Source organism: Paenibacillus sp. J5C2022, from assembly GCF_025567625.1.
Taxonomy (GTDB): Bacteria; Bacillota; Bacilli; order Paenibacillales; family Paenibacillaceae; genus Pristimantibacillus.
In genome coordinates, this window is sequence record NZ_JAOQJC010000049.1 from 1 (window position 1) to 56,697 (window position 56,697).

The 56,697-nt window shown below is 55.0% G+C and carries 52 protein-coding genes; 30 read left to right on the top strand and 22 right to left on the bottom strand.

What is annotated here, in order from left to right; translation table 11 throughout:
• Positions 1 to 315 precede the first annotated feature (315 nt).
• Entirely contained in the window at positions 316 to 1,614 is a 1,299-nt protein-coding gene (locus M6D81_RS27170) for an aminotransferase class I/II-fold pyridoxal phosphate-dependent enzyme (protein ID WP_262680323.1), read from the bottom strand.
• A gap of 190 nt (positions 1,615 to 1,804) precedes the next feature.
• Between M6D81_RS27170 and M6D81_RS27175 the strand changes: the two genes are divergently transcribed.
• Positions 1,805 to 2,590, top strand: a complete 786-nt coding sequence (locus tag M6D81_RS27175; RefSeq protein ID WP_262680324.1) for an AraC family transcriptional regulator — start codon at positions 1,805 to 1,807, stop codon at positions 2,588 to 2,590.
• 104 nt (positions 2,591 to 2,694) lie between these two features.
• Here M6D81_RS27175 and asd read toward each other — a convergent pair whose 3' ends face one another.
• Positions 2,695 to 3,483: an archaetidylserine decarboxylase gene (gene asd, locus M6D81_RS27180; RefSeq protein ID WP_262680325.1), complete on the bottom strand. Its 789-nt coding sequence runs from the start codon at positions 3,481 to 3,483 to the stop codon at positions 2,695 to 2,697.
• A 325-nt stretch (positions 3,484 to 3,808) separates the two neighbouring features.
• On the opposite strand from asd, the gene M6D81_RS27185 reads away from it, so the two are divergent.
• Positions 3,809 to 4,486 (top strand): HAD family hydrolase, encoded by a 678-nt coding sequence (locus M6D81_RS27185; protein ID WP_262680326.1) that lies wholly within the window; start codon positions 3,809 to 3,811, stop codon positions 4,484 to 4,486.
• A gap of 274 nt (positions 4,487 to 4,760) precedes the next feature.
• Here M6D81_RS27185 and M6D81_RS27190 read toward each other — a convergent pair whose 3' ends face one another.
• The 8 genes from M6D81_RS27190 to M6D81_RS27225 all read right to left on the bottom strand — a co-directional run bounded on the left by M6D81_RS27190 (position 4,761) and on the right by M6D81_RS27225 (position 13,267).
• Positions 4,761 to 5,621, bottom strand: a complete 861-nt coding sequence (locus M6D81_RS27190) for an IS3 family transposase (RefSeq protein WP_262680375.1) — start codon at positions 5,619 to 5,621, stop codon at positions 4,761 to 4,763.
• 23 nt (positions 5,622 to 5,644) lie between these two features.
• Entirely contained in the window at positions 5,645 to 5,935 is a 291-nt protein-coding gene (locus tag M6D81_RS27195) for a transposase (RefSeq protein ID WP_262680328.1), read from the bottom strand.
• Between the two features lie 561 nt (positions 5,936 to 6,496).
• Complete coding sequence (locus tag M6D81_RS27200) at positions 6,497 to 7,672, bottom strand: YheC/YheD family endospore coat-associated protein (RefSeq protein WP_262680329.1); 1,176 nt, start codon at positions 7,670 to 7,672, stop codon at positions 6,497 to 6,499.
• Positions 7,669 to 8,157: a GNAT family N-acetyltransferase gene (locus tag M6D81_RS27205; RefSeq protein ID WP_262680330.1), complete on the bottom strand. Its 489-nt coding sequence runs from the start codon at positions 8,155 to 8,157 to the stop codon at positions 7,669 to 7,671. Before M6D81_RS27205 ends, M6D81_RS27200 begins: the two co-directional genes overlap by 4 nt.
• A 1-nt stretch (position 8,158) precedes the next feature.
• Positions 8,159 to 9,307, bottom strand: coding sequence for a YheC/YheD family endospore coat-associated protein (locus tag M6D81_RS27210; protein ID WP_262680331.1), 1,149 nt, complete (start codon positions 9,305 to 9,307; stop codon positions 8,159 to 8,161).
• On the bottom strand, positions 9,304 to 10,677 hold the full coding sequence (locus M6D81_RS27215; protein ID WP_262680332.1) for a YheC/YheD family endospore coat-associated protein: 1,374 nt from the start codon (positions 10,675 to 10,677) through the stop codon (positions 9,304 to 9,306). The genes M6D81_RS27210 and M6D81_RS27215 overlap by 4 nt, the downstream gene beginning before the upstream one ends.
• 50 nt (positions 10,678 to 10,727) lie before the next feature.
• Positions 10,728 to 11,879 carry a YheC/YheD family endospore coat-associated protein gene (locus M6D81_RS27220; RefSeq protein WP_262680333.1) on the bottom strand — a complete coding sequence of 384 codons (1,152 nt, stop codon included), beginning with the start codon at positions 11,877 to 11,879 and terminating at the stop codon, positions 10,728 to 10,730.
• 11 nt (positions 11,880 to 11,890) lie between these two features.
• Positions 11,891 to 13,267, bottom strand: a complete 1,377-nt coding sequence (locus M6D81_RS27225) for a YheC/YheD family endospore coat-associated protein (RefSeq protein ID WP_262680334.1) — start codon at positions 13,265 to 13,267, stop codon at positions 11,891 to 11,893.
• 214 nt (positions 13,268 to 13,481) lie between these two features.
• Here M6D81_RS27225 and M6D81_RS27230 point away from each other — a divergent pair, with 214 nt between their 5' ends.
• Positions 13,482 to 13,808: a hypothetical protein gene (locus tag M6D81_RS27230; protein ID WP_262680335.1), complete on the top strand. Its 327-nt coding sequence runs from the start codon at positions 13,482 to 13,484 to the stop codon at positions 13,806 to 13,808.
• Between the two features lie 90 nt (positions 13,809 to 13,898).
• On the opposite strand, the gene M6D81_RS27235 is transcribed toward M6D81_RS27230, so the two are convergent.
• Entirely contained in the window at positions 13,899 to 14,264 is a 366-nt protein-coding gene (locus M6D81_RS27235) for a helix-turn-helix domain-containing protein (protein WP_262680336.1), read from the bottom strand.
• Between the two features lie 171 nt (positions 14,265 to 14,435).
• Between M6D81_RS27235 and M6D81_RS27240 the strand changes: the two genes are divergently transcribed.
• Both M6D81_RS27240 and M6D81_RS27245 read left to right on the top strand, forming a co-directional pair.
• Positions 14,436 to 14,921 (top strand): hypothetical protein, encoded by a 486-nt coding sequence (locus M6D81_RS27240; RefSeq protein ID WP_262680337.1) that lies wholly within the window; start codon positions 14,436 to 14,438, stop codon positions 14,919 to 14,921.
• Positions 14,922 to 15,010: 89 nt separating this feature from the next.
• Complete coding sequence (locus tag M6D81_RS27245; protein ID WP_262680338.1) at positions 15,011 to 16,369, top strand: DRTGG domain-containing protein; 1,359 nt, start codon at positions 15,011 to 15,013, stop codon at positions 16,367 to 16,369.
• Here M6D81_RS27245 and M6D81_RS27250 read toward each other — a convergent pair.
• The 3 genes from M6D81_RS27250 to M6D81_RS27260 form a co-directional block, all read right to left on the bottom strand.
• A complete protein-coding gene (locus M6D81_RS27250; protein ID WP_262680339.1) occupies positions 16,363 to 16,671 on the bottom strand; it encodes a YtpI family protein in 309 nt (102 codons plus the stop codon). The two genes, M6D81_RS27245 and M6D81_RS27250, sit on opposite strands and share 7 nt — an antisense overlap.
• A 106-nt stretch (positions 16,672 to 16,777) precedes the next feature.
• The gene (locus M6D81_RS27255) at positions 16,778 to 17,293 is read right to left on the bottom strand and encodes a sporulation membrane protein YtrI (RefSeq protein ID WP_262680340.1); all 516 of its coding nucleotides are present in this window, start codon (positions 17,291 to 17,293) and stop codon (positions 16,778 to 16,780) included.
• Positions 17,294 to 17,296: 3 nt separating this feature from the next.
• Positions 17,297 to 17,623, bottom strand: coding sequence for a YtrH family sporulation protein (locus M6D81_RS27260; protein WP_262680341.1), 327 nt, complete (start codon positions 17,621 to 17,623; stop codon positions 17,297 to 17,299).
• Positions 17,624 to 17,741: 118 nt separating this feature from the next.
• On the opposite strand from M6D81_RS27260, the gene M6D81_RS27265 reads away from it, so the two are divergent.
• The 9 genes from M6D81_RS27265 (at position 17,742) to ppk1 (ending at position 29,349) form a co-directional block, all read left to right on the top strand.
• The gene (locus tag M6D81_RS27265) at positions 17,742 to 21,338 is read left to right on the top strand and encodes a DNA polymerase III subunit alpha (protein ID WP_262680342.1); all 3,597 of its coding nucleotides are present in this window, start codon (positions 17,742 to 17,744) and stop codon (positions 21,336 to 21,338) included.
• A 72-nt stretch (positions 21,339 to 21,410) separates the two neighbouring features.
• The gene (locus M6D81_RS27270) at positions 21,411 to 21,908 is read left to right on the top strand and encodes a phosphatidylglycerophosphatase A family protein (protein WP_262680343.1); all 498 of its coding nucleotides are present in this window, start codon (positions 21,411 to 21,413) and stop codon (positions 21,906 to 21,908) included.
• 96 nt (positions 21,909 to 22,004) lie between these two features.
• The gene (locus tag M6D81_RS27275) at positions 22,005 to 22,193 is read left to right on the top strand and encodes a glutamate decarboxylase (protein WP_262680344.1); all 189 of its coding nucleotides are present in this window, start codon (positions 22,005 to 22,007) and stop codon (positions 22,191 to 22,193) included.
• 40 nt (positions 22,194 to 22,233) lie between these two features.
• On the top strand, positions 22,234 to 23,124 hold the full coding sequence (accD, locus tag M6D81_RS27280) for an acetyl-CoA carboxylase, carboxyltransferase subunit beta (RefSeq protein WP_262680345.1): 891 nt from the start codon (positions 22,234 to 22,236) through the stop codon (positions 23,122 to 23,124).
• Positions 23,117 to 24,271, top strand: coding sequence for an acetyl-CoA carboxylase carboxyltransferase subunit alpha (locus M6D81_RS27285; RefSeq protein WP_262680346.1), 1,155 nt, complete (start codon positions 23,117 to 23,119; stop codon positions 24,269 to 24,271). Before accD ends, M6D81_RS27285 begins: the two co-directional genes overlap by 8 nt.
• 126 nt (positions 24,272 to 24,397) lie before the next feature.
• Positions 24,398 to 26,152: a pyruvate kinase gene (gene pyk, locus M6D81_RS27290; protein ID WP_262680347.1), complete on the top strand. Its 1,755-nt coding sequence runs from the start codon at positions 24,398 to 24,400 to the stop codon at positions 26,150 to 26,152.
• A gap of 149 nt (positions 26,153 to 26,301) precedes the next feature.
• Entirely contained in the window at positions 26,302 to 26,766 is a 465-nt protein-coding gene (locus tag M6D81_RS27295) for an acyl-CoA thioesterase (protein ID WP_262680348.1), read from the top strand.
• Positions 26,767 to 26,794: 28 nt separating this feature from the next.
• On the top strand, positions 26,795 to 27,187 hold the full coding sequence (locus tag M6D81_RS27300) for an FxsA family protein (protein ID WP_262680349.1): 393 nt from the start codon (positions 26,795 to 26,797) through the stop codon (positions 27,185 to 27,187).
• 89 nt (positions 27,188 to 27,276) lie between these two features.
• Positions 27,277 to 29,349, top strand: coding sequence for a polyphosphate kinase 1 (gene ppk1, locus M6D81_RS27305; protein ID WP_262680350.1), 2,073 nt, complete (start codon positions 27,277 to 27,279; stop codon positions 29,347 to 29,349).
• On the opposite strand, the gene M6D81_RS27310 is transcribed toward ppk1, so the two are convergent.
• Positions 29,346 to 30,884, bottom strand: coding sequence for a Ppx/GppA family phosphatase (locus tag M6D81_RS27310; protein WP_262680351.1), 1,539 nt, complete (start codon positions 30,882 to 30,884; stop codon positions 29,346 to 29,348). The two genes, ppk1 and M6D81_RS27310, sit on opposite strands and share 4 nt — an antisense overlap.
• Before the next feature lie 296 nt (positions 30,885 to 31,180).
• On the opposite strand from M6D81_RS27310, the gene citZ reads away from it, so the two are divergent.
• From citZ to M6D81_RS27345, 7 genes are all read left to right on the top strand, one after another.
• Positions 31,181 to 32,293 (top strand): citrate synthase, encoded by a 1,113-nt coding sequence (gene citZ, locus M6D81_RS27315; protein WP_262680352.1) that lies wholly within the window; start codon positions 31,181 to 31,183, stop codon positions 32,291 to 32,293.
• 131 nt (positions 32,294 to 32,424) lie between these two features.
• Positions 32,425 to 33,720, top strand: coding sequence for an NADP-dependent isocitrate dehydrogenase (icd, locus tag M6D81_RS27320; RefSeq protein ID WP_262680353.1), 1,296 nt, complete (start codon positions 32,425 to 32,427; stop codon positions 33,718 to 33,720).
• 17 nt (positions 33,721 to 33,737) lie between these two features.
• Positions 33,738 to 34,679: a malate dehydrogenase gene (gene mdh / locus M6D81_RS27325; RefSeq protein ID WP_262680354.1), complete on the top strand. Its 942-nt coding sequence runs from the start codon at positions 33,738 to 33,740 to the stop codon at positions 34,677 to 34,679.
• Between the two features lie 86 nt (positions 34,680 to 34,765).
• The gene (recQ, locus tag M6D81_RS27330) at positions 34,766 to 36,967 is read left to right on the top strand and encodes a DNA helicase RecQ (RefSeq protein WP_262680355.1); all 2,202 of its coding nucleotides are present in this window, start codon (positions 34,766 to 34,768) and stop codon (positions 36,965 to 36,967) included.
• 92 nt (positions 36,968 to 37,059) lie between these two features.
• Positions 37,060 to 37,485 (top strand): hypothetical protein, encoded by a 426-nt coding sequence (locus tag M6D81_RS27335; RefSeq protein ID WP_262680356.1) that lies wholly within the window; start codon positions 37,060 to 37,062, stop codon positions 37,483 to 37,485.
• Between the two features lie 198 nt (positions 37,486 to 37,683).
• Positions 37,684 to 38,598: a sugar kinase gene (locus M6D81_RS27340; protein ID WP_410795802.1), complete on the top strand. Its 915-nt coding sequence runs from the start codon at positions 37,684 to 37,686 to the stop codon at positions 38,596 to 38,598.
• 1 nt (position 38,599) lies between these two features.
• Positions 38,600 to 39,385, top strand: a complete 786-nt coding sequence (locus M6D81_RS27345) for a DeoR/GlpR family DNA-binding transcription regulator (RefSeq protein WP_262680358.1) — start codon at positions 38,600 to 38,602, stop codon at positions 39,383 to 39,385.
• Positions 39,386 to 39,999: 614 nt separating this feature from the next.
• Here the strand turns inward: M6D81_RS27345 and nagA are convergent.
• Complete coding sequence (nagA, locus tag M6D81_RS27350; protein WP_262680359.1) at positions 40,000 to 41,187, bottom strand: N-acetylglucosamine-6-phosphate deacetylase; 1,188 nt, start codon at positions 41,185 to 41,187, stop codon at positions 40,000 to 40,002.
• The gene (gene nagB, locus M6D81_RS27355; protein ID WP_262680360.1) at positions 41,188 to 41,913 is read right to left on the bottom strand and encodes a glucosamine-6-phosphate deaminase; all 726 of its coding nucleotides are present in this window, start codon (positions 41,911 to 41,913) and stop codon (positions 41,188 to 41,190) included. It abuts the gene before it with no gap.
• Positions 41,914 to 42,136: 223 nt separating this feature from the next.
• Here nagB and fni point away from each other — a divergent pair, with 223 nt between their 5' ends.
• Positions 42,137 to 43,198: a type 2 isopentenyl-diphosphate Delta-isomerase gene (fni, locus tag M6D81_RS27360; protein ID WP_262680361.1), complete on the top strand. Its 1,062-nt coding sequence runs from the start codon at positions 42,137 to 42,139 to the stop codon at positions 43,196 to 43,198.
• Positions 43,199 to 43,220: 22 nt separating this feature from the next.
• Here the strand turns inward: fni and M6D81_RS27365 are convergent, their stop codons facing one another.
• The 3 genes from M6D81_RS27365 to M6D81_RS27375 are packed head-to-tail and all read right to left on the bottom strand — an operon-like array spanning position 43,221 to position 46,740.
• Positions 43,221 to 44,312, bottom strand: a complete 1,092-nt coding sequence (locus M6D81_RS27365) for a Ger(x)C family spore germination protein (protein ID WP_262680362.1) — start codon at positions 44,310 to 44,312, stop codon at positions 43,221 to 43,223.
• On the bottom strand, positions 44,309 to 45,409 hold the full coding sequence (locus tag M6D81_RS27370) for a hypothetical protein (RefSeq protein ID WP_262680364.1): 1,101 nt from the start codon (positions 45,407 to 45,409) through the stop codon (positions 44,309 to 44,311). Before M6D81_RS27370 ends, M6D81_RS27365 begins: the two co-directional genes overlap by 4 nt.
• Positions 45,406 to 46,740, bottom strand: coding sequence for a spore germination protein (locus tag M6D81_RS27375; protein WP_262680365.1), 1,335 nt, complete (start codon positions 46,738 to 46,740; stop codon positions 45,406 to 45,408). The genes M6D81_RS27370 and M6D81_RS27375 overlap by 4 nt, the downstream gene beginning before the upstream one ends.
• Positions 46,741 to 46,868: 128 nt before the next feature.
• Between M6D81_RS27375 and M6D81_RS27380 the strand changes: the two genes are divergently transcribed.
• From M6D81_RS27380 to glpX, 3 genes are all read left to right on the top strand, one after another.
• On the top strand, positions 46,869 to 47,618 hold the full coding sequence (locus M6D81_RS27380) for a class I SAM-dependent methyltransferase (RefSeq protein WP_262680366.1): 750 nt from the start codon (positions 46,869 to 46,871) through the stop codon (positions 47,616 to 47,618).
• Entirely contained in the window at positions 47,615 to 48,625 is a 1,011-nt protein-coding gene (locus tag M6D81_RS27385; protein WP_262680367.1) for an MBL fold metallo-hydrolase, read from the top strand. The genes M6D81_RS27380 and M6D81_RS27385 overlap by 4 nt, the downstream gene beginning before the upstream one ends.
• Positions 48,626 to 48,941: 316 nt before the next feature.
• Positions 48,942 to 49,952 (top strand): class II fructose-bisphosphatase, encoded by a 1,011-nt coding sequence (gene glpX, locus M6D81_RS27390; RefSeq protein WP_262680368.1) that lies wholly within the window; start codon positions 48,942 to 48,944, stop codon positions 49,950 to 49,952.
• An 88-nt stretch (positions 49,953 to 50,040) separates the two neighbouring features.
• On the opposite strand, the gene M6D81_RS27395 is transcribed toward glpX, so the two are convergent.
• Positions 50,041 to 50,580: a phosphatidylglycerophosphatase A family protein gene (locus M6D81_RS27395; protein ID WP_262680369.1), complete on the bottom strand. Its 540-nt coding sequence runs from the start codon at positions 50,578 to 50,580 to the stop codon at positions 50,041 to 50,043.
• Between the two features lie 132 nt (positions 50,581 to 50,712).
• Here M6D81_RS27395 and M6D81_RS27400 point away from each other — a divergent pair, with 132 nt between their 5' ends.
• From M6D81_RS27400 to rdgB, 3 genes are all read left to right on the top strand, one after another.
• Entirely contained in the window at positions 50,713 to 51,789 is a 1,077-nt protein-coding gene (locus M6D81_RS27400; protein ID WP_262680370.1) for a GerMN domain-containing protein, read from the top strand.
• 144 nt (positions 51,790 to 51,933) lie between these two features.
• On the top strand, positions 51,934 to 52,680 hold the full coding sequence (gene rph / locus M6D81_RS27405; protein ID WP_262680371.1) for a ribonuclease PH: 747 nt from the start codon (positions 51,934 to 51,936) through the stop codon (positions 52,678 to 52,680).
• Positions 52,677 to 53,345 carry an RdgB/HAM1 family non-canonical purine NTP pyrophosphatase gene (gene rdgB / locus M6D81_RS27410; RefSeq protein WP_262680372.1) on the top strand — a complete coding sequence of 223 codons (669 nt, stop codon included), beginning with the start codon at positions 52,677 to 52,679 and terminating at the stop codon, positions 53,343 to 53,345. The genes rph and rdgB overlap by 4 nt, the downstream gene beginning before the upstream one ends.
• On the opposite strand, the gene asnB is transcribed toward rdgB, so the two are convergent.
• Entirely contained in the window at positions 53,305 to 55,149 is a 1,845-nt protein-coding gene (gene asnB, locus M6D81_RS27415; RefSeq protein WP_262680373.1) for an asparagine synthase (glutamine-hydrolyzing), read from the bottom strand. The two genes, rdgB and asnB, sit on opposite strands and share 41 nt — an antisense overlap.
• Before the next feature lie 139 nt (positions 55,150 to 55,288).
• Here asnB and M6D81_RS27420 point away from each other — a divergent pair, with 139 nt between their 5' ends.
• Positions 55,289 to 55,636, top strand: coding sequence for a hypothetical protein (locus tag M6D81_RS27420; RefSeq protein WP_262680374.1), 348 nt, complete (start codon positions 55,289 to 55,291; stop codon positions 55,634 to 55,636).
• 128 nt (positions 55,637 to 55,764) lie between these two features.
• Positions 55,765 to 56,352 carry a P-loop nucleotide/nucleoside kinase family protein gene (locus M6D81_RS27425; protein ID WP_262680376.1) on the top strand — a complete coding sequence of 196 codons (588 nt, stop codon included), beginning with the start codon at positions 55,765 to 55,767 and terminating at the stop codon, positions 56,350 to 56,352.
• The last annotated feature ends 345 nt before the right edge of the window (positions 56,353 to 56,697 follow it).

Below are 56,697 nucleotides of genomic sequence, written 5' to 3' on the forward strand. Positions count from 1 at the left end.
GATGCTGGCACGCTTGTTAAGGGATTTGCGATTTATTGCCGGGTAGACGAACCCGAAAAAAGTGAAATATCGAATGCGAACAAGAAATAGACCGCCCTTGGGGAATCCCCTCGGGACGGTCTATTGCTGTGTTCTTCTCTGAATATGATTGATAGGCCGCTTGCCCGCTTGATTTACCACAATAGCGTATTAATTTCCGGCTTAGCGGAAACTGAAATTCTATATGGCGATTACACTAATCTCATGCTTCCGAAGCGAGTTTGCTTTGAAAACTTTTAGGTCGCTCATCTTCGATAGGCCTCGATTGAGGCTTCCTCATTGCGCGGCTACTTCCGTAACGGCGCGATAGATCGTGTCGTACAGTTCTTCCAGATGCTCTTCCTCGATGCAGGAGAAGGCGACACGAAGGTCGTGCTGTCCCAAGGCGATGGTGCCGATGCCATACCGATCCAGCAGATGAGTGCGGACGGCTTCCGCAGTTACGCCGGAAAGCTTGAGACACATGAAGTATCCGGAATTGAACGGATAGTAGCTCCACGCGTCACCGTAGCGGCCGCTGTCCAATAGTGACTTCACGCGAGCCGCTCTCCCTTTCATAATAGCGAATTTCTCTGCTTTCTGCTCCTCGAAAACCGGCGACTCCAGAGCATGCAACACGAATGTCTGGGACGGGTGCGGACCGCTGGAGATCGTCGCGCGAATTATGCCGAGGGTCTTCTGTTCCAGCGCAGTTAGCGCCGCTTCCGACGGTGAGGCGTAGGTGATGAAGCCGACCCGGAAGCCCCACACATATTCTTCCTTCGTCGCACCGTCTACCTTGACAGCAAGCACTCTCGGGTGAAGGTCGGCCAGCTTGCCGAACAGGGATTCTTGCATGGAATCCTCGAAGAACAGTCCGAAGTAGGCGTCGTCCGTAACGGCTACGACATTCACTCCTGCTTCCGCCGCATCGCGGATTGCGCCGATGATTTCCTCTCCTTCGCCCGGGCCGGGTGTGAAGCCGGTCGGATTGTTCGGGAAGTTCAGGATGACGATTGCCTTTCCTTTATCCTTCTGCGCCAGCAGTGCTTCCTTGAGCCCAACGCTGTTGAAGCGCATTTCCTCGTTATAGAGCGGATATTCCACAATAGCTGCACCTCGGCGAATGCCGAAGGTTAATTCGTAGTTCTCCCAGTTCTTGTCCGGTATGACTACAGCATCTCCGGCATCGGCGAATAAGTCCGCTACGATGCTCAGGCCGTGCGTCAGTGCGTTTGTCACGATGGGATTGCCGAATGGCTTTGATTTCAGAGACGGATTTTCCTTTATCATTTTCGAGCGCCAAGCACTGCGAAGCTGAGGCTTCCCGGCAGGCGGGGCGTATTCGTAAATATCTTTTGGATTGTAGCTGCTAAGCGTCTCTTGAATAAGCTTCAGATGCATCGGCTGGCCGCCTTCTGTAGCGATGCCGATCGTCGCATTGAACTTGTTCGCCTTTGCTTTCGCTTCTGCAGATTGGCTCAGGATGCCTTCCTTGGGGAAGTAGATGTCCCGTCCCAGCTTGGAGAGCATCTCGTAGACCGGATGTGCTTCCTTCTGCAGCGTATCATTTAATCCTTTGGCCAGTGGGTTCATAATTGGCACTCATCCTCCAACTTATCAATCATTGTCTACTCATTCCAGCCATTATAACACTTTTGTGCGATCCCATCTATCTTCATTGCAACTTCATTTCATGAATTTCACAAGAAGCTGCCGGCGGCTGTTGAACGTCACCTAATATAAATTATAATAGAATGTAGAGCCTATGGAAGGGAGGGAGAACATGCTGCATTTGTCGCCTGACAAGCTCGTATTAATGCCTGCCTTTGCCAAAATATCATGCGAGCCCAATTGGCGCTGGGCGCGACGAGAGAAGCCGCTTGCCAATTTCGACTTGTTCTACGTATGGAGCGGCGAAGGAGAGGTGGAGGTGAACGGCACGCATTACGAGGTGGGACCGGGAAGCTGCTTTTTATTTCGCCCCGGTGACCATACCAGCGCTACGCATAATCCGCAGCGACCGCTTGTGCTGACCTATATTCACTTCGCAGCGGAAGGTCCCTTCCAGCATATTCCTCGTCGGTACCGCAAGCTGGAGGACAAGATCGATATGGAGTATATGCTTTCGAGATATGTACGGTTGTTCCTGGTGAAAACCTATGCGGCGCAGGAGGAAGCTAGGCTTATTCTGCTGCAGCTGCTTATCCATCTTCTGCGCGCCGACTTACAGGAGCCGGTCGAGAAGAAGGTCAGCAACCAGCTGACAGAAGCGATTCATGAGATCGCTAACTATATCGCCCAGCATCCCGGTATTCCGCATCGGGTGGAGGATCTGGCCGCGAGGGCGCAGCTCTCGCCGCGCTACTTCTCCATGAAGTTCAAGGAAATGATCGGCATGTCGGTTCAAAGCTATATGATCCGAACGCGCATCGAGCGCGCCCAGCATCTGCTCATGCATGCCGGAATGAACGTAACGGAAGTGGCAGATGCGCTGGGCTATCGCGATATCTTCTTCTTCAGCAGGCAGTTCAAGCAATATACGGGCAAGAGTCCTTCTGAATTGAGGTAGGACGAGCATCCCCGTGTCCGACAGAGGACATCATTACACAACACTGCCCCCCGACGGCTAGAGTATGACTAGTCGCCGGGGGGCAGTTCTGTTGATGTATGTTGTTAACGCTCGACAAGCTCTCCAAGCCGTTCGCCCATTCGAACCTTCGTTCCGGGCTGCAGATCGTCTCTTGGCACGAAGCTGTCGTCTTCCGTCAGAAGCACAACCGTGGAGCCGAATCGGAAGTAGGCAAGCTCATCGCCTCTGTTCATTCGCTCTCGCAACGGCAATACATATTGAATGCTGCTTACATTCATAGCGCCGACCTTCACGACTGCCGCTTCTCCGGCATCATGCTTGATGTAGGTGACAAGCCGTTCATTCCGGCTAAGCACTCGCTTCATATGCTGCAATCCGAAGTTGTTGACGGGATAAACTTTTCCCGGGATAAGCTCCCTTTCCACGATTTGCCCCGAGACGGGCATATGGATGCGGTGATAATCCGTCGGACTCAGATAGAGGACGTAGTAATAACCGTCCATATAGTTTGTTGTACGCGGAGAACCGTTCAGCAGCTCATTAATGGTGTAGTTCTGCCCTTTCACATTGAGGATGGAGCCTTTCGTGATGACTCCGGCACCTGTAATAAGAGCGTCTACCGGGCTGACAAGCGCGGATTCGCTCCCATGAATGTGCCGTGCATCAGGCTTCAATCGTCTAGTGAAAAATTCATTTAACGTCGCATATTGCGAGAGCTCTTTCTCCGCTTCATTGACGTTGATACCGTATATTTTCGCGAAACGGGGAATCAGCATTCGGCTGGCGCTTGATTCGGCGAATTTGCCCGTGAGTTTGGAAATCCATTTGCGCGAGCTGAGCTCGGTCATGGCACGCAAGAGCCACTTGGTCATGTGATTGCCTCACGTCCTCTCTGTAAGGTATGGGATATGTATCATGAAGCTCAAGCAACAGTGTGCCATAATCGCCAGCCATAATCAATAGCCGCTGTCTTCCTAGCATACGCAGCTGAGCCCGGATAAGTTGCATCGGCTGCACATCTTGTTATGCTCTTCGCTTCTTGACGGCAGCGTTGCTTGTCGAATTCTGGTTCGTAATCGACATGTTGCGGACGGCAAGCGGTAATTGTGTAGATTGTTTGTAGAAGAATTGGGCTCGCTTGCTTCCCTTTCCCCCCATCCATTATGATGGAAGCAGACTTGGAAGGAGAGGCTAGAGATGAAACAAGATAGACTGTCGCAGCCGGATGCTGCCATATTCGACATGGACGGGACGTTGTTCGAGACCGACACCTTGTTAATACCGGTGCACGAACGCGTATTCCGGACGTTGCGTGAAGAAGGCTTATACAGAGAAGAGACGCCTTCTGTGGACACCTTGCTGGGCTGCTTGGGAATGCTTCTGGAAGACATATGGCGTCAGGTGATGCCGGGCAGCACGGAAGAGGCGAGAAAGCGGGCCGATGAATTGCTGCTTCAGTACGAATTGGAAGGACTCGCGGCCGGGGAAGGCAGTCTGTACCCCCATGTGGAGCAGACGTTGCGCGTGTTGAAAACGCGGGGAGTAAAGCTGTTCGTCGCAAGCAATGGATTAGAACATTATGTGAAGGGCGTGGCACAGCATAGAGGGATTGCCCCGCTGTTCGACGGCATCTACAGCGCCGGGGAGTACGGCACGAGCAGCAAAGTCGATCTGGTCGCCCGCTTGTTGGCGGATCATGGTCTGCAATCGAGCCAGGTGTGGATGGTTGGCGACCGCTCCTCCGATGTGGAAGCAGGCAAGCGCAACGGCCTCGTATCGATCGGCTGCGCCTATGCCCGTTATGGCGATGGGGCTGAGCTGAGCGATGCAGACAGGCTGATTCATGATTTCAGACAATTGGTTGATGAACTATAGGTTGTCGATTGCAAGTGGAGGGCTGTTCCGCTTCTGGTTCTGGTGAGCTGGAAGTGGAACAGCCCTTTATAATTACTGGTCTGTTGCGGCTGCTGGATAGCTTACCTCCTGGGCCGAAAACCTGGAAAGTGTGCGTGGACGGCGTATGAAGGGCTGGCACAAAGTTGGAGCGCGGGAAGTAGCTGGTTGGGAGGTTGCAGGGCATGTGGCATCGGCTGGTGGAGTTGTCAATAAAAGTGCAGTTTGAAAACACCCTCATACAGAAATCCCGTTACTAAGCTGCTTGTGACAGCATTCTTTCGCGATAAATAGCTGGAGGCCACCCCCCAGGATTAGAAGTGTAGATCCGCCGTCTGTTGTAGTAGACCATGATGTATCTGAAGATGATCGATTTTATATAGGCCATCGGATAGCGTTCCGTGTTGATCTTGTACAGCTTTTCTTTCTTTAGCGTAGCAAAAAAACTTTCCATCCTTGCGTTATCATAGCAACGCCCTGTACCACTCATGCTCTGAATGGCATCTCGTTTAGCTAGACATTCTCGGAAAGCATGGCTCGTGAATTGGCTGCCTCGATCGCTGTGGAAAATCATTCCGCGAGCATTTCTTGCTTTACAAGCGTTCTCAAAGGCTTGGATGCAAAGCTCTTTGCGCATGTTGTCGTCCATGGCGAGGCCTACGATCTCTCCGTTGAAACAATCCAGTACCGCGGACAGATAGAGCTTGCCGTCTGAACAAGGGACTTCGGTAATATCCGATAGCCACTTTTGGTTGGGTGCTGAGGAGCTGAAGTCTCTCTGGATCAGATTCTCACTCTTTTGAGCTGCTTCATCCTCGCGTGTAATGCCGTTTGGATGACGCTTGGCTTTCTTCAGCAGGCCATGCTTCTTCATGATTCGGTAGACGGTGCTGTAGCTGGTCGTGATCTCTATTTGTGACAGCGCCAGCAGAATACGCTGGACACCGTAATTACGGTTGTCTTCATGCTCTCCAATGATGTCTTTGATTTTGACCAGAAGAAGTTGCTGCCGCTCCTGTTTGGGTGTGGGCTTCAAGCTACGGTAATAGCCCGATTCGCTAACAGCGAGTACCTCGCACATCTCCTTGACGGTCCACTGATCCCGTCGCTCACGGATGTAAGCATAGAGCTGACATGCCTTTACCGCTTCCGGTCTTTTGCGAAAAAACCGAGTGCGTCCTTGAGAATTTCATTCGCGCGTCGCAACTCGCCTATTTCTTTTTCTAATTCGATTTCACGCGCAGTCTTATCGGCAGATGCATAAGCGCGTCCGCTCCCGATATGCGCTCCGTCGCCGTGCAGGGTTCTTTGCTTTCTCCATCCCTGCAACTTATAGTAGGCTACGCCCAACTGCTCGGCGGCTTTCTTTGGTCCAATCTCATCGCTCATTCTTACTGCTTCGTCTTTGAATGCTTTGTCGTATCGATTCATTAGCTCTCATCCCCTCGTTAGCTTTCATTTTATTTCATACGAGGGTGTTTTTCGACTGCATTTTTATCGTAGCACTCCATGGAGCGCGTAATGTGTGTACGTGCGAAATAGTGCAGGCTGCCTACACTGGAGCTCCAAAAAGGTGCGTGCGAGTAAAATAGTGCAGGCTGCCTACACTGGAGCTCCGAAAAGGTGCTGTGAGGTGAAATAGTGTAGGCCCCATACACTGGAGCTCCGAAAAGGTGCGTGAGAGGTAAAATAGTGCAGGCAGCATACACTAGAACTCCGAAAAGGTGCGTGCGAGGTAAAATAGTGTAGGCCCCATACACTGGAGCGCTGAAATGAGGCGCGCGCATGAAATAGTGCAGGCAGCATACACTAGAACTCCGAAAAGGTGCGTGTGTAGTGAAATAGTGTAGGCCGCCTACACTGAAGCTCCGAAGAGGTGAGTGTGAAGTGAAATAGTGCAGGCCCCATACATTAGAGCGCGCCGCGCGCGGCAAGGGCACAAGCAACGGCCTCGAAGTCTGCGGCTAAGCAGAATTCGAGGCCGTTGTATATTCATTCAGGAGAAGAGGTGCCGGATGGCACGCGGTCATGTGCAATTCCCTCCGCGGATTCCTGAAGTCTGCTTCTATGCTGTCCGGCGTGGCGGATCTTCCATAGCGCGTATTGCAGCGGACGCTTGATAGCGTCGCGATAAGCTTCTTCCTCACCGGCGTGGCGGAATACTTCGCGAGCCGGCTTGGGATTGACCTCGATCAGCCAAATATGACCGCTGCGGTCGATGGCCAGATCAATGGCCAGCTCGCATAACGCATCGTAGCATTGCTCCAGATAAGCAGCGATATTCGTGCCGAGCAAGCTTACCTCCTGCTTTAATCTGGCGATGCTCTGCTCATCGTTGATCCAATGCCGCAGCAGGTACTCCATCTTGGCCGCGCGACCGCCGCCATGCAGATTGGCGGTAATGCTGCCGGGCGCGCCGATTCTTCCGGCGCAGCCGGTCATTTCCCAGCGGCCGTCGGCCCCTTTCTGCACCAGCAGCCTGTAGTCGTGAACGCGGCCGTTCATCAGCTTCAACTGAATGCCCTGCTGCACAATATATTTGGTGCTCTGCATATTCCAGCGCGACAGATAACTTCCCAGACCAGTCTGACTCACCTTGCAAGGCTGGATAATACGGCGAGAAGCATCGCGTCCCTGAATATGAACGGCTCCGCCGCTGAGCTTCTGAATGCGCAAGATGCCTCTGCCCCCGGTGCCGTTCACCGGCTTCAAGTACAGGAGGGCGTGCCTTCGCAGCATCTCGTGCACATCTTGCACGCTGTTGAAGAATCGGGTGCGCGGCAAGTAAGGGCGGAAGCGATCGTCCTTGGCCAGCACATTGTGAATCGTCCACTTGTTGCGAAGCGGACGGTTCAGGAAGTTGAGCTTCGCATACCGGGATCTGAACTTCAGCAGCTCATCATACCTGTGGGAACGCTGGATGCGGCATCGGTCGAATATGGCGTCCGGCATAGCCATCCATCTTCTGCGCCAGCTCCCTCTCCCGGGCTGGTAGACATGGGCATGAATGCGATTCTGATTGTAATTGACGTCTTGCGGCGTGAAGACGACGACATCCAGTCCCAGCTTCTTTCCCTCGATCGTCATCATCCGGTAAATGCCGCGTTCCTCAAGCAAGCCGTTGTCATTGAGATAGAGGGTCAGGACGCCAAGCGTCGGCTGCGTCATACTGGAGCTCCTCCTTCGAAACGAAGCGTCGGCTTGCCCGTCGGTCCCTTATGCATCGATACGGCTCTCATGCCGAACTTGAAGCAGAGCGCCATGCTTGCGGGATTGTCGGCGGCTACATAACAGGTCAGGCGGCCGAGACGGGAGAGCAGCGCATCCAGTATCGCCGATCCTGCACCGACTCCGCGAGCGGCAGGATGAATGACAATCATGCTGGCGTCTTCATCATCGTCCGCTTCCCCGGCGCCAGAGCTATCGGCTTGCCTCGCAAAGCCAAGGCCGATAAGGCGATTCCCCGCTCGGACAGTAACGACTGCCGTGTCGCTGAGGCCGGAAGCATCCGCTCGCAGCCGTTCTCCGTCCAACCGGCGGAAGGCGTGAAGCGTAGCGGCCGTTATTCGCTTCTCTCCGAAGCGGGATGCGAACATAACCAGTCTCCGCCGCCCGTTCCGCCATTCCTCAGGCGTCCACAGCTGCGTTTCCATATTAGGCACCCCCAGTCCGTCTCTTCCTGGTCAAGTAGGAGCTGTAATGAAAAATGCGCTCCAGCGATTTTTGCCGAATATGCGGCTCGTCGAATTTCATCGGCTTGGCGTTCGCCTCGAAAAACCAGAGGTTTCCCTTGCTGTCAATGCCCAGATCCATCGACATTTCGCCCAGCCGCTGCCTGGAAGCCCGTTCGATCTGCCTGGCGATAAGGACGGCTGTTTTTTTCGTTTTCTGTAACAGTTTATGTGCGGTCTCCGCATTGAATGAATGGGTAAGCAGCTTCTCAGGGTCCTCGATCCTTCCCCCTCGGGGCACATGGGTCGTTATGCTGGACGCCCCTGCCAGCCTGGCGCCAAGCCCGCTTAATTCCCATATGCCGCTGCGGTTCTTCTGTACAAGCGCGCGCAGATCGAATTTCCGGTCCTGGAACGACGCAAGCTGAATGCCTTGCTGGGCAATATAGGCTTCTCCGCCGCTTTGCTTCTGAATCCGGCTCCACAGCTTCTGAATGGTGGAGCAGCTGTAGGAGGAGCTTTTCTTGTTTTCCTGTATTTTAAGCAAGTAAGGAAGCGTTTTTTCCTCGCGTACTTTCAACGTCATAATGCCCTTTCCCGCCTTGCCGCTTTCCGGCTTCAGGTAAATGTATGCGTGCTTGCTGATCAGCCTATCCAGCGATTTGACGCTCATTAGCCGCCGCGTGGCGGGAATATAGGGCCGGGTCTGTCTGGATTGCTTCAGCCATTCGAACAGCTCCCACTTGTTGAAGAAGGAAGGGTTGAACAGCTTGATGCGGGAATGTCTGCGGCAAGCGTTAATCTTCTGCCTGACGGCTGGCTGCATCTCGTCTTCCCGATAAGGGATGCGGTTATAGATAATCTGGGGAAATGGCATTAACCGCTTCTCCCATGTATGGCTGTCGCGGAGGTAGACGAATCCCGACAGCTTCTTGCGAGTGAGCACCAATTGCTTCACGGTCAGAACGTATACGGTAAAGCCGAGAGACTCTCCAGTAATAATCAGATCGGAAAAGTTGTTGCGATTGCCCCTGAACTGTCCCTCCCCGTCATCTACGGTCAGGATGGCGAGCACGGGAGAAGAGGTAGCGGATAAGGCAGCCTTTTGTTCGTTGCACGCCGTGGAACTCATATCGATGTTCCTCCTTGAAACCGGCTTAAATACAAGCAATGCTCGAATATATAGGAGACGGACGCGTGACCTTCCGAGCGCAGGGCGGGATGCTTGAAGATGGAACGTCCCGGCTTCGCATTCGCCTCGAACATCCACACATTCCCGTCCTTGTCGATACCAAGATCAAGCCCGAGCTCGCCCAGCCGGTGGGGATAGTTGCGCTCGATCGCTTCCGACAGCTTGATGGCGACTGACTTGGCTCGTTCCAACACCGCTTCGGCTTCATTGCCGAACGTATGGCTGAGCGCTTGCTGCGGAGTCATGAGGGAGCCGCCGCTGTTCACATGCGTCGTCACGCTGCCGCGGCCGGCCTTCTTCGCGCCGATGCCGGCCGGCACCCACGCATTGTTGCCGTTCTTGTGCATGTGGAAGCGGAAATCGATGGGGCACTTGTCTATCTCTACAAGCCGTATGCCTTGTTGCGCGACGTAGCTGCTCAGCCGGCCGGCATGTCTTGCTTGCAGCATGCGCATGAGCGATTGAAAGCTGTTGTAGCGGACCAGCACGTTCTGGTTGCCTCTCCGGTATCTGGCGAAGTAACCGCGCCGGGGATGATGGGTCAGACGGTAGATGCCGATGCCGAGGCTGCCACTTGTCGGCTTGTAGTAGATGAATTGATATTTTTCCAGCATCTCTTTTATTTTCGCAGCCGACGGATTCGAGACGGACTCCGGCAGGTGCGCCAGCGCCTCCGGATCGTTGTCCAGAAGTCTGTATACATCGGACTTATTGAAGAAGCTCCAATTGAAGATCGGAATCTGCCGCTTGATGAACCGGTCTTTCAGCGCGCTGATGGACGCGCTTGTCTCCGCTCTGCGGCTGGGCAAGCGATTGTAGACGACGTCGGGCAACGGGACGACGCGACGATACCAGTTGCCTCCGGCATTCAGGAAGTAGCCGTAGACCGTGCCCTGCTGCCAGTTGATATCGCGCGGTGTGAACACGAACATATACGCTCTGCGGTCGCCAGTGCGGATCACTTGCTTGATGAAGCCGGAACGGGAGCCGAATGGACCTTCGGGCGTATGAATGGTGTCGGTCAATATGCCCACGAGCGGTCCCAGCTGCAATTCGTTGTCACCGTTGCTGAGCAGCATGACATTGCCCGATTTCGGGACGCGAATGGAGTTGCGGACGCCAGAGGACAAATACAGGTGATTGCCAGAACGCTTCAATGCTCTGAGCGATGCGGTAATCACTTCTTTGCCGAGCTTGAGATGAACCGATTTATTGCCAGACAGCTTCAGCTGCTTGATAAGCGATCTGGACAAATAGACAATTTTGTCGGATTGCTGAGCAAAGTGTACGTTACAAGTTGTCAAACTCATCGATGAACCTCCTGAACGTGTAAGACCGCAGCTTTACGGGACTGATTCGGTCATTTGGTGAATGCAAGTGCCGGTGTCGTGCGATAGGCATTGGCCAGATAACGGGCATATTGCAGCAATCGATCAATGGATAGCTGGTGAAGCTCCGGATTGTTGGCGCGCCTCCAGCAGTCGCGACCCGGCTTGGCGTTCGCCTCCAGCAGCCATAGCTTGCCGTTCGGCTCGATGCCGAAGTCGAAGGCCAGCTCGCCGAATCTGCCGAAATTCCGCTCCAGCTGAGTTGCTGCCTGCCCACTTATTGTATGGATTCGCGAGAGTAAACGTTCGGCTGTGGACCTGCCCAAATTTGCAGTCAATGCCTCCAGAGCGGGACGGACACAACCGCCTCCGTGCAGGTTGGACGTCACAGATCGCGCGTCTCCTTCTCTCGCTGAAGTCCCCGTGCAGCGCCAGCGGCCGCCCGCATCCTTCTGCATCAGGGAACGGACATCGTAAGGCTTCCCGTTGCACCCGGTCAGCTGCAGGTACGGCTGCAGCAGGAACGCCGATTGCTTCGTGAAGGCTGTTATCCACGGGAGCAGCTCGTTCGAGCTGCGGAATCGCCGCACGAAGGGCTGGTTGCCCTTCGATCTGCCGCGGACGACCCAGTCGCTTGTCAATGGATCACGGCGCACATGCATGATACCTCTGCCCTGCATGCCGGCTGCGGGCTTCAGCACAATCCCGCGGCTATATCGCTCAGCGGCAGCGGCCAACTGCTTCCATGCGCTGTATGACGCTGTCGGAGGTAGGAGGGGCTGCAGCACGGGATCGCCGCTCAATGCGTTGTATACGGTCAGCTTGGATGGCAGCTTGCCGTTCAGCAGCCGATGCGGCTTAAGCTCCGTCAGACGCGACAGCACCTCGTCACTGCGGGCTCGGTCCCGCCGGCTTGCGAAGAAGCGGCGGTCGTAGATGACGTCGGGACAGGGCACCTCTCGTCTGATCCAGCGGTCCTTCTCCAGACAATAGCCGTACAATCGTCCGGCAGCAGCATCGAAGTCCGCCGCAGAGAACGCGAATACCTCGACACCTTCCCGCTTGCCCGCCAGGCTTATTTCCCGGCAAAGCAAAGGTTCTACGGGCATAGCCGCGCCGCTGGCGGATGAAGTCTGCCGGGGGGGGGCTGCGGCAATGCCGAGCACAATCGTTCTCTGTGGCATGGGCACCTCCATTAGAAGCCCGTCAAATGACGGGAATATTGAATCATCATCCTGACGGATGGGCGTATTTTACCCTCGTTAAGCGGGGTGTTGTCGTTCTTGGACGGCTTGGAGTTGACCTCCAGCAGCCATACCTTCCCGTTCGCATCCAATGCCAGATCAATGCCCAGCTCGCCGAAGTGGGCCGGAATGCTGTCATCGACGCCCTGAGCGATATGAAGGGCAGCTTGACGAAGTCTGAGCGCCGCATCCTGGCTGTTTTTGCTTATGTTCGCTTTGGCTACGGCTACTCCGACAGGGCTTAGCGTGCCGCCTCGCGCCAGATTGGATACGAAATGCTGTTCGCCTGCCGTCCGCGCGACAATCGATGTGACCATCCATTTGCCGGCTGCATTTTTTTGCGCAAGCGCGCGGAAATCGACGGGCCGCTTGCCAATTTCGATCAAGTGAAGACCTTGCTGAATCTGGTAGCGGGACATTTTCATTTTGGACGCCAGAGAAGCGTACAGCTTGGCAATGGTAGGATAGGTCTGTCTGCGATAGCCTGCCGATGTGGCGTGCATCGCCTGATAGCCATCGGCCCCCAGACGGGATATTCGAATGATGCCTTTGCCGAGACTGCCTCGCACCGGCTTAAGGAAGACGCTGGAGTAGCGAGAGCACATCGCCTTCAATATCGCTATATTCCTTAGCTGGTGCGACTCCGGCAAGTAGCGCCTCAAGTCATTGTTTTTTTGCAGTGCGTCGAACACTTCCGTCTTATCCAGGAACTTCTCATTGAATATGCTGGTTCCATAAGCATGCTTCGTCTCGGCGATGAATTGCTGAACGTTCGGCTTGTTCTCCAATCGGCGCGAAGTGAGCCGATTGTTGATGACGTCCGGAGCCGGCAGCCATACGCGCTGCCACTTTCCCGAATAGACCCAGCCCTCGGTACCCTCGGCGTTGTCGCCAATCAGGTCGGGCGTGAAGAAGAAGACGTATGCCCCCTGCGCCTTGCATGCTTCTACGAGCTCGCGGCAGAACATCGTAATCGATCCGAACGGCTTCTCCGGAGCGTCGGGATAGTCTCTGCTTACCAGAACGCCGATTAAGGGGCCCAGAGCAAGCGTGCCTGTATCGGCGTCGTATTGCAGGCGCAGCCCCACGCGCGAGGGATGGCCGGCATGGATGCCCATCCTGGCTGCCAGCGTTCCGCTCATTCGCATGCCGTTTGTTTTTGGAGATGGAATGATTTTGACATGCTGCCGATAAGCCCCGAACTTTAAGATGACAGGACCGCTGCGGGGAATTTTCCTGGCTTTCATGATGCTTTCGCCTAGCATGATTGCATCCTCCGGCAGCACAGTGGATTCAGTAAGTTGCACGATTATTTTCGATTTACGCATAGCAGTTCTCTTCTCCTTCCAAGCAGGAGGAATATCGGATCGGGACAACGCGTTATCGTGTTGTACTGTGGATTTTATTCTGATGGAGACAGTATGGGTTAATTCATCATATGTAGGCATAGAATGCTTTGTGCGTGGAGTTGGGAGGGACATATCCGGCCGGACAGGCTCATACAATAGCAATAGGATCTAGTGAAGCGGAGAGGAGTGAGAGATGATGATGAAGTGGAGTAGGGGCGCATCGGGGAAATGGAACAAAGTCAAGCATGCCGCATATCTGCTCGTGGCAACGGCAATGATCTTCTATGCGATGCCACATCTGGAGCTTGGAGGGCCGTTGCAGGCGGAGAACATCTTCTGGTACGTCTGGCTGGCGTTCTCGGCGCTTGCGGTCGGGGCGAATGCGAATGTGCTGCTGATGAACGATGAGAAGCGGAAGGAGCTTGCGCGATTGAAGCGTGCGAAGGCGCTTGCCTGGGAGAGAAGGATCATGGGCAGAACGGCTGAGAGGGACAAGAGAGGTGCCAGAGGAATGCGGTAGATGCGGATAGAACGCCTTTCGAAGAAGTTATAGTTTGCAAATGACATTCACCCCGGGCGGGCATGAATGTCATTTTTGGTTTTGGGACAGCTAGTCCATTTCTCTGAAATGAACAAGCTGCTTGACAAGTTTGTAGACGACTTCCTGCTCCTTCAGGCTTAATACGGTCAATTGATGGGCGATTTTTTCGGCATAGAGGCTGCTATCCTGATTGCTCTTGCTTGCTTCGTCTTCTTCGCCAAGCGCCTCCACGGTGACGATATCCTTCAGTGGCGTTTGCAGGGCGAATGCGATTCTGTTCAGGACGTCAATTGTAGGATTTTTCTCTCCGCGCTCAACCTGTCCCATGTACGACGTATTAATATCTGCCCGAAGCGCCAGTTGTTCCTGGCTAAGTCCTTTTTCCCTGCGCAAGGCGCGGATGTTCTCACCAATCAGTCGCGAAATATCGCTCATTATGTCACCTCAGCCTAAAGATAGAGTTTTGGATGCGGTGCAACAACGTTATATAGGATGTATCTATTTGAATGACTATAGTCATTGACTAAAAAGTGGTTTTTTTAATATAATTATGTTAAAAATGACATCAGGGTTCATTTGTTGGCAAAAATGACAAAAGGGAGCAGGTTGAGATTGACGATGCTGGCGCAGGAATTTCAGTTTTTCCGCAATGTTAGAACTTATTATTGCCATGTCACATTCGATGTAGAATTCATGTATCGTTATGCTCACCGCCATATGCAGAGCGCGACCGCGCACGGCTCGTTCCGATGCGGCGTCAATGCCTATACGCAGATGGTAGAGTATACAATGAAGCTTCAGTCCGAACCGGTAGAAAGACCTTACAGCGAGAAGAATACATTCCTGTTCAGCAATACATATCCGCGCATTCCGAAGCAGGTCGTTACCTTCGACGAGTATCCTATCTTCAAGCAGAAGTATCGTGTGCCCATTGACTACGATTGGCAGCAATTCGTGGAGAGGGGAGCGGAGACGGCCATTAACGTCAGTACGATGAACGCTTTATTGCGGAAGTGGCGATTTCTGGGGGACGACGAGGAGATGGTGGATGCCGGGATTAAAGTGACGGCCGTGCGCCTGAATTGGGCATAGCTTGAGTCGCCTCGGCGATTGATGAAGCTTGCCATTCGTCATGCGCCTCTATTTCTTCTATAATGGAGAAGTAGACAGGGAGGATGTCAATGAGCGGAACAGACAAGCAGTCCCATAACGAGACGATCACGAAGCATGAACAAATTCTGCACTATATTCAAGGGCTGAAGATCGGCACGAAAATATCCGTCAGGGCTATTGCGAAGCAACTGGGCGTCAGCGAAGGCACCGTGTACAAGGCATTCAAGGAGGCTGAGGCGTCAGGTCTGGTCAGCACGAAGGAGCGGATCGGCACGGTACGCATTCAGCGGAAACGGCGTGATGCGGTAGATCAGCTTACGTTCGGCGAAGTCGCCCAAATTGTGGAAGGGCGGTTATATGGAGGACTGTCGGGTCTCGACAAGACACTGCACAAGTTCGTCATCGGCGCGATGGAGCTGGACGCCATGTTGCGCTACATCGACGAAGGCAGCCTGCTCATTGTAGGCAACCGGGGCAGTGCGCATGCTCGAGCCCTGGAGCAAGGCGCAGGCGTTCTCATAACGGGAGGATTCGAGCCGAGCGAGGAGACGGTGGGGCTGGCCGATAAGCTGTCGCTGCCCATTCTGTCCTCGCGGCATGATACGTTCACAGTCGCCTCCATGCTGAACAGGGAGATGTACGACCGGCTGATCAAGCGCAAGATTATGCTGCTGGAGGATATCGTCACATTCAGCCGCACGGCAGATGTGATGCAGGTTGGCCGGACAGTGGGCGACTTCTATACGTTGTCGCGGGAGACAGGATTCAGCAGGTTCCCGGTGCTGGACGAGCGCAAGCGGGTAATCGGCATGATTACGGCGAAGGATGCCGCCGGAGCGGATGAGGACACGGTGGTGGAGCGGGTCATGACGAAGCATCCCATTACGGCCGCGCCCAATATTACAGTTACTTCCGCTGCGCATACGATGGCTGCGGAGGGCATTGACCTGCTGCCCATCGTCGACCGCCATCGCAAGTTGCTCGGCGTCGTGACGCGGCGGGAAGTTCTGGACGCGATGCGGTTCGCAGGGAAGCAGCCGGAATCGGGAGAGACGTTCGAGGATCTGATGTGGGCGGGCTTTATGAGCTCCGCGCAGAACGGTTCCGAGGAAGCGAGCATTACCTATAAAGGCAGAGTAAGTCCGCAGATGTCTGGGGCGCTCGGCATGGCGTCGGAAGGCCTGCTGTCCACGCTGATGATTCAAGGCGCGCGGAATATGATCAGGGAGACGGGCAAGCGGGATTTTCTGCTGGAGAGCATGACGACCTATTATGTAAGACCGGTGCAGATTGACAGCGAGCTGCTGGTGAAGCCGAGGGCGCTGGAGCTTAGCCGCAAGTTCTCCAAGCTGGAGGTAGAGGTGCTCGACGAGCAGGGGCTGGCCGCCAAGGCGATGCTGACGGCCCAGATGATCGATCCTTATTGACGCTGCTGTTCCTTCAACCGCTGGTAGTAGCCTTGATTGCGGATGCCTGCGAACAGGTTGAATACGCCGATGACGAGGAAGATTGCCCCGATGACGACCCGCAGTGTGGATTCGCCCGACAGCAGCAGCTGCACGGCGGCGATGAATATAAGCATGGCGCCCATGCACATATTCATACGGGCGGAGCTAATGCCTTTCGCTTTGACATCCGTTGTGCGTCTGGACTTGATGCTGAACCATACCGAGCCCATCAGACTAATCAGAATGCAGGGTGCAATTACCCATTGAATCAATTCATTCATCGTTGAATATAGCAGCTCCTTTACGCATAGAGACGAGCGCCTGCAGTGGAGCGGGCGCCCGTTTTTTTTTCTATTGTACCATGAATTTCGCCGCGTTGCCTTCCACTTAGCCGGGTGGTCTGGCATAGGCTTTGACCGTCATCCATATCTGCAGCACGTTGTCTACGAGCAGGACGGTTTTCAGCTCGATGGTGTAATCCTTTCCGTACACGTCGCGGTATACCATGCTCTTCAGCAGATTGCGGGCGAGCTGGGCGTCGGAGTCGATGTCGTAGATGCTTTTGCCCAGGAAGATGGACAGATTCTCCTTCACTCGCTTAATGAGCTCCGATTCCGTCAATTCATCCAGTTGCAGCCTGTTCTGCTCGCTCACGCTTCCGTTTTCGATCCGCAGCTTGATACTCTTGATGACGGTATGCTGCGATTTGAAGTGATTGAGATATTTAATATCCTGCTCATATTGCTCCAACTGCTCTTGCAGTCCGCGGTTGACATTGTACATATGCTGGAACTTGGCGATATGCAGTGTGTTCAGGATCGCCGCTCCGACCAGCATGCCGGCCAGCAGCACGCCAAGCAGCTGAATGAAGCGGGTGTAGCGCTGGAAGGGGGGCAGTCTCATCCGTTATACCGCCCCTCTGCATATGATTCTTACCAATTCGGTGGCGAGATGCGCGCCCAGGAAGGCGAACAGTATGAAGCAGATCTGCTGCGCAGCAGGCGATAGCTGTCCGGCGGATATGTTGCTCTCAATGACGCGGACGGGATCGATAGAGCCGCCGATCGCTGCGACGATCGCCCATATTTTCAGTCGGGCAGCTGTATCCATCATGATGGTCGCCGGCGGCATCAGCATGAAGACGGAGCCGATGCCGGCCAGCATAGCGCCTCCTATCACAATGCCGAATGCGATGAAAAAATCCAGTCCCGCTTTGGACAGGAAGTAACTCATGGCCATCTCCCTCTCATTCTCTCCGTACGATACCCACTATCATTGTATGGGCGTGTCCGCCGCCATTATGATAAAATAGTCATATTCATTGTCTGATAAAGGAAAGGAAGGGATCAGGGTGGACGTCCATAGCGGTTCTTCGTTCGTGCATCTTCATGTTCATAGCGAATACAGTCTGCTCGACGGCGCAGCCCGCATCCCGGAGCTTGTTAACCGAGCGGCGGATCTGGGCATGGACGCGCTGGCGCTGACGGACCATGGCGTCATGTACGGAGCCATTCCGTTCTATCGCGCATGCCAGGCCCGCGGCATCAAGCCGATCGTCGGCTGCGAGCTGTATATGACGGCGGAATCACGCTTCCAGAAGGGCTCGCGCAAGGATCAGCCTATCTATCATCTGATCGTGCTGGCCAAGAATGAGGCAGGTTATCGCAATCTGATGCGGCTCAGCACGATCGGCTATTTGGAAGGCTTTCACTACAAACCGCGGGTGGACATGGCCGCGCTCGAGGAGCATGCGGAAGGTCTCGTCTGCCTGAGCGCTTGTCTCGGCGGCGAGGTTGCCCAGCACCTGCTGCACGACCGAAAGGACGAAGCGCGCGAGGCGGCGCTTCGCTATCGACATATATTCGGCGACGACTTCTATCTGGAGCTTCAGGATCACGGGCTGCTGGAGCAGAAGAAAGTGATGGCGGACATGATTGCCCTTGCCCGGGAGACGGGCATCAAGCTGGCCGCGACGAACGATGTGCACTACTTGCGTCCGGAAGACAAGGAAGTGCAGGATGTGCTGATCTGCATCGGTACGGGCAAGACGGTGGAGGACGAGGACAGACTGCACATTCCGACCAACCAGGCTTACCTGAAGCACGTCGGAGAGATGGCGGAGCTGTTCCGCCATGTCCCGGAGGCGCTGAGCAACACTGTCGAGATCGCGGCCAAGTGCGAGCTTCACATTCCGCTCGGGCGCGCTTCGCTGCCGGTGTTCCGCCCGGTTCCGGCGGATATGGACTCCAGCGGCTATTTGTCCGAGCTATGCAAGGAAGGGCTAATGGCTAGATACGGCAATACGGAGAAGTGGCTGCAAGATGCGGCCTTCCGGGAAGAAGCGGAATCCCGTCTCGCTTATGAGCTTGGCGTAATCGACAAGATGGGCTTCAGCGATTACTTTCTCATCGTATGGGACTTCATCCGGTTCGCCAGAGAGCGGGGTATCCGCGTAGGTCCCGGCAGGGGCTCATCCGCGGGCAGTCTGGTTGCGTATACGCTCCGCATTACCGACGTCGATCCGCTGAAGTACAAGCTGCTGTTCGAGCGCTTCCTCAATCCGGAGAGAGTATCCATGCCGGATATCGATATCGACTTCGATGACGAACGACGGGACGAGGTTATTCAATATGTCGCCGCCAAGTATGGAGAGTCCCATGTCGCCCAGATTATTACCTTCGGTACGATGGCGGCCAGAGCGGCTGTCCGCGATGTGGGCAGGGCGCTTGCCGTCCCGTTCCAGGACGTGGACAAGGCCGCCAAGCTTATCCCCGGTGGCGTCGGGGTCAGCCTGCAGGCTGCGCTGGAGAGCAGCGGCGAGCTGCAGGAGCTGGCGAAGCGCGGTCCGAAGACGGAGAAGCTGATCGACATGGCGATCAAGGTGGAGGGCATGCCTCGCCATGCTTCCACCCACGCGGCGGGCGTCGTCATCGCGGCAAAGCCGCTTACGCATTATACGCCGCTGCAGGAAGGCGGCGACGGCATTGCGCTGACGCAATATGCGATGGAGAATCTGGAGGCGATCGGCCTCCTGAAGATGGATTTCCTCGGCCTGCGAACCCTGTCCATTCTGGAGAGGACACTTCGCTGGGTGAAGGAGCTGCATGGCAGGGAGATTGACTTCCGCACGGTGGACGATAACGATCCCGCAACGTACGAGATGCTGGGCAAGGGGGAGACGACGGGCATCTTCCAGCTGGAGTCCGCCGGTGTCCGCCGCGTGCTTCGCGACCTGAAGCCGACGGAATTCGAAGACATCATTTCCGTGCTTGCGCTGTATCGTCCCGGACCGATGGAATTCATTCCGCAGTATATCGGAGGCAAGCACGGTACGATCGCGGTGCATTACCCGCACTCGGACTTGAAGCCGGTGCTCGCCGACACTTACGGCATCATCGTCTATCAGGAGCAGATTATGGCGATCGCCTCCCGGATGGCCGGCTTTACGCTGGGAGAAGCGGACTTGCTGCGCCGGGCGGTGTCCAAGAAGAAGCGGGAGGTGCTGGATGAGCAGCGGGCTCATTTCGTACAGGGAAGCATGGGCATGGGCTATGGCGAAGAGGACGCCAATCGCGTCTACGATATGATCGTGCGCTTCGCGGACTACGGCTTCCCGAGAGCGCATGCGACGGCATACGGCGTGCTTGCCTTCCAGACGGCCTGGCTGAAGGCGCATTATCCCGTTCCGTTCATGGCATCTATGCTGGCTTCGGTCACCGGCAACATGCGCAAGACCGCGCAGTACGTCGACGAATGCAGGCGGATGGGGATTGAAGTGCTTCCGCCGGATGTGAACGAGAGCGGCGTCTCCTTCACGCCCGTCGGCGGCGCCGTCCGGTTCGGCCTTGCCGCTGTCAAGAATGTGGGCACGACGGCTATCGAGGCCATCATGAGGGAACGCCGGGAGCGGCCTTACGACAGCCTGCTGGATCTGAGCAAGCGGGTCGATCTGCGCGTCGTCAACAAACGCGTGCTGGAATCGTTGATCGGAGCTGGGGCGTTCGACTCCTTGCCGGGACACCGCGCCCAGCTGCTGGGCGCACTTGAAGAGACGATGGAAGTCGCCCAGAGGTGGCGCAAGGAGCGGGAGGAGCTGCAGATCGAGATGTTCGGCTTCGACGAGGTGCAGAACTGGGATGTGGAGCTGCCGGAGATCCGGCCGTTCGGAGCTGCTCAGAAGCTGGATCTGGAGCGGGAGCTGATCGGCCTGTATCTGTCCGGCCACCCGCTTGACGCCATAGCTCCCGTATTGGACGGACTTCAACTGGACAGACTCGTTCAGCTGTCGGAGTTCCCTGACGGCTCCGCTGCCGTTCTCGGGGTCATGATTGCGGGTATGAAGCCGTTCCGGACGAAGAAGGGCAAGTCGATGGCATTCCTGGAGGCGGAGGATCGCGTCATGCGCGTGGAAGCCGTCGTCTTCCCTTCGGTATGGGAGAGATGCTCCTCCAGGCTGCACAAGGACGGCCTTGTCATCATGCTGGCGAAGGTGCAGCATGCCGACGAAGACTTCAAACTGCTTGTCGAGGAGGTCTTGCCCCTGGATGGAGAGCGGCAGGACCTCGCTTCAGCCGTTCAACGGCTGCGGAGCAAGGCGGGCGCCAGAGGCGGAGGAGGCGGAGCCTACGGCAGCAGGCGGAACGATGGGGCGCAAGCGGCACGAGAGCGCCGCGGACAAGCGCGGCAGCCCGTTACGGGGCCGCCCCTCTCCGCAGGGAAGGCAAGCCGCGCCTATATCAAAATAACCGCAGACAACGAGCGTCCGGAAGTTCTGTCCCGGCTGAAGCGGATTCTGGAGCGGCATACGGGAGGGATGGAGACGGTGCTGTTCTATGAACGGGAAGGGAAAATGCTGGCGCTGAACAACCGTTCGGCGGTCGCTCCATCGCCTGAGCTTGCGGATTCCGTCGAAGCCTTGCTGGGCGAAGGCACATTCGTCGTGAAGTAAGGGGCATATTCGCTGCACATATTATCACCTCTTCGCATATGCATAGAGATACAAGCAGTAGCGAGAGGAAGGATGCCCATGAACAGAATTGAGAATTGGCTGGCGAAGCGAGGCGTGACGGTAGGCGACATTGCGGACATTGTATTTGCATTGCAGCATCCCTATAACAAGGACTTGAAGCTGTCCCAGTGCGAGGAGAGCGTGCGGGCCGTACTCGGCAAGCGCGAAGTGCAGTATGTGCTGTATACGGGGCTCGCGCTCGACGAGCTGGCGGAGCGGGGCTTGCTGCCGGAGCCGCTGCAAGCCATTATGGAGACTGACGAGTCGTTGTACGGCGTCGATGAGACGCTTGCTCTGGGCATCACGAATGTGTACGGCATGATCGGATTGACAAGCTTCGGATATCTGGACAAGACCAAACCCGGCATCATCCGTCATCTGAATGTGAAAGGGAATGGCATACATGTTTTTCTGGACGATCTGGTAGCGGGACTGGCCGCCGCGGCTTCTGCGCGGATCGCTCACGGCGACCCCAAGGCGATTCAATATCATTTGCCGGAGCCGCTATAATTATGTTATCATTATGGCATCATTATGGCCTTTGACGGGTTGGATATAGTGTATAAGGTGAACTAAGCTTTACGCGAAGTTTCAGGAGGTACCACCATGTGGACGGTTATTTATATTGCACCCACGCCAGCAATAGCAGAAAACATCAAGAATCGGCTTACTGAAGAAGGTTTCTTGGTGAAAATCCGGCCTGTCAATTTGTCCAAACAGCAATATGAGATCCTAGTCCCATCAGGTGAGCTTGAGGAAGTGCAGGAAGTGTTCAACACGATCATCCGTCCCTGAAGACAGGTTCGATACGATTGCGCCTTGAGAGGTGTCAAATTTGCAAATTAAGGACTTTTTTTCGAAGAAGAAATACGCGACGATACCTTCCGATCGCGCAGGACGTTCAGAGCGCTCCAAGCGTGCCGACATTCCGGAAGGATTGATGAATAAGTGCGTCAAGTGCGGCACGATTCAGTACAGCAAAGAGCTGGAGAAAAACATGAAGGTATGCTCGTCATGCGGGCATCATTTCCGTCTGCACGCTTGGGAGCGGATCGGAATGACGCTTGATGACGGGCGTTTGTCTGAGTTCGACGCGCTGATAGAATCCGGGGATCCGCTCAACTTTCCCGGCTACGCCAAGAAGCTGGACGCCCAGAAGGAGAAGTCCGGTCTGCGAGATTCCGTCATTACCGGAGAAGGGAAGATCGGCGGATACCCTGTCGTCATGGCCGTTATGAGCTTCGATTTCTTCACGGGCAGCATGGGCTCGGCCGCCGGCGAGAAGATTACGCGAGCCATTGAAGCTGCGCATGAGCGGAAGCTGCCGCTTATCATCTTCTCAACTTCCGGCGGGGCGAGAATGCAGGAGAGCATTTTCAGCCTGATGCAGATGGCGAAGACGAGCGCGGCTCTGGCGAAATTCCAGAACGACGGTGGGCTGTACATCTCGGTGTTCACAGATCCGACGACCGGCGGCGTATCGGCCAGCTTCGCATCGCTAGGCGATTACAACCTGGCGGAGCCTGGCGCACTGATCGGTTTTGCGGGCCGGATCGTCATCGAGCAGACGATTCGCCAGAAGCTGCCGGATGACTTCCAGACGGCGGAATTCAACTTGCAGCACGGACAGCTGGATATGGTCGTTCATCGCAAGGATATGAAGGCTACGCTGTCGAAGCTGTTGGACATGCATGGTGTAGTGAAGGAGGGATCGAGCGATGACTGAGCTTCCTTTCGAGAAGCCCGTTAATGAGCTTCGTCAGAAGATCAAGGAGCTGAAGAGCCTCAGCATGGGCAAGGGCATCGACTTCTCCGAGGAGATCGCCAGGCTGGAGGATCGCTGCAAGCAGCTGGAGGAAGAACTGTACAGCGAGCTTACCCCTGCACAGAAGATGCATATCGCCCGCCATCATCAGCGGCCTACATCCCTTGATTTGATCCAGTTGATCTTTACGGACTTTATGGAGCTTCACGGGGATCGCCTCTTCGCCGATGATCTGGCGATCGTAGGCGGTCTTGCGAAGCTGAACGGCGTTCCGGTTACCGTAATCGGTCATCAACGCGGCAAGGATACGCGGGACAACATTGCCCGCTTCTTCGGCAGCCCTCATCCTGAAGGGTTCCGCAAGGCGCTGCGCCTTATGCAGCAAGCGAACAAGTTCAACCGTCCAATCATTACGTTCATCGATACGAAAGGCGCATATCCGGGCAATACTGCAGAGGAGCGCGGCCAATCCGAGGCGATTGCGCGCAACCTGAGGGAAATGGCCGGCTTCGGCGTGCCTATAATTTGCGTGGTCATCGGCGAGGGCGGTAGCGGCGGAGCGCTTGCGATTGCGGTTGGCAATCGCGTGCTTATGCTGGAGAATGCGATCTATGCCGCCATATCACCGAACGGCGCAGCGTCCATTCTGTGGAAGGATGCTTCCCGTGCGGACGAAGCCGCGGCAGTGATGCGGATTACGGCGAAGGACTTGCTGGAATTCGGGATCATCGAAGAGATCGTCGGGGAGCCCAAGGGCGGCGCGCACCGCAATTACGAAGGTGTGGCCGAACTGCTCAGGGAGTCGCTGTGGCGTCATCTGGAGGAACTGGTGAATATGTCCGGCGAGGAATTGATTGCGGACCGTTACGAGAAGTTCCGCAAGATCGGCGAATTCCGCATAGCTTCTCCGGAGCAGCAGGAAGCTGAGGCGCCGTCCGATGAAGACTCCCGGGAGACCGTCGATGTGAAAGGCAGTCAGGAAGCTGAGGAAGGACAAGCCTCCGCAGAGCCGACGTCCATGCAAGGAGACGATGCAGAGAAGGGACAAGTCGATCAGCCTGAAGCCGCGGAAGCAGAACAGGAGGAAGCGAGCCCGACGCTGAAATAAGGATTTTGGGATACACTCGTATTTTTGCATATGGCATTACGGCGGCAGGACGGCCGCGAAGCTGCAAGAATACGTGTATGCATATATATTATTGAATTTCAGGCACTAAACGGAGGAAACGAAAACATGCGCAAAACAAAAATTGTCTGTACGATTGGACCTTCCAGCGAATCGCTGGAAAATACGAAAAAGCTGATTCAAGCAGGGATGAACATCGCCCGCCTGAACTTCTCACACGGTGACTTCGAGGAGCATGGCAACCGAATCAAAAACATCCGTCTGGCCAATGCGGAGCTTGGCACGTCCGTAGCAGTCCTGCTGGACACGAAAGGCCCCGAAATTCGCTTGGGCAAGCTCAAGGAAGAGCCGATCGAGCTGGTTCAAGGCGAAGCCATCACATTGACAACGGAAGAGATTCTGGGAGACCGTACTCGTATTCCTGTCACGTACAGCAATTTGCCTAACGATCTGTCGGCAGGCTCCACGGTTCTGATCGACGACGGCTTAATTGGACTGCAGGTAGAGCGGATTGAAGGCACCGAGGTGCATTGCCGCATCATTAACAGCGGGCCGATCAAGAGCAAGAAGGGCGTTAACGTGCCCGGCGTGAAAATCTCCTTGCCTGGCATTACGGAGAAGGACGCTGGCGATATCGTGTTCGGCATTCAGTCCGGCGTCGATTTCATCGCGGCTTCGTTCGTCCGCAAAGCAAGCGATGTTCTGGAAATTAGAGAGCTGCTTGAGAAGCATAACGCAAGCCATGTCGGTATCATCTCCAAGATCGAGAATCAGGAGGGTGTCGACAACCTGGATGAAATTCTGGAAGTGTCCGACGGTCTGATGGTGGCCCGCGGCGATCTTGGCGTCGAAATTCCGGCGGAAGAAGTTCCGCTCGTTCAGAAGATGATGATCAAGAAGTGTAATCTGGCGGGCAAGCCGGTCATTACCGCAACGCAAATGCTGGATTCCATGCAGCGCAATCCGAGACCTACCCGCGCTGAAGCGAGCGACGTCGCGAACGCGATCTTCGACGGAACGGATGCGATCATGCTGTCCGGCGAGACGGCAGCGGGCAAGTATCCGGTTGAATCGGTGCAGACGATGTCCCGCATCGCCGAGCGAGCCGAGAACGCGCTGGAATACCGTGAAATATTCGTGAAGCAGGCCAACGCGCAGCAGACAACGGTAACGGAAGCGATTAGCCAGGCAGTGGCCAATTCGGCGCTTGATCTGAACGCGAAAGCGATCGTGACGTCGACGCAAAGCGGCTTCACCGCGCGTATGATCTCCAAATATCGTCCGAAGGCGCCGATTATCGCCGTTACGACTGACGAAGCCGTTATGCGCCGTCTTGCGCTAGGCTGGGGCATCATTCCGGTGAAGGGCGAGGAAGCGGCCACGACGGACGAAATGTTCGAAATCGCCATTAAAGGGGCGATGCAGACGGGTATGCTCAGCCTTGGCGATTCCGTCGTCATCACGGCAGGCGTACCGGTAGGTCGCGCAGGAACGACGAATCTGATCAAGATTCATCATATCGGAGAAGTGCTTGCGCAAGGTCAGGGCATCGGCAGCCAGACAGCTACTGGCAAGCTTGTCATTGCGAAGAATGCGCAAGAAGCGATCGACAAGACGGAGCAAGGCGACATTCTGGTTACCATATCGACGGACAAGGATTACATGCCGGCATTCCAGAAGGCTGGCGCAGTTATTACGGAGCAAGGCGGCATTACGAGCCATGCTGCGGTATGCGGCTTGAACCTTTCCATTCCGGTTATTCTGGGCGTTGCGGGCGCAACGGACATGCTGAAGGACGGTATGGAGGTCACCATTTACGGAGAGACGGGCTTTATCTACTCCGGGCAATCCAAAGTTTTGTAATACCTGCGGGCATAGTTGGCATAATGAGAAGAGCGATGGTGAGCATTCACTGTCGCTCTTTTCCAACATATATACATAAAGTGCGTGTTCAAAAAGCTCGGTTTTCAGCGCCGAGAAGATTGGACGAAACTAGGGATAGAGGTGTTGACATGACATCATCGTCAGATTGGGTGCTTCATCCGCTGCGCGTCAGATATCAGGAGACGGACCGGATGGGCGTCGTCTTCCACGGCAACTACGTGACTTGGTTCGAGATCGGCCGTACGGAGTGGATTCGGAGGGCAGGTTATGCCTACAAGAATATTGAGGAGAGAGGCTTGCTGCTCCCCGTCGTCGATCTGCAATGCAAGTACATATCGCCCGCCCGCTACGACGATACTTTGCTTATATGTACAAGAGTGCTGGAAGCCAGTCCGCTGCGGGTATCATTTCAATCTGAAGTGAGAAGAGTGGAGGAGGAGCTGTTTCATGCGAACTGTCTCTCTTCCGAGGCGATATTGCCGGGCGAGCTGCTCGTGAGCGGCGGAACGAAGCATGTATGGGTGAACGAGCAATGGCAGCCCGTTCGGCTGAGCAAGAGCTTTCCAGAATTGTACGACTTGCTGAAATCTTGATTCTTCCCGGGGAGGGTGGTGGAATACGATGTATAAATGGATATTCGCAGCTCTGCTTGTCGTGCCGGTGATTGAGCTTTGGGGCATTTTGCAAGTGGGCGATTGGCTAGGGGGATGGACCACATTTTTCATCGTGGTGGCCATGAGCGCCGCAGGTGCTTATTTTCTGCGGCTGGAAGGACGCAAGGTATGGCTGGAGGCGCAGCGGCAATTGGCGCAAGGGCAGATGCCGGGTCGTTCTATCATTGACGGCATATGTGTATTAATAGGCGGACTATTGCTGCTCACTCCGGGATTTTTTACCGACTTCATCGGAATCGTCCTTCTCTTGCCGGTGACAAGACCGATTCTGCGGGGAATCATCCTTCAATGGCTGGAGCGGAAGCTTAGGGACGGGAGCTTTACGATAAGAAGATTCTAAAGTTTACCTCTACTTAACATTTCGTTAATATGTGCGTGATGGACAGGAATCATAATAGGGGCAGAGAGAGAACCTGAAGGAGGAGCAGCATGACGAAGCAAGTGTCCCCATACCTGAACAGGGATTTAAGCTGGATCGAATTCAATCGAAGAGTGTTGCAGGAAGCTCAGGACACCGACAATCCGCTCTTGGAGCGGGCGAAGTTCCTGGCCATCGTGTCCAGCAATTTGGATGAATTTATGAGCGTACGCGTTGCGGGCATCCAGGATCAGATGCGGGCTGGACTGACCAAGATGGATTTCACCGGGTATACCCCCGCAGGCTTATGGAAGAGGCTCATTAAACGGACAACAAGCATGGTATACGAACAATATCGCACTTACCGGGATGTGTTCCGTTCCTTGAGCAAGCACGGCATTAATATTAAGTCTATCGACGAATTGGGACCGATGGGCATGAAGGAGATGTCGGACTACTTCCATGAGATCGTCTTCCCCGTATTGACGCCGATGGCGGTGGATCAGAGCAGGCCGTTCCCGCTCGTTCATTCCAAGGAATTGTATTTAGCGGTATTGCTGCGGCGAGAGGGCGCCACTGAGGAGGAAGACCCTTTTTTCGCTATCGTTCAAGTCCCATCCATATTGTCGCGTCTCGTTCCTTTGTCGGGAAGAAGCAACAGCAAGAAGCTGGAGTTCGTACTGCTGGAGGATCTGATACAGAAATTTATTCATACGTTATTTAACGGGTACGTCCCGTTCTCCGTGAATCCGTTCCGATTGACGCGTAACGCGGACTTGACATTGGACGAAGAAGGGGCGGAAGATCTGCTGGAGGAGATCGAGAAGGAGCTGCGCCGTCGCCGCTGGGGAATTCCGGTCAGGCTGGAGGTGTGCAAGGGCATACATCCTTATGCGTTGCAGACGCTTATGGATGAGCTGGAGATTAGGGATAATCTGTTCCAAATTGAAGGTCCGCTGGATCTGAGCTTCCTGATGAAGTTCGTCCATCAACTGCCGGGACACGACAATCTCCGATACGAGAAGGTGGAGCCGATCTACCCTCGGGAGTTCGAGGGCGAAGAAGATATGTTCGATGTGATCAAGCAGCGGGATGTGCTGCTGTACCATCCCTATGAATCCTTCGAGCCGGTCAACGACTTCGTGACGGAAGCCGCATACGATCCTGACGTGCTGGCGATCAAGATGACCATGTACAGGGTGAGCGGCCAGTCCGTGCTGGTCCAGGCGCTGGCCAAAGCGGCGGAGTCGGGCAAGCAGGTGACGGTCGTCGTGGAGCTGAAGGCGAGATTCGACGAAGAACGCAACATCGCATGGGCAAGACAGCTGGAGAAGGCCGGCTGCCATGTCGTATACGGCTTGGTAGGTCTGAAGACGCATGCCAAAATTCTGCTGGTGGTCAGGCGGGAGAAGGGCATGCTGCGTCGTTATGTCCATGTAGGAACCGGGAATTACAATGACAGTACGGCAACGCTGTATACCGATACCGGGCTGTTCACCAGCCATCCTGTCGTCGGCGCGGACGCATCCGCATTGTTCAATGAAGTGACGGGCTATTCCACACCGCATGACTGGAGAGCCTTCGCGGTCGCGCCAACGGATCTGAAGGGCAAGCTGATCAGGCTGATCGACCGGGAAAGGGACAATGCGCTGGCAGGGCGGCCTGCCCGCATCGTCGCCAAGATGAATTCACTCTCCAATCAGGAGATGATCGACAAGCTGTACGAAGCTTCGCAAGCGGGGGTGAAGATCGATCTGATCGTACGCGGCGTCTGCTGCTTGAAGCCCGGCATAGCGGGAAGAAGCGACAACATTCGCGTCCTCAGCATCGTGGACAGGTATCTGGAGCATTCGCGCATTATGTATTTCCTGAACGACGGCGGGGACGAAGAGGTGTATCTGTCCAGCGCGGACTGGATGACCCGTAATCTGCTCAAGCGCATCGAGCTGATGTGTCCGGTATTCGACGCGGGCTTGCGCACAGTGCTGATCAATATGTTGAATATGAATTTAGAGGATAATGTGAAGGCGCGCGTCCTGAAGCCGAACGGCTTGTACGAACACGTATCCTCCGCGTCGGGCAAGCCGTTCCGCAGCCAGTTCGAAGCCAAGAGCATCGAACTTTGGAAGGGCAATTACGCCTAATAAGAAGCCGGCATGGCCAGAACGGGAACGAGACCCCAGTGCTTGCGGAAGTCGGAGGCTGTCTCCTCCGTCTCGCGACGTTCCAGGCCAAGGTGGCCATGATAGTCCTGCGGTTGAATGAGAAGCTGTCCGTCCGCTATGTTCATCTTGATCGTACCGATCGCTTGCGTCTCGCTGCGATCAAGCGCAGCAGCGAGCTGGAGCAGGCTTCCCAGCTTGCAGATGAGCTCCAGGTCGCTCTCGTCGATGAGCTGGCGGTAAGGAGCGATATGATTTCTCGCTTTACCCTTGCTGCGGAACGATGCAATGGCGGCCGTCATGACGATTTCCCGATGCGACAAGCCGTTCAGATGGGCATGGATAATCAGGTAGAAGCTGTGCTTGGCATAATCGTAATAGTCGATGGAAGCGCCGACCCGGTATAGTTTCGATGCCGTATCAAGCAGCCTCGCGCTTATAGCATCAAGCTGCGGGCAGCTTGGCGCCAGATATGCATGCATCTCCATCGCCAGCCTGTTCACATGCAGGACATGCCCTCGGGGCGCTTCTGTATGGAGGGCGCTCATATTCTCCACGCTGTAGGCGAGCGGATCGTCCAGCAGAGGGCGGCTCGGGAACCTAGTTGCATGGAACAGTCCGTCGCGGAGGCCAGCGCCGCATATCCAATAATGAGACGCTTGTACCGTATCGAAAAATACGCGCAGGATGGCAATTCCGGGAAGAATAACGTCTGCCCGGTCCTTGGACAAGCCGTTCAGCTTGCGTCTGTCCTCCAGCGGCAGTACGCGCAGGTGCTGGAACAGCTCGTTCACTTGATCCTCCCGCAGTGTGTAGTTATGAGGAGCGGAGAACGGATATAGCACCGCAGCCTGATGGCGCTTGGCAAGGGCGCGTACCGTGCCTCCTATACCGATCAGCGGCAATTCCGGGGCCGTATGAGCCCATTCCAGCCCTTGCAGCGACTTCCTCACTTGCTGCTCCAGCTCGTGAAGGGTGTCGTCGCTCAGGCCGTCTGCGCTGTCGTACTGCTTGTTCATGCTGACGCAACCGAACGGAAGAGAGACGCTATGCATAATGGCTCTGTTCCTGAACAGGGTAAGCTCGGTGCTTCCTCCGCCGATATCGATCAAGTAGCCGTCTGACACATCAAGCGAATTGACCATCCCGAGGAATCCGTAGGAGGCCTCCTCTTCGCCGGACAGCAGTTCAATGGCCAATCCCGTCTCTCGCTTGATGGCGTGAAGAATGTCATGGCAATTGGCCGCATTGCGAATCGCCGCGGTAGCGGTCGCGCGAATGTGCGCAATGCCGTGATGGGAGCAGAGTATAGTGAAGTGTCGCAATGTATCGATCAATTCGTAGAGTCCTTCGTCGGACAGACGGCCCTTGTCGTCAATTTTATTGCTGAGCCTTGCCGACTCCTTGGCGCCGTCTACGACGCGATGCGCTCCGCTCTCCGTTCTCTCATAGATGACCAGGCGGACAGAGTTGGAGCCAATATCGATAATGCCGATGCGTTGTCCTGACATATGCATGTACATAAACCTCCGATAATGCGGTCTTCCCGATATTTTAACATAGAGACGGGGAAGAAGTATATTCCGGGGGACAGGGTGGAATAATGAGCTGTCGAATAAATTATTGATGGTGCAATCGGATAATCGGCTTGAATAGCAAGTGCGATTCAAATTATCAATGATAGCGATAAAGCATTTTTATATCGCATTTTATTGGCTTCTTCCAATAAATGATTTATGATTAATAACGATGCATATGATATGTGATTTATGATACAGTATGTAACTATTTCAGCATAAAAGGAGAGAGAACGATGACAGCAACAAAAGGTCTGGAAGGAATAGTCGCGGCAACGTCCTCCATCAGCTCCATTATTGACGGCGTCTTGACGTATCGCGGCATCAATATTGATGAACTTGCCGAGCATGCTTCCTTCGAAGAGGTTGCTTATCTGCTATGGTACGGCAAATTGCCGAATCGTTCCGAGCTTGCCAAGCTGCAAGAGCAATTGGATGAATACGCCAATGTTGCCGCTGCGGTAATCGAAGGCATCAGGCTGTATCCGAAGGGCACCAATTCCATGGCGGCGCTTCGCACAGCGGTATCGAGCCTTGCCCTGTACGACGAATCCAGCAACGATATGTCGCAAGAAGCCAATCAACTGAAAGCGATTAAATTGCAGGCTCAGCTGCCGACGATCGTCGCCGCATTCGCGCGAATTCGCGAAGGGAAAGAGCCTGTCGCTCCGAAGAAGGGCGTCTCCATCGCGCATAACTTCCTGTATATGCTGACGGGAGAAGAGCCTGCGGACGTAGCTGTGAAGGCGCTGGATCAAGCGCTTGTTCTTCATGCGGACCACGAGCTTAACGCTTCTACCTTCGCCGCTCGCGTCACGGTTGCGACATTGTCGGACATCTATTCCGGCGTCACTTCCGCGATCGGCGCTTTGAAGGGCCCGCTGCATGGCGGAGCCAACGAGGCGGTAATGGTGATGCTGGAGGAGATCGGTTCCACGGACAAGGTGGAATCCTTCATTACCAACGCGCTTGCGAACAAGGTGAAGATTATGGGCTTCGGCCATCGCGTATACAAGAACGGCGATCCGCGTGCGAAGCATCTGCAGAAGATGTCCCGCGAGCTGGGCAAGCTGACAGGCAACATGGAGCTGTATGACATGTCCGTGAAGATCGAGGATCTGGTTACCGGTCAGAAGGGCCTGAAGCCGAATGTGGACTTCTATTCCGCGTCGGTCTACACCGCATTGCAAATTCCGCGCGATCTGTTCACGCCAATATTCGCGATCAGCCGCGTATCGGGCTGGAGCGCTCATATATTGGAGCAGTATCAAGACAATCGCCTGATTCGTCCGCGTGCCGACTACGTAGGTCCCGTCAGCGCGCGTTACATTCCAATTGACGAACGCTAATGAAGAATGAGGTTAACATGAAGAGAGAGCGGACGCCCCGGCGTTCTGTTCTCCTTTTCAATGTTTTGACCTAACAGGGTCTAATATGAGATGCTATTGAAGTGTGAACCAATTAAAGGAGGATATTATTCATGGCAAAATTCGAGAAATTCCAGCTTCCTACATCAGGTGAGCAAATTACGATCGACAACGGCAAGCTGCAAGTGCCTAACGAGCCAATCATCCCGTTCATCGAAGGCGACGGCACTGGCCGCGACATCTGGCGCGCTTCCAAGCGCGTGCTTGACGCTGCTGTCGAGAAAGCATATAACGGCTCCAAAAAAATCGCATGGTACGAAGTATTCGCCGGCGAAAAAGCGTTCAACGAATACGGCGAGTGGCTGCCTGCCGACACGCTGACTGCAATCCGCGAATATATCGTGGCGATCAAAGGTCCTCTGACGACTCCGATCGGCGGCGGCATCCGTTCCCTGAACGTGGCGCTCCGTCAAGAGCTTGACCTGTACACATGCTTGCGTCCGGTCCGCTACTTCAACGGCGTTCCTTCGCCGGTTAAACGCCCTGAACTTGTCAACATGGTTATCTTCCGCGAGAACACTGAGGATATCTATGCGGGCATCGAGTATCAAGAAGGCTCCGAAGAAGTGAAGAAAGTGATCGAGTTCCTGCAGAAGGAAATGAATGTGAACAAGATCCGCTTCCCGGAAACGTCCGGCATCGGCATCAAGCCTGTATCCTCCGAGGGCTCAAAGCGTCTGGTGCGCGCGGCTATCGAATATGCAATCAAGCACAACAAGAAGTCCGTTACGCTGGTGCATAAGGGCAATATCATGAAGTTCACGGAAGGCGCGTTCAAAAACTGGGGCTACGAAGTTGCCGAGCAGGAGTTCGCTGAGCAAACCTTCACATGGGGACAATACGACCGCATCAAAGAAGCCGAAGGCACTGACGCTGCGAACAAAGCACAAGCGGAAGCGGAAGCTGCGGGCAAAGTTATCGTGAAGGATGCCATCGCGGACATTGCGCTGCAGCAAGTACTTACTCGCTCCACCGACTTCGACGTTATTGCTACGCTGAACCTGAACGGCGACTACCTGTCCGACGCATTGGCAGCACAAGTAGGCGGCATCGGCATTGCGCCTGGCGCCAACATCAACTACTTGACAGGTCATGCGATCTTCGAAGCGACTCACGGCACGGCCCCTAAGTATGCGGACAAAGACGTTGTAAACCCTGGTTCCGTTATTCTGTCCGGCGTTCTGATGCTTGAGCATCTGGGCTGGCAGGAAGCGGCCGACCTGATCTACAAAGGCATGGAGACGGCTATTAACAACAAAACGGTAACATATGACTTCGCTCGCCTGATGGAGGGCGCAACTGAAGTGAAATGTTCCGAGTTCGCTAACGAAATCATCAATCATATGTAAGGGGAGGTTTCACAGACATGGCGATTAAACGCAATAAAATTACGGTTGTAGGCGCCGGATTTACGGGAGCGACAACGGCGCTCATGATTGCCCAGAAGGAATTGGGCGATGTTGTGCTGGTCGATATTGAGCCGCTGGAAAATCCGACGAAGGGCAAAGCGCTCGACATGCTGGAAGCTACGCCGGTAATGGGCGTGGACGCCAATATTACGGGCACTGCCAGCTATGAGGATACGAAGGACTCCGATATTGTCATCATTACGGCGGGCATTGCCCGCAAGCCGGGAATGAGCCGCGACGATCTCGTGAACACGAACGCCGGAATCGTAAAGTCTGTCTGTGAAAACGTCAAGGCGACAAGCCCCAATGCGTACGTTATCATTCTTAGCAATCCGGTAGACGCGATGACATACGCCGCTTATCAGACGCTTGGATTCCCCAAAAATCGCGTCATCGGCCAATCCGGGGTGCTGGATACGGCGAGATATTGCACGTTCATCGCGCAAGAGCTGAATGTGTCCGTTGAGGATGTTCGCGGCTTCGTGCTGGGCGGACACGGCGACGATATGGTGCCGCTTGTGCGGTATTCCAACGTAGCCGGCATTCCGATCGAGAAGCTCATTCCGGCGGAACGCATTGAAGCCATTGTACAGCGCGCTCGCGTTGGCGGCGGTGAGATCGTCAACCTGCTGGGCAACGGCAGCGCTTATTACGCGCCGGCCGCATCTCTTGTGCAGATGACGGAAGCGATTCTGAAAGACAAGAAGCGCATTCTGCCGGTTATCGCTTACTTGGAGGGCGAATACGGCTACGACAACCTGTTCATGGGCGTACCTGCCGTTCTGGGCGGAGACGGCATCGAGAAGGTGGTCGAGCTGGATCTGACGGCGGAGGAGCAGACGGCGCTGGACAAGTCGGCGCAGTCGGTCCGCAACGTGATCGCCATCGTGAACGGTTAAATAATCGATAGCTAGATGTACGGGAGGACCCTGACAGCATACTGCCAGGGTCCTCTCTATTATTTGAAGGGACAGGGGGAAACGAGATGATCCAGGACGCAAGAGAGACGCTGAGAAGGGTATACGGCTACGACAGCTTCCGGCCGGGGCAGGAGGAGATTATTGGCAGCCTTCTGGACGGCAAGGATACGCTTGCCATATTGCCGACAGGCGGAGGGAAATCGATCTGTTATCAACTGCCTGCTCTGCTTATGGATGGCACGACGCTCGTCATCTCGCCGCTGATCTCCTTGATGAAGGATCAGGTGGACGGCTTGCGGCGGCTCGGCATTGCTGCCGCCTATCTGAACAGCTCTATGTCCGCGCAGGAATACCGGGAGACGATGGCCCGCGCGATAGGCGGCGAATATAAGCTTCTCTACGCGGCGCCTGAGCGGTTCGACGCGCCGATGTTCCAGTCCCTGTCTGAGCAGCTGCATATTCCGATGATCGCGATTGACGAGGCGCATTGCGTCTCGCAGTGGGGACACGACTTTCGTCCCAGCTACAGGCAGCTCGCCCATGCGATCGCCCGGATGGGCAATCGTCCGCTCGTATCGGCATTTACGGCGACGGCTACTCCGGAAGTGGCGGACGATATTGTGGCTATGCTGCAGCTGCGCGAGCCAAGGCGATTCGTATCCGGCTTCGCAAGGCCGAACCTGTCGCTGTCGGTTGTCAGCGGGGTGGACAAGCGGCGGTTCCTGGCCACTTTCCTGCAGGAGCGCAAGGAGCAATCCGGCATCATCTACGCCGCGACCCGCAAGGAAGTGGAGGAGGTGACAGCATACTTGCAGGGAATGGATGTAGCTGCCGGCAAGTATCATGGCGGCTTGTCCGATGGCGAACGCAACGAGGCGCAGGAGCGGTTCCGCTTCGACGAGCTGAAGGTGATGGTTGCGACGAACGCCTTCGGCATGGGCATTGACAAGCCCAATGTCAGGTATGTGCTGCACTGGCAGATGCCCGGCGATTTGGAATCGTATTATCAAGAGGCCGGACGCGCGGGGCGGGACGGAGAGGAGAGCGACTGCGTGCTGTTGTTCGAGCCGGCGGATTCCAGCGTGCAGCGCTATCTGATCGAGCAGGGAACCGGCGGAGAGGAGCGAAAGTCGGTACAGCTGTCCAAGCTGCATGCGATGTTGAACTTCAGCCGGACGCAGCGTTGTCTGCAGCAGTTCATCGTCGATTACTTCGGCGAGAAGGATGTGCCGCCATGCGGCAAATGCAGCAACTGCACCGATAAGAGCGAGCCGGTCAACCGAACCGAGGAGGCGAAGATGGCACTCTCGTGTGTCGGCCGCATGAAGGGAAGGTTCGGAGTAACGATGGCCGCCAAGGTGCTGAAGGGATCGCGCGACAAGCGGCTGCTGGAGTTCGGTCTGGACCGCCTGTCCACTTACGGGCTCATGCGGCACTTGTCGGAGCGGGACGTGGCCGACTGGCTGTATTGGCTCGTGGCGGAAGGATACCTGCGCTTGAGCGAAGGCCAATACCCCACCGTGTCGCTTGCCGTGAAGTCGCTGCCGGTGCTGGAAGGCCGGGAGACGGTCATGCAGCGTGTCAGAGCAAGCGTGCGCAAGTCGGAAGCGGGGCATGCTGCGTCTTCGCCGCTGTTCGATGCGCTTAAGGCGTGGAGAAGGGAGACGGCCGCAGCGGAAGGCGTGCCGCCGTTCATGGTGTTCTTCGACGCTACCCTGCGGGATATCGCGGGCGCAAGGCCGTCGACGCTGGATGAGCTGCTGCAAGTGAAGGGGATTGGTGCTGCGAAAGGAGAGAGGTACGGTAGCGCGATACTATCCGTCATCGCTGCCGTGGCAGCTGCAGGCGGTGATCCGGCTGGCGATGATGGGGACGCCAATGTCGCTGCCGCCGGGTCTCGCCCAGAAGTTTGGAACGGGCGATCTAAGACGGGGCCGATCAGAAGCGGCCGCGTCGGCTCCGACGAACAGAGCCACAAGACGACGCTGGAGCTGTTCAACAGCGGGCTTGATGCAGCGGAAGTCGCAGCCGAACGCGGATTGAGCCAGACGACGGTGGAGAGCCATCTGATCCGTTGCGCACAAGAAGGAGAGGACCTCGACTGGTCTCGAATCATACCGTCGGAGCATGAAGCACGGATTGTTCAGGCGATCCAGCAAGTCGGGGCAGACAGACTGCGTCCCATCAAGGACGCGCTGCCGCCGGAAGTGGAGTATTTCGCCATCCGTGGCGTTCTGTTCAAGCACGGATTTACGAAGGAAAGCTGATTCATTGGACAGAAAACGTTCATTTGAAAAAAATAATGATTCTGATAAACTAATGATAGCAAGTATGATAGATGAAACAGGAGGAATCAGGGATGTATTCTGCATTTTTGTTGCTGCATGTCATCGGCGCCGTCGGGATGGGATTTTATCTTGTATTGCCGATTATGCTGGGACGGGCTCCCAAGCTGGCCGGCGCCGGACAGGGAGGGCTGTCGGAAGGGCTGCTGTCCGCTAACCGTATTGCGCAATACTTTTTGATCGTACAGCTGCTGACCGGCGGGTACATTATGACGAAATCGGATTATGCGGTCATATGGATGGTCATCATCACTGTACTGTTCCTTGGCATTGCAGCATTGGGCGGCATTATCTCGAAGCCGCTGAAAGCGGTCGTGGCTGCTAATGAAGCGGGGCAAAGCGCCAGCGAACATATCGGGAAAGCCCGCGTGCTTAGCCTTATCGTGCTGTTGCTGTATCTGGTCATGATCTATTTCATGAAATTTCCGATTTACAAGTAATGAAGAAGAGAACATGCGGCTGCTAGCAGCAATTAGCGAAGCATAGTTCGGCGACTAGGCCGGAGAACGGTCGCGAGCTACATATTATATTACACGGTTAGGCAGCCTCTTCATCTTAAGAGTGCTGCCATAGCCTTTATTTAGGGGGATCATGTTGTGCAACAAGGAACACCGGATATCGTAACGTTTGGCGAATCGATGGCATTATTCATGCCGCAAGAGCATAAATCAATCGAGCGTGCCGCTCAGCTGGAGCAGAGCTTCGGCGGCGCGGAGAGCAATGTGGCGATCGGACTTGCGCGTCTGGGAGCATCTGTCGGCTGGTTCGGCGCGCTTGGCAACGATCCGTTCGGCCGCTTGATCTTGAAAGCGCTACGAGGCGAAGGTGTAGATGTCAGCAGAGTTCGCTTGTCTGACGAAGCGACGACAGGCATGATGTTCCGCGAGCATGTGGCAGGACGGCTGGCCGTGCACTATTACCGCAAGCATTCTGCAGCGAGCCGCATGCAACCGGAAGAGCTGGATGAGGATTACATCCGCGGTGCCAAGCTGCTGCATGTTACCGGCATTACGACCGCGCTTAGCGACAACTGTCGCAAGACCGTTCGGCGCGCTGTCGATATTGCGAAGCATGCCGGCGTGCCGGTCAGCTTTGATCCCAACCTTCGTCTGAAGCTTTGGAGTATCGAGGAAGCGAGAGAGACGCTGCTGGATTTGGCAGAGGACGTCGATTACTTCCTGCCGGGCTGGGATGAACTGAAGCTGCTGTACGACACCGATGACTTCAACGTCATACGCGGCAAGCTGAATAGCTTGAAGGCGATAACGGTCATTAAAGGAATGGGCGATGCAACGCTTGTCATGGAACAGGGGAAGGAGACGTCGGTGCCATTCTATCCGGCAGAGACGGTAGTCGATACGGTAGGTGCCGGAGACGGGTTCTGCGCCGGGTTCCTCGCTGGAGTGAGGAATGGGATGACTCCGGTGGAGGCGGTAAGGCTTGGGAGCATTGCCGGTTCACTCGTCGTGCAGATGAGGGGCGATTGGGAAGCGCTGCCGGATTGGGATGTCGTCGAGCAGCGGATGTCGGCCAAGGCATGGGTGGAGCGTTAATATGGCAGAGACTGGCGGGTCCAAAGGCCAGCGCCGGCGAGAGGCTATTCTGCAGCTTATGAAGCAGCAAGGGCGCATTACAATCGGCGAGATCGTGTCGCAGTTCAACTGCTCGGAAGCTACTGCGCGGCGGGATCTGGAGCAGATGGAGGGCACCTATCCCGTCATCCGAACGATAGGCGGCGCCATGTATGACGGGATGGGCACCGTTCGGGAGCTTCCGTTCGCCGAGAAGGAAGGGCTGTCCATTCTGGAGAAGGAGCGGATTGCGGCATTGGCGGCGACGCATATCGCCGAGGGTGACGTGATCGGCTTGTCCGGCGGCACGACGAACTTCCTGCTGGCAAAGCAGCTGAGGCTGCGCAAGGGCATTACCGTTGTCACGAATGCCGTGAACATCGCCATGGAGCTGGGGGGCAGCGATATACAAGTCGTCGTGATCGGCGGCATTATGCGGCATAACAGCTTCGAATTATGCGGGCCGCTCGGAGAAAGCATGATTGCGCAGCTCCACATTACGAAGATGTTCATCGGCATTGACGGCATCTCTGCGGAAGGCGGCATTACGAGCTACTCGGAGCAGGAGGCGGGCACGCTGAAGGCACTTATGGGCCGATCCAAGGCGACTTATGCCATATTCGACCATACGAAGCGCAATCGCAACTCGCTGTTCTCGCTCGCCGAGCTGTCGCAGCTGCATGCCGTCATTACGGATGCGCCTATTGAAGGCGAGCTTGGCGATCAGCTGCGCAGCGATGGCGTTCATGTCTATGTCACGGAAGCGTAAAGGAATTAGAGCTGGGATGGTGCGGACACTCTCTTAGCGTATGTAGCATACACTGAAGCGCCGGAAAGTTGCGAATGAGCTAAGTTACTGTATGTAGCATACACTGGAGCGCCGGAAAGTTGCGAATGAGCCAAGTTACTGTATGCCGCATACACTGGAGCGCCGAAAAGGTGTGAACGAGCCAAGTTACTGTATGCCGCATACACTGGAGCGCCGGAAAGTTGCGAATGAGCTAAGTTACTGTATGTAGCATACACTGGAGCGCCGAAAAGGTGTGAACGAGCCAAGTTGCTGTATGCCGCATACACTGGAGCGCCGAAAAGGTGTGAACGAGCCAAGTTACTGTATGCCGCATACACTGGAGCACCGAAAAGGTGTGAACGAGCTAAGTTACTGTATGCCGCATACATTGGAGCGTCGAAAAGGTGTGAACGAGCCAAGTTACTGTATGTAGCATACACTGGAGCGTCGAGTGACGCGAGCAAGGCCGGCGCGGAGTGCGAATCGCATACGAGCAGAGCAACTCTCACCAAGTGAAAGATCCCGCCGGTCGGCGGGATCTTTCACTTGCATGACGAGCAGCATCACAGGCGAAGCTGCTAAAGTAGTATAGGCTAAGCTTCAAAAACGGTTCGGCCTTGCACCCACGTCCGCTGTACGGCGAACTCCGCATCGGCAAGGACAAGATCCGCTTGCTTGCCGGCCACGATGCTGCCGGTCCGGTCGTATATGCCCAGCTCCTTCGCGGCATTGCCGCTTGCCATTCGGCTAATCTCTACCGCCGACAGGCCGCTGTGCTCCAGCATGAACCGGAATGCGCCGATCATCGTCAGGCTGCTGCCGGCAAGCGCATTGCCTTCACGCAGCCGCGCTACGCCGCAATTCACGCAGACGGCTTGCCCGCCAAGCTCGTAGTCGCCATCCGGCATGCCTGCCGCTTCGATCGCATCCGTGATGAGGATGACCTTGTCCGCAGGCTTCGCAGCCAGCAACAAACGGATTGCCGCGGGATGAACATGATGGCCGTCCGCGATAATCTCCGCATGGATACGATCATCCGTCAACACTGCTCCCAGTGTGCCGGGCTCGCGGTGATGAAGGCCACGCATGGCGTTGTACGTATGCACAGCATGCGACAAGCCGGCATCCGCTGCGGCGATAATCTCGCTGTAGACGGCATCGGTATGTCCGGCAGCGGCAATAATGCCATTCTCCGACATCCAGGCGATGGCTGCCGTCGCGCCGTTCGTCTCAGGAGCGAGCGTCAGCTGGCGAATCATGCCGGGATACTGTTCGTGCCATGCCTTGATCCAGTCCAGCTGCGGATCGCGAATATGTGCCGGATTCTGAGCGCCGGGCCACTTCACGCTTATGAACGGTCCCTCCAGATGAACGCCGATCAGCGCGGCATAAGGCATGCCGCCCTCGCGGTAAGCAGCCACTGCCGCCAACACGGCTTCGATGCTTTCCTTGGGAGCGGTCATCGTCGTCGCCAGCATAGCGGTCGTACCCTGCGACGCATGGAACTTCGTAATGCGGTCGTAGCTGTCCGCATCCGCATTCATGAAGTCTCCTCCGAAGCCGCCGTGCACATGCATATCGATAAAGCCCGGCAGCAGCCAGCCGCCGTTGCCGTCCTGCACGGCATCCGCCTTCTCCATCCATTCCTTCTCCTCGGAAGATGAAGCGGGGACGACAGCCTGGATGGCATCTCCGGCGATGAATACGCCGCCTTTCAATACTTCGTGCTCAAGTACAATGTTGACGTTATGGATGAAGCAGCTTCCTTGTTGTGTTGCCATTTACCCCAACATCCTTCCCGCTTCGCGATCAAGCAGTACGATGACTTGCTGATGTGTCTGCAGCAATGAAGCAGGCACCTTCGTCGTAATAGGTCCCGTCAGAGCTTCCTTCACTATTCTCGCTTTATCGGAACCGCGAACGACAAGCAGAATCGTCTTCGCCTTCATGATGGAGCCTACTCCCATCGTCAACGCATGCGTCGGCACTTCTTCAATGGAGGAGAAGAACCGTGCATTCGCATCCCGGGTCTCTTCCTGCAGCTTCACGATGTGCGTGCCGAAGGAGAGATTGTCGTCCGGCTCGTTGAAGCCGATATGCCCGTTGTGCCCGAGACCGAGAAGTTGAATGTCAGCAGGGCTTGATGCGATGAGCGCATCGTAGCGGCGGCATTCTTCTTCCATGTTCTCAGCTATGCCGTTGGGCAGATGCGTCTGCTCCTGCGGAATGTCGATATGGGAGAACAAGTGCTTGTTCATGAAGTAGGCGTAGCTTTGATCATTGTCCGGCGTAAGCCCCACATACTCATCAAGGTTATAAGTCGTTACGCCGCTGAAGCTTACTTTTTTATTTTTATAGCTCTCTATTATTTTGTCATAGATTCCGATAGGTGTCGATCCCGTAGCCATTCCCAGCACTGCGTTCGGCTTGCTCGCGATAAGGTTGACATACAGCTCCGCTGCGTAATTGTCCAATTGTTCCGATGTTTCGAAAATTTTAATGTTCATGATGAGCCTCCTGATCGTTTGTTTGATTTTATTGTAATCCAAAATGGCAGCATCCACAATAAAAATGATTGATTAACTCATAATAATGATTGGTAAATTCAAAATCACCTATTTGCCTGCACGTCTGCAGAAACAACTGTGAACGAGAGCCATGCAGCAATACATGTCCGATTGTGCTATGCTTACTATAGTTAACCTAATTCAGGTGCGGGAGGAAGCGGGCTTGAAAGCGACGAATAAAGAAACGATAACAAGACGGAAACGGGAACATATTGCGATATGCCTCAACGAGCAGGTGGCAGGCGTAGGCATCACGACAGGGCTTGAGCGTGTACGCTTCATTCATAACGCATTGCCGGAAGTCAGCTTCCGGGAGATTAGCCTGGAGACGGAATGGCTGGACAAGCGTCTGGCTGCGCCGCTGCTGGTCAGCTCGATGACGGGTGGAACGGATGAGGCCGGTGCTATCAATCGCAGGCTGGCCGTCGCGGCGGAAGAACGCGGCTGGGCGATCGGGCTGGGCTCCATGCGCGCCGCAATCGAGAGCGAAGAGCTCGCATCGACGTTCTCGATCCGCAAGGAAGCTCCGAGCATCCCCGTCATCGCCAATCTCGGAGCTGTTCAGCTCAATTACGGGTACGGACCGGATACCTGCATGAGAGCAGTCGACATCGCCGAGGCGGATGCGCTTGTATTGCATCTGAACAGCATGCAGGAAGTGTTCCAGCCGGAAGGCGACACCGATTTCAAAGGGCTGCTGAAGCGGATCCGCGAAGTATGCCGGTCATGCCCGGTGCCGGTCGGCATGAAGGAAGTGGGCTGGGGGCTGGATGACGCCACCGCAGCTCTCCTTCATGATGCAGGCGTCTCCTTCCTGGACATTGCCGGTGCTGGAGGCACATCGTGGAGCCAGGTAGAGAAGTTCCGCACGAGCTCGCCGGTTCAACGCGCCGCCGCCGAAGCTTTCCAGGATTGGGGCATTCCTACCGCGGAAAGCTTGCTGGAGCTGCGGAGTCGGCTTCCAGACGCTTTCCTCATCGCGAGCGGCGGGCTGCAGAGCGGTGTGGATGCAGCCAAGACGCTGGCGCTGGGGGCCAATCTGGCCGGCTTCGGGAGATCGCTGCTTCCCCGTGCGGCGGGCGAGGATGCCGAATTGTCCGTCGCCAGCCTGCTGGAGCAATTCCAAGTGGTGGAATACCAATTGCGCGCCGCAATGTTCGGCATTGGAGCAGCCACAGTGAAGCAATTGCGAGAGACGAAGCGAATCAGCATCCATACGCCATAATACGAATGGCTGCATCCAGCATTTACTTGATCAGCCCCGTACCCTCAACCTTGACGTGGGCATGCACCTGGAAACGGGCTTGGGGGTACAGCTCTTGCCATTGCTCCCAGCTCCCCTGTCCGTTATGCATAGCCCGGTAGCGCAGGCCGAATCCGAAGGGATCGATACCGGCTCGCCGGATTTTCTCCAGAAGCGCCATGCTGACCTTCTCATAATCACGGCTCAACTCGTTTTCAAAAGCTTCCCATGATGCATTGTAGACTCCGCTTGGCGCCTCCTCGAACACGACTTTCATCCTTATCCGCATGACGATAATGGTTTCATCTTGCTCCTGCTTGATCCGGAAGGAGGATTGGAGGGAGTTGATCGCAATGACAATCGGAGTCCCTTTGAACATGCCGTGCATAGACGCTTTTGTGAAGTGCTTGGACAGCTGATTGAATAGCTGCGTCTCGGTTGGCGATAGCATCATTTTTATTTTCTGCTTATCCATTAGGGCGATTTGATTGACAATATAGCTGGTCCGGTTATCGTTCCTGATGAACGCAAGCGCGGGGTCCAGTCCTTTCTCCGCCAGGCGCCTGTTCAAACCCGACAACGTCTCAACATACGTATACGACGATTCCGTGCCGTCCGAGCCGAATGTGAGGTACAGGGCATTGCCGGGGTAGAGTTCTGAGGTCGCTCTGACCTTCAGAACCGTCTCCGCATCCGGCTCGCCGACGGCTAGATTCGCCACGCTCTGAATATCCCGCCTTCTGGACATCCAGTCAATGACAGGACGAATGTCCTTGTCAGCCAGCGTATGGCCGATAAGGAACATTTTACAGTGGCCGAAGTCCAGCTCCTTGTCCACATAGGATTTCAACATTCGAATCCCTTCCGCTATGCTGGGGGCGTCGATGATTTCGTATTGCGTTTTGGAGGCGCCGGATTCCACTTTCGGAGAAGGGATCGCCAGTTGGAGGGTAATCCGATAAGGCTTGTCCTTGTTGCCCGACCAGTCGATTCCTGTCCCTACGACGAAGAAGCGCTTGTCGATGTCCTTGAATCCGCATCCGCCGAGCGTCCCGATGACAACCGCTAAGCACAGCAGACGAATAAGCAGTCTCATGTGCGATCCATCCTCCTTCTGCTCAAGACGAATATCCATACGACGAGCAAGATTTCCACGAACAGCCTCAGAATGAGCCAATAGGATGCGTATCTCACATTCTCCTTCTCGTTGACAAGGAACATGTAAGCCAAGGTGAACACGATGAATACGGCGATTATGACGTAATTGGACACAGGAATTCGGTGATTGTCGACCTCGGGCTTGCCGCCTGGCAGGCAGCTCTTCACAAATTCCATCGCTTGGTGCCAGGCAGTCATCGTGAAGACGAGCGTGAGGTTGAGGAAAACAATAAGAAACAGGAAGAGCAGGCGCTCGATAAAGCCGTATTGCATAATTAAGGAATCCGCAGTCACACTCCATATGTACACATACTGGCCTACAGCTTCAGTCCCGTGCAAGCCGATGGGAATGAAGAAGGTCGCAAGCAGGACGGCGAATCCGAATACAGGGTAAATATAACGGTACTTATACTGGAAATTGGGCGGCATAAGCCGGTTGTACAGCGACATGCTAATATATCCGGTGAAGATGTATGTAGCGGCTGCCAGTGCAGACAGATTCGGCATATTGACCACATAATTGGCGGCGACATGGACGGCATCCCAATTGAATTGCGTGTCCGTCAGCATTTTGACGAGAATGAACAGAATGAAAGGCGCGTTCAGCAGCAAGAGAATTTCCAGTACGAACATAACCGTAAGCGACGAGCGGGTCGCGGCATATCCGCATGCCAATAACAGCATGAACAAGATGACGAATGTATTAGCGTCGGGATTAAAGAAGCGGTTAATCAATATGGCGTAAGCGACAATAACAAATACGGACGAGAGCCACCACATGATGGCGAAGCCTCCGATGATCATGGAGCTGAACCAGCGAGGGTACCGTTCCCGGAAAATGTCGGGCATGCCCATGCCCGGAAATCGCGACATCGCGCTTGTGTACATATAGAGAAGCACGGTTCCGACGACAGGAGCGATAACGAGCGACATGACGGTTCCGTCGTAGCGATGCTGGATGAGCACGTATGGTACAAAAAGCATCAGATTCATGAAGCTTACGCATGCAAAATTGTAAAAAAAATAACGGTTCATATTTTTCTCACCTGTCCAATATCCCCTTCGATCGGGTTAAGCTGACCGTTCACGCGGAAATACGGCTTGCCGAAGCTTCGCAAATGAGCTAAATAAACGATATAGAGGAATACGCCCACGGCGACGCCGGAAATGCCAAAGAAGATAGATAGCAAAATAAGCGGATACTTCAAAAAGCGCATGGAAAAAGACAATGAGCTTATCGGAATGACAAAATTGGAAATCGCCACGACAGAGGTCACGATAATCATGATGCTGCTTACGAGTCCGGCCTGCTGGGCTGCCTGCCCAAGAATCAGGCCTCCTACCGTCGTCGCCGTAGATCCGATATATCGCGGAAGCCGAATGCTGGCCTCGATAAGCGTCTCGATCATGAACAGCATAATGAACACTTCCACGAAAGAAGGGTACGGAACCGCCGCACGGCTGGCTGCGATGGAGAAGGCAAGCTGGACGCGGAACAGCTCCGGATTGTACGAGACGACGGAGATGTACAGGGCCGGCAGCGTGATCGTCAGGACAAGGGCGGCATAGCGAATGAAAATAATGAATCTCGTCATCCAGAAAGCCTCGTAATTATCCTCTACGGCATGCATAAATTCGAAGAAGGTGACGGGCATAATAAGCGCGAACATGCTGCCCTTCAACAAAATCACAATTTTGCCCTGGGCAATGCTGCGGGCGATGCGGTCCGGTCTTTCTGTAATGAGAATGGTAGGAAACAGATTTTTTTTCTTATCGACAAGCAGCTTGCCAAGCTCGCCCGCGGCATGCACCATGTCCGTTTTCATTCCGATCAGCTTCTCTTTCACTTGATTCAATACACGCATATCGACATGGCGCTGATCGAATAGAAGGGAGACCGGCGTCTGGGACATGTTGCCGATATGATGCTCCTCAATCGACAGATCCGGTGTCGGGTAGAAGCTGCGTATTAGGTTAATCGAGTTTTTCAAATCCTCGCTCAGTGCGATCTGCGGTCCCTGAATGGCGCTTTCTACTTGCGTCTTGGGGCTTTCATTGCTAATGATCCTCTTGGCATCGAAGGCATATACATCGCCGTCTGCTTCGATCAGAACGTGGCCGCGCAGCAGCTGATCCTGCCACTTCGAGACGTCGGTCACCAGCTTGTATTCCGGAATGCGCTGCAATTGATCGCTATAGGGCTGCTCTTCCTTGGTGAATGGTACGAATATAAAATCGCTGATCTTATGCTCGTCGCACAGAGGATGGATATAGGCCACTTCAATGGTCATGCTGCTGTTCCTTAGCGTGTGCAGCTCCAAATCATAGGATTGTGCGAACATCAGAGAAATATGTTTGAGCAGCAAGAGGAAAGCCCTCCTTTCAAGTGGATGGAGCAATAGGATGAAGCGCAATAGCGACGAACTTAGTGTGCGTCATCCGTGGCGGAATATGCTAAAATGGGGTGACATGCTTAGAAGGAGTAGTTGCTATAATGATAAAACCATGGTACGAGCAAAGCTTCGGCAAGGATTATATGATCGTATACCGTCATCGCGACCGGGAGAATGCCGGCATGGAGGTTCGCAGCATGGCTCAAGCGCTTCATATTCCAATCGGCTCCAGCGTGTTGGATATCGGCTGCGGCATGGGCAGGCATGCGCTTGCTCTGGCGGAAGCCGGCTACAAGGTGACGGGAGTGGATCTGTCGGAAATCCTGCTGAAGGAAGCGCGCGCCCATGATCCGAACGGAGCGGTAACTTGGCGGCATGGCGATATGAGAGATCTGCCGTTCCCCGACGGCTCGTTCCATGCGACAGTGAATATGTTCACGTCCTTCGGCTATTTTTCCTCGGAAGCCGACAATGTGAGGGTGCTGGAGCAGATACGCAGAGTATTGAAGCCGGGAGGGGCTTTCCTGATCGATTTTCTTAACCCTTCCTATGTGGCGAGGAATCTGGTGCCGGAGTCCCGGCGGAGGGATGAAGAGAGCGGTCTGCATATTGCGGAGGTCCGGTCGATCGTAGACGGTTGGGTCCAGAAAGAAATTACGGTGAGCGACGGCGGGATGGACGGGGAGAAGAGAGAATACTTGGAACGCGTAAAATTATGTCCGCTGGAGTGGTTCCAGCTGCATCTGCCGCAAGCGGGGCTGCGATTGGAACGCATCCTGGGGCACTACGACGGGAGTCCGTACGAGGAAGCGGCATCGCCCCGAATGATAATGGTAGGTAGATCCGTATGAGCGGATTCATTGCGGAGCTTCCTGAAGGTTGGCTGCAGGTGAAGGTGCCCCTACCGTTCTCCCTGAAGTGGGTGAACAGCTATATGGTGCCGGAGGAAAGAGGCTATACGATCATCGATCCCGGCTTGCGAACGGAAGAGGCGGTTGGCGCATGGAGCAAGGTTATGCAGGATAGAGGCATTGCATGGCTGGATATCTCGCGCATCGTGTTGACCCATCAGCACCCCGATCATTACGGACTGGCGGGATATATGCAGGAGAGAAGCGGCGCCCCCGTCTACATGTCTTCCCGCGCGCACGCTTATGCCCGAAGGCTGTGGGGAGAAGACAGCGATTATCCGGAAGCGCTGGAATCGCTCTTCCTGCAGCATGGCATGCCTGAAGGTCTAATGGATGATATTGTACGGAATTTGGCGGAGTTCGTATCCCGCGTAAGCCCACAGCCCGTCGTCCAATATATCGAAGCGGGGGAGAAGCTGCAGCTGGGCGGTAGGCAGTGGCAGCTGATCGATGCGCCGGGCCATGCCTTCGGCGGCTTATGCTTCTACCAGCCCGAGCTGGGCTGGATGCTGTGCGGCGATCAGGTGCTGCCGCATATTACGCCGAATGTCAGTGTCGTGCCGGGGGAGGAACGCGATCCTCTTGGCTGCTTCCTGCACAGCCTGGAGGAGCTGAAGGCGTGGGAGGTAACATTGGCGCTTCCCGGCCATCGGGAGCCGTTCACGGGCTTTCGCGAACGGATCGAGCAGCTGCAAGGGCATCACGACCGGCGGCTTGCCGCGATGGAGGAGCTGTTGAAGGGGGCGCCTATGAGCGCATTTGCAGTATGCGAGACGTCGTTCGGCAGTCACTTGCGGCGGAACCCGCATAATCTGCGCTTCGCCATGGCGGAGACGCTGGCTCATTTGTTTCATCTGGAAGGCATGGGACGGGTTGATGCAGTGCGGAAGGACGGTACACTGGAGTACGAAGCCTCTCCTACGGGCATTGTTTCGTTTGAAGCATAGAAGAGAGAATGGAATAGACATTCAAACCAATCAGCGTGCTGGTTGGTTTTTTGCGTATTTGAAGATGGATAGAAGACGGAGGAAATGTGATGAATAAAAAGGGGTGTCTCCTGCTTATGTGACAACTCATATCTGTATACATCGAAAAGGTTGGTATAAATACATTTTTAAAGAACAATAAAAGATTGTTATACTTGATATATTGCATCATATTAAAATATATGATACATATTAAATAGGGGGAAACGTGGGGGACCACAGGAACGGCACAATATCCAATCGAACATACGGAATGACTAAACGAGGAGAGATGGACATGGAGAGGGAATTGGCGCTGGAAATCGTAAGGGTGACGGAATTGGCGGCGCTTGCGTCCGCTCCTTGGATGGGCAGAGGGGATAAGAACAGCGCGGACGGAGCAGCCACTTCGGCGATGCGGGAGATGTTCGACTCCGTCTCTGTCAAAGGTACGGTTGTCATCGGGGAAGGCGAGATGGATGAAGCCCCGATGCTGTATATAGGGGAACAGGTAGGCAGCATGAACGGACCGGAGGTGGATGTAGCGGTCGATCCGCTGGAAGGGACGGACATTGTTGCCAAAGGCTTGAATAACGCATTGTCCGTCATTGCTGTTGCGGGCAAGGGACAACTGCTGCACGCGCCGGATATGTATATGGAGAAGCTTGCTTACGGACCGGCTCTCGTCGGCCACCTTAGCATTACGGACCCTATGGAAGCGACCTTGAAGAAAGCTGCGGAGGTGCTGAAGAAGAAAGTATCGGACTTGACAGTCATGATATTGGATCGAACACGTCATGAATCGCTGATCAAAGTGCTGCGCAAAGTAGGGGTAAGGATCAAATTCCTGTCCGACGGAGATGTGGCGGGTGCGATGGCGCCAGCCTTCCCGGAGGCGGGCATCGATCTCTATGTCGGCTCCGGCGGCGCACCGGAAGGAGTGCTCGCAGCGGCGGCGCTGAAGTGCTTGGGAGGCGAGCTGCAAGGGCGGTTGATGCCTGCGGACGCATCGGAATATGAGCGCTGCATTCGTATGGGAATCAAGGACCCTTATCGCGTATTGACGATGGAGGATATGGTAGGGACGGAAGATGTCATATTCGCGGCTACCGGTGTGACGCCGGGAGAATTCCTTGGCGGAGTCAGATACTTGCCGGATGAGCGGGCCGAGACGCATTCCATCGTCATGCGCGCTAAGACGAGGACGATCCGGTTCGTGAAATCGCTGCATTATCTGCCCAACAAGCCGCTACTGAACCATACGCTTCCCGAACCTGCCATGGAAGCGAATGCCGATACGCAGGAGTAAACTGAGGCATAATTGATAAGCCCCCTGGTCTCCATGAGAGACAGGGGGCTAATTCCCGTGGCCGATTGCATGGCCGTCAAGTGATAGCTTAATCGAGCGGCGGAGCCGTCTTGCCTTCGCGTTCCGCTTGCTTGCGATGGGCGATACGGCTTGCTGCCGATGCGGCTATCGCACCTACGATATCATCCAGGAACGTATGAATCTCGCCGTCTTCCTTGCTGTTCAAGCGGACAAGAATGCCCGGCTTCACCTTATCGATGTATCCGAAATTCGTAAATCCGATGCTGCCGTACACGTTCACGATGGACAAGGCGAGAATTTCATCACAGCCGTACAAGCCTTCGTCATGCTTGATCATATCCTGAAGCGGACCCATGAGGCCGCCTTGCTCGGCAAGCATATCCAGCTGAATGCCAGTCAACACGGCGTTCTGAACTTCGCGCTTGGATAGAACGGCATCAACATGCTCCACGCAATCTTCCGGGGTCAGTCCGGGAAAATAATCTTTCTGCAGAAAGTGAACCAGCTCCGCAATGTCCATCTTCGACACGCCGCGCTTCACCAGCCACTCATCCGTTGCTTTTGCGACTTTGTCGCTATCCAGACTGTAGATTTCCGAATTACTCATTTTCTGGTTCCCCCTTAGGATTTTGTGGACAAAACTGGTCTAAAAAAAGGAAGGGCTCGTATACATATTACTACAAATGCGGAGTTGTACAAAGCCGACCAGGCTAAAAAGAATCGGGGAGGAAATGTGAAGATGATAGGAAGAAGATGGATTCGCCATACTGCGCTGGTGGCTCTGGTGGTGCTGCCTGTACTGACTGCCGGCTGCGGCCTGTTCTCGAAGGAAACAAGTCAACCGATCGATCCGCCGCCACAGGATCAGAGCGGATCGCAAGTGGATATGACCGATGACGCGGGGAGCGAACAGACAAGCATGGGGAACTTGCCGTCGGACGGGGACGTGCCCCGCATGACCGTATACTTGCAAGACTCCGACGGCTACCTTGCTCCCGTAGCGCTGCCTTACACGCTGGCGGACGGGGAGCTGCCGGGACAGAAGGCGCTGGAGATGATGGTGGAGAACGGAGCATATGCAGCGGGCATGCCGGAGGGCTTCAGAGCCATGCTGCCGCAAGGAACGCAGATTCTGAATTATGACGTCAATCCGGAGACCAAGATCGCTACAGTGGATTTCTCCGAGCCGTTCGTCAGTTATAATCCGCAGGATGAGAGGGCTATGCTGGAGTCGATCGCATGGACGCTCACAGCAAGTCCGGAAGTGAAGGGTGTTGAACTGTATGTGGAAGGCGAGCGATTGTCGGAGATGCCGGTTGCGGGTTATCCGCTGGATGAAGCGTTGACGCGCGGAATCGGCATTAACATCGAGCTTGCCGAGGGAGTAGCCTACAACGCATCCTTCCCGGTAACGCTGTATTTCTCCAATCAGACACTGAACGAGGAGCAATATTACGTGCCTGTGACCAGACTTGTCGCACGATCCGATTCTGCCCTGCATGCCGCGATGGAGGAGCTGATAGAGGGGCCGATCAATAAAAATCTGACCGGGGTCATTATACCGGGCATGGAAGTGGCCAGCATCGAAGAGAAAGACGGCGTTGTCACAGTGGACTTGTTGGATGAGACTTACGAGGATGGACTACCGATACCTGCGGAAATGCTCGAGGCTGTCGTCTTGTCCTTGACGGAGAATACGGATGCGGCTGCCGTTCAAGTCATGATCAACGGTCAGTCCGGAATAATGGATGACCATAATCGTTCCTATAGCGAGCCCGTCGGCCGCAACCATCACGTTAACGCCTTGAAATCGTAATAGCAGTAGAGGACAAGGCTGGAGCGGCTGCTCCAGCCTTGTCCTTCCTTTTGGCATAGATGGGAGCCACAAGGTGCATTTGTCCCGATGCTTTGTTACAATAGTAAAGATTACATAGGAATAAAGGTGCAGGAGGCATACTACATGAGAAATGACAGTCGGCAAAAGAATCAGCTTAGGCCGATCACAATTGCGACCAATGTGAACAAGCATGCGGAAGGCTCCGTCTTGATTGAATTCGGTGATACGAAGGTGATTTGTACAGCGAGTGTGGAGGAGCGCGTGCCGCCTTTCATGAAGGGGCAAGGCAAAGGCTGGATCAATGCGGAGTATGCCATGCTGCCGCGTGCGACGCATTCCCGCAACCAGCGGGAGTCTGCAAGGGGCAAGCTGACGGGGCGTACGATGGAGATACAGCGGCTTATCGGCCGCGCGCTGCGTTCGGTTGTAGACCTGCAAGCGCTGGGAGAGAGAACGATCACACTCGATTGCGATGTCATTCAAGCTGACGGAGGGACTCGCACCACTTCCATTACGGGAGCATTCATCGCGTTGGCGCTGGCTGTGCAGCAGCTCTCCAAGACATCAAGCTTCTCCAAATATCCCATTACCGACTTCCTGGCATCTGTAAGCGTAGGCGTCATTCAGGAGCAAGCGATGCTGGATCTGAACTATGAGGAAGATTCCAGAGCGAAAGTGGATATGAACGTTGTCATGACGGGACAAGGCAAGTTCGTCGAGGTGCAAGGGACGGGCGAGGATGCGCCGTTCAGCCGCGACGAGCTGAATGCGCTGCTGGCGCTTGCGGAGGAAGGCATCACAGAGCTGATCGCGAAGCAGCGCGATGTGCTTGGCGAAGCCGCAAGCCGAATTGGGGAGAAGTCCAAATGACGGATCAGCTGATTATCATCGCTTCCAAAAATAAGGGGAAGATCGCGGAATTCTCCCACGCTTTCGGCCAATTGGGCATGCGGGTGGCCAGCCTGCACGATTATCCCGACTTTCCCGACATTGCGGAGACCGGGGATACATTCCGGGCGAATGCTCGGCTGAAGGCCAAGACGTTGGGGGACGCACTGGGCATTCCCGTTCTTGCCGACGATTCCGGTCTGGAGGTTGATGCGCTTGGCGGCGAGCCGGGAGTCTACTCTGCGCGGTACGCCGGCGAAGGGGCGACGGATGCTGCCAATAATGCGAAGCTGCTGAAGGAGCTTGCCGCCTTGCATGAAGCTGAATCCGTCGAAGCCGAGAAGCTGCCGGACGGCTCGAATATATGGAGCAAGGCCAGATTCGTATGCGTTCTGTCTCTGTACGATCCCGCCGACGGTTCATTCTTGGAAGCTGAGGGCGAGGTGGCGGGCGTCATAACCGACCGCCCGCACGGCGACGGAGGGTTCGGCTATGACCCGCTCTTCTGGCTGCCCTGGCTGGGCAGAGGGATGGCAGAGCTTTCGAAGGATGAGAAGGGCGGCATCAGCCATCGCGGCGAAGCGCTGAGGAAGCTGCTTGCCCGCCTTAGCCGATCCGAACCCGATAGTGCTTCAGCCACGTATTGACTTGCACGAGATAAGCGAACAGCTGAGGGCTTGACATGAGCTGGCCGAACCAGGGCAGATGGCTTCCCTGGGTTGCCTGCTCTGCAAGCTCTCTTATTTTCTTCGCATCGATAAGAGGAAGCAGCGGGGACGACTTATCGTCCAGCACTTCCAGTACCATGCTGCGCACCGCCTCCAAGTAATTGGGGTTGTGCGTTTTTGGGTATGGGCTTTTTTTGCGCGTCAGCACATCGTCGGGAAGAATTCCCTTCAGCGCCTTGCGAAGAATCCCTTTCTCCCGGTCTCCCGCCGTCTTGATCTCCCAAGGTATATTCCATACGTACTCCACAAGCCTGTGATCGCAGAACGGAACGCGGACCTCCAGTCCGGCCGCCATGCTCATTCGGTCCTTGCGGTCCAGCAGCGTCGGCATGAAGCGGGTTATGTTCAAATAGGACATGCGCCGCATTCTTCTTCTCGTCTCGTCTTCCCCGTCCAGACGGGGAACCTCCGCTATCGCCTCGGCATACCGGTCCCCGATGTATTCTTGCGGCCGAATCCACTCTGCGATGTCAGGCGAGAGCAAGCCGGCGCGCATGCCTGTAGCCAGCGACCAGGGGAAGGTATCCGCGGCAAGCGCATCCTCGCGGTGGAACCAAGGGTAGCCTCCGAATATTTCGTCGGCGGCTTCTCCGGATATCGCGACCGTAGCGCCCTTCTTGATCTCGCGGCAGAACAGCAGCAAGGAAGCGTCCACATCCGCCATGCCGGGAAGATCGCGTGCAATCGTCGCATCGCGCAGAGCCGCTGCCAGCTCTGGCGTATCGAACTGTATCGGATGATGTACGGTGCCGAGATGAGAGGTCATGCGCTGAATCCACGGAGCGTCGCTGTTGGGCTGGAAGGCGTGCGCCTGGAAGTGCTTGTCGTTGTCCCGGTAATCGACCGAATACGTATGCACGTTGCCTTGACCGTTCCGGTCGTAATATTGCACGGCGAGCGTCGTTAACGCGCTGGAATCCAGCCCGCCGGACAGCAGCGTGCATACGGGCACATCGGAGACCAGCTGGCGTTCTACCGTATCTCTCAGCAGTTCCCGTACCTGATCCGCCGTCTCCTCTACGGAAGCACCATGCTCGCTGCTTCTAAGCCGCCAGTACGTGATCGTTTTGGCTCCCGCTGCATTGACGACCATGCACTGTCCAGGCCGGAGCTCTTGTATATGCTTGTAAATGCCATGTCCCGGAGTGCGGGCAGGTCCGATGACGAATATTTCCGCCAGCCCTTCCGCACCTACTTCCGGCTGTACGGCGGGGTGTGCGAGGATGCACTTCAGTTCGGAGCCGAACACGAACAAGTCCCCTTGCTTGCTGAAGAACAGCGGCTTTACCCCCAGACGGTCGCGTGCGATGAACAACTCTTGCGCTGTCATATCCCAGATGGCAAAGGCGAATATGCCGTTCAGCTTCTCGACGCACGCTCTGCCCCATTCCATGAAAGACACGAGAAGCACTTCCGTATCGCATGTCGTGGCGAATGTCCTTCCTCTATTCTCCAGCTCTCGGCGCAGCTCCTGCGCATTATATAGCTCCCCGTTGTAAACGATGACATATTGATCGTCCTCTGTATACCGAATCATCGGCTGGGCTCCGTTCTCGGGATCGATGACCGCGAGTCTTCGGTGGCCGAGAGCGCAATGTCCGGATATCCATGTGCCAGACGCATCCGGGCCGCGCGGTGCGAGTTCGTCCGTCATGCGCTCCAGATGCTTGCTTTCTTTAGTCAAATCACTGGTCCAATCGATCCAGCCTGTAATTCCACACATACTACTCATTCCTCTCTATGCTGGACTCCAGTTGCGATAATAACAGTTATATGCGGCAATCGGCATAAAATGTCTGTCCCGGGGGGGATGCTATGAAGGGTATAAGCTGTCAAAACAGGCAGAAAGGGGAGCAGGTGTTATGAACGAAGCATACGAAGGAGAGGGAGCCTCGCAAGACAGAAAGCCGTATTATGTATCCGTGCAAGCGGGGCAAATACTGGAGGATCAAGCTGCTGCCGTATACGAGCTGGACATCCTCGCGACCGATGAAGAAGTGGCGACGCTGCGCGAATTGTTCGAGGAGCTGTCGACGATGGACGAAGCGTCCATGTTTCATTTTAGCCGCACGTTCACCGAGACCGATTCCGATCAGTCGATGAATAGTGCATGCGACGATATTTTGAATGAAATATACCGGAAGCTGCATGAATGCGGGACCGAGGAGACGAAGCGGCATATCGACTCGATGCGTATGCTCGGCGGGTGATCGGGATTGCATTGATGCGCGAGAAATCGGGTGTTTTGGCGAGACGTGCCGCCCGATGCGGAATGAACCTTTGGCAACGTTGACGAATAGTGGTATAATTTCACTCAAAAAAAGTGGAGGCATCAATGTTGCAAAAGCTGGTTTTTTTCGCAGGGGTGGCAGGTACAGGGAAAACGACGGTGGCGAGGAAGCTGAGCGACAAAATGCCGGCAGCCTTTCTTGACCGGGATACGATCGGGGGGCGCTTCGTAGAAGCGATACTGGAGATGAAGGGGCTCGATAAAAACGACCGCGACTCCCAATTCTATAAAGACAATTTGAGAGATTTGGAGTACGATGCGACACGCGATGTATGTGTCGAAAACTTGGCGGCGGGGCAAAACGTCTTCATGATCTCGCCGTTCACGGCGGAGCTCAAAAATCGGGAGTGGATCGAAGAGGTTATAGCGGATGCAGGATTGTCCCGCGAGCAGGTCGATGTCAAGGTGGCGGTCATCACGCTGCAGGATATGGAATTGCAGAAGGAAAGAATTGTGGAGCGCCGAACGGAACGCGACAAGTGGAAGCTTGAGCATTGGAGCGACTTCCAGAAGCGCGTCGATTTCGTACCCGAGATCAATTGGGATATCCCGGCATCTTCCATACTTATATTCGACAATAGCGGCGAGCTGACGGAGGAGAAGGTGGAAGTGCTGTATCGGTTCGTGAACGAGTAATGTCATAATAAACGCTATATAAGTGATATAAGTGAGCATCCCGGATTCGTCCAATTGGACTAGCCCGGGATTTTTGCTGTTGATGACCGACCATGAATAAAAGCGCGAGCGAGTAACTGTGTGTGAAGTTTCGTACAAAAGTAGCTGGGATAGGGTGTGATTGGACATGCATTGTGTGAAAAATCGTATAAAAGTGGATGGGATGCGGTGGTGGCGAGTGACTTTGTATGAAAATTCGTACAAAAGTGGCTGGGATGTGGTGGTGGTGAGTGACTTTGAGTGAAAAATCGTATAAAAGTGGATGGGATGCGGTGGTGGCGAGTGACTTTGTATGAAAATTCGTAC

What these genes read in the sequence shown, in the direction of transcription:
- M6D81_RS27170 (WP_262680323.1), bottom strand. Translation starts at nt 1,614, where the DNA reads ATGAACCCACTGGCCAAAGGATTAAATGATACGCTGCAGAAGGAAGCA.
- M6D81_RS27175 (WP_262680324.1), top strand. Translation starts at nt 1,805, where the DNA reads ATGCTGCATTTGTCGCCTGACAAGCTCGTATTAATGCCTGCCTTTGCC.
- asd (WP_262680325.1), bottom strand. Translation starts at nt 3,483, where the DNA reads ATGACCAAGTGGCTCTTGCGTGCCATGACCGAGCTCAGCTCGCGCAAA.
- M6D81_RS27185 (WP_262680326.1), top strand. Translation starts at nt 3,809, where the DNA reads ATGAAACAAGATAGACTGTCGCAGCCGGATGCTGCCATATTCGACATG.
- M6D81_RS27195 (WP_262680328.1), bottom strand. Translation starts at nt 5,935, where the DNA reads ATGAATCGATACGACAAAGCATTCAAAGACGAAGCAGTAAGAATGAGC.
- M6D81_RS27200 (WP_262680329.1), bottom strand. Translation starts at nt 7,672, where the DNA reads ATGACGCAGCCGACGCTTGGCGTCCTGACCCTCTATCTCAATGACAAC.
- M6D81_RS27205 (WP_262680330.1), bottom strand. Translation starts at nt 8,157, where the DNA reads ATGGAAACGCAGCTGTGGACGCCTGAGGAATGGCGGAACGGGCGGCGG.
- M6D81_RS27210 (WP_262680331.1), bottom strand. Translation starts at nt 9,307, where the DNA reads ATGAGTTCCACGGCGTGCAACGAACAAAAGGCTGCCTTATCCGCTACC.
- M6D81_RS27215 (WP_262680332.1), bottom strand. Translation starts at nt 10,677, where the DNA reads ATGAGTTTGACAACTTGTAACGTACACTTTGCTCAGCAATCCGACAAA.
- M6D81_RS27220 (WP_262680333.1), bottom strand. Translation starts at nt 11,879, where the DNA reads ATGCCACAGAGAACGATTGTGCTCGGCATTGCCGCAGCCCCCCCCCGG.
- M6D81_RS27225 (WP_262680334.1), bottom strand. Translation starts at nt 13,267, where the DNA reads ATGCGTAAATCGAAAATAATCGTGCAACTTACTGAATCCACTGTGCTG.
- M6D81_RS27230 (WP_262680335.1), top strand. Translation starts at nt 13,482, where the DNA reads ATGATGATGAAGTGGAGTAGGGGCGCATCGGGGAAATGGAACAAAGTC.
- M6D81_RS27235 (WP_262680336.1), bottom strand. Translation starts at nt 14,264, where the DNA reads ATGAGCGATATTTCGCGACTGATTGGTGAGAACATCCGCGCCTTGCGC.
- M6D81_RS27245 (WP_262680338.1), top strand. Translation starts at nt 15,011, where the DNA reads ATGAGCGGAACAGACAAGCAGTCCCATAACGAGACGATCACGAAGCAT.
- M6D81_RS27250 (WP_262680339.1), bottom strand. Translation starts at nt 16,671, where the DNA reads ATGAATGAATTGATTCAATGGGTAATTGCACCCTGCATTCTGATTAGT.
- M6D81_RS27255 (WP_262680340.1), bottom strand. Translation starts at nt 17,293, where the DNA reads ATGAGACTGCCCCCCTTCCAGCGCTACACCCGCTTCATTCAGCTGCTT.
- M6D81_RS27260 (WP_262680341.1), bottom strand. Translation starts at nt 17,623, where the DNA reads ATGAGTTACTTCCTGTCCAAAGCGGGACTGGATTTTTTCATCGCATTC.
- M6D81_RS27270 (WP_262680343.1), top strand. Translation starts at nt 21,411, where the DNA reads ATGCCCATGAACAGAATTGAGAATTGGCTGGCGAAGCGAGGCGTGACG.
- M6D81_RS27275 (WP_262680344.1), top strand. Translation starts at nt 22,005, where the DNA reads ATGTGGACGGTTATTTATATTGCACCCACGCCAGCAATAGCAGAAAAC.
- M6D81_RS27285 (WP_262680346.1), top strand. Translation starts at nt 23,117, where the DNA reads ATGACTGAGCTTCCTTTCGAGAAGCCCGTTAATGAGCTTCGTCAGAAG.
- pyk (WP_262680347.1), top strand. Translation starts at nt 24,398, where the DNA reads ATGCGCAAAACAAAAATTGTCTGTACGATTGGACCTTCCAGCGAATCG.
- M6D81_RS27295 (WP_262680348.1), top strand. Translation starts at nt 26,302, where the DNA reads ATGACATCATCGTCAGATTGGGTGCTTCATCCGCTGCGCGTCAGATAT.
- M6D81_RS27300 (WP_262680349.1), top strand. Translation starts at nt 26,795, where the DNA reads ATGTATAAATGGATATTCGCAGCTCTGCTTGTCGTGCCGGTGATTGAG.
- ppk1 (WP_262680350.1), top strand. Translation starts at nt 27,277, where the DNA reads ATGACGAAGCAAGTGTCCCCATACCTGAACAGGGATTTAAGCTGGATC.
- M6D81_RS27310 (WP_262680351.1), bottom strand. Translation starts at nt 30,884, where the DNA reads ATGCATATGTCAGGACAACGCATCGGCATTATCGATATTGGCTCCAAC.
- citZ (WP_262680352.1), top strand. Translation starts at nt 31,181, where the DNA reads ATGACAGCAACAAAAGGTCTGGAAGGAATAGTCGCGGCAACGTCCTCC.
- icd (WP_262680353.1), top strand. Translation starts at nt 32,425, where the DNA reads ATGGCAAAATTCGAGAAATTCCAGCTTCCTACATCAGGTGAGCAAATT.
- mdh (WP_262680354.1), top strand. Translation starts at nt 33,738, where the DNA reads ATGGCGATTAAACGCAATAAAATTACGGTTGTAGGCGCCGGATTTACG.
- recQ (WP_262680355.1), top strand. Translation starts at nt 34,766, where the DNA reads ATGATCCAGGACGCAAGAGAGACGCTGAGAAGGGTATACGGCTACGAC.
- M6D81_RS27335 (WP_262680356.1), top strand. Translation starts at nt 37,060, where the DNA reads ATGTATTCTGCATTTTTGTTGCTGCATGTCATCGGCGCCGTCGGGATG.
- M6D81_RS27340 (WP_410795802.1), top strand. Translation starts at nt 37,684, where the DNA reads ATGGCATTATTCATGCCGCAAGAGCATAAATCAATCGAGCGTGCCGCT.
- M6D81_RS27345 (WP_262680358.1), top strand. Translation starts at nt 38,600, where the DNA reads ATGGCAGAGACTGGCGGGTCCAAAGGCCAGCGCCGGCGAGAGGCTATT.
- nagA (WP_262680359.1), bottom strand. Translation starts at nt 41,187, where the DNA reads ATGGCAACACAACAAGGAAGCTGCTTCATCCATAACGTCAACATTGTA.
- nagB (WP_262680360.1), bottom strand. Translation starts at nt 41,913, where the DNA reads ATGAACATTAAAATTTTCGAAACATCGGAACAATTGGACAATTACGCA.
- M6D81_RS27365 (WP_262680362.1), bottom strand. Translation starts at nt 44,312, where the DNA reads ATGAGACTGCTTATTCGTCTGCTGTGCTTAGCGGTTGTCATCGGGACG.
- M6D81_RS27370 (WP_262680364.1), bottom strand. Translation starts at nt 45,409, where the DNA reads ATGAACCGTTATTTTTTTTACAATTTTGCATGCGTAAGCTTCATGAAT.
- M6D81_RS27380 (WP_262680366.1), top strand. Translation starts at nt 46,869, where the DNA reads ATGATAAAACCATGGTACGAGCAAAGCTTCGGCAAGGATTATATGATC.
- M6D81_RS27385 (WP_262680367.1), top strand. Translation starts at nt 47,615, where the DNA reads ATGAGCGGATTCATTGCGGAGCTTCCTGAAGGTTGGCTGCAGGTGAAG.
- glpX (WP_262680368.1), top strand. Translation starts at nt 48,942, where the DNA reads ATGGAGAGGGAATTGGCGCTGGAAATCGTAAGGGTGACGGAATTGGCG.
- M6D81_RS27395 (WP_262680369.1), bottom strand. Translation starts at nt 50,580, where the DNA reads ATGAGTAATTCGGAAATCTACAGTCTGGATAGCGACAAAGTCGCAAAA.
- M6D81_RS27400 (WP_262680370.1), top strand. Translation starts at nt 50,713, where the DNA reads ATGATAGGAAGAAGATGGATTCGCCATACTGCGCTGGTGGCTCTGGTG.
- rph (WP_262680371.1), top strand. Translation starts at nt 51,934, where the DNA reads ATGAGAAATGACAGTCGGCAAAAGAATCAGCTTAGGCCGATCACAATT.
- rdgB (WP_262680372.1), top strand. Translation starts at nt 52,677, where the DNA reads ATGACGGATCAGCTGATTATCATCGCTTCCAAAAATAAGGGGAAGATC.
- asnB (WP_262680373.1), bottom strand. Translation starts at nt 55,149, where the DNA reads ATGTGTGGAATTACAGGCTGGATCGATTGGACCAGTGATTTGACTAAA.
- M6D81_RS27420 (WP_262680374.1), top strand. Translation starts at nt 55,289, where the DNA reads ATGAACGAAGCATACGAAGGAGAGGGAGCCTCGCAAGACAGAAAGCCG.